The following is a 54971-nucleotide window of genomic DNA, read 5'->3' on the forward strand; positions in this document are numbered from 1 at the left end:
CCCCCGTGCGGCCCGGCGGGGGCGGGGGTGCCGCTGCGCGGAGCCGGTCCCCTACCCGCCCTTCCACCGTTCCCCGGGGCTCCGCCCCGGACCCCTCAAACGCCGGACGGGCTGATACTCAGCCCCGCCGGCGATTGAGGCGCGGGCGCGGAGCGCCGTAGGGGTGACGGGTGGCCCCCGGCGGACAGGGTCGAAGCCGCCTGCCCGCAGGGCAGTGAACCCCCGCGGCCGCCCGCCCAAGGGCTACGCGTCGGGCCGGACCACCGCCTTGATCGGCATCGAGCCCGCGCCCGCGATCGTGATGTTGCGGCCGGGGCGGGGGGCGTGGACCATCGCGCCGTCGCCGATGTACATCGCGACGTGGCTCGCGTCGTCGAAGTAGATGATCAGGTCACCGGGCCGCATGTCCTTCAGCGGAACCTTCGGCAGCAGCCGCAGCTGCTCCTGCGAGGTCCGCGGGATGCCCTTGCCCGCCGCCCGCCAGGCCTGCGAGGTCAGCCCGGAGCAGTCGTACGAGCCCGGGCCCTCGGCGCCCCAGAGGTACGGCTTGCCGATCTGCGCGGTGGCGAACTGCACCGCCCGCTTGCCCGCGTCCGTCGCCGTGCCGTTGATGTCCTTCAGCGCGCCCGTCGACAGCCACGCCGTCTGCGCCTTGTACTGCGCTTCCTGTTCGAGCTGGATCAGCCGGGCCTTCTCCTCGGCCTTCAGCTTGCTCTCCAGCTCCTCCGCCGCCTTGATCTTCGCCTCGATCTCCTTCTTGGCGGCTTCCTGCTTGACCCGGTTCTCCTCCAGGACGGCCCAGCGCGCGCTCGCGTCCGCCGCGTACCGCTTCAAGTCGTTTTGGGTGCTGTCCAGTTCGGAGAGCATGCTGGAGGTGGCCTTTTCGCCCTGCCGCAACCGGCCCGCCCCGTCCAGGAACTGCGTCGGGCTCCCGCTCAACGCCAGCTGTGCGCCCGGCGGCAGGCCGCCCGAGCGGTACTGGGCGCGGGCGGCGGCGCCCGCGCGGCTCTTGAGGGTGTCGATCTTCGACTGCCCGGCCTGGATCAGGTTGGCGAGCTCGACGATCTTCTCCGACTGGGCCTTGGTCTCGGCCTCCGCCTGGTTGTAGGCGTCGGTGGCGGCCCCCGCCTGGTGGTACAGGTCCTCTATCTCCTTGTGGACCTGCTCCAGGGATTTGACCCCCGGCTCCGGTGCGGGCGCGGCAGGCGCGGCGGGTGCGGCCGGCGTCGCGTGCGCCATCCCCGTCGCAAGACCGGGCGCGGTCAATATCGCCATCGCGCACAGCAGTACGAGAGCGCTCGCGCCACGCCGTTGCCTCACGGCCCCCATGGTCCCCCCAGACTCCATAACTGACTATCCATCAGTAACTTGTCATCGCCCTCGGGATGGTGTCACGAGTCGGTGAATTCCAACACCCTTGTGGATGACCGGCCGGATCAGGCCGTATTCATTTCAGCCCCACCACCCCTGACGACTCAACGGGCCACCCGGATCACCGGTTCCCCGGCCCGCCGTATTCACCCCACCGGGCGCAGGGCCTCCCAACGCACCGTCAGTTCCCCCTGCCGCCACCGCCCCGGACCGTCCGCCAGCGGCCAGTCGACGGCCAGGTCCCGCGCCGTCCGGATCCAGCGCTGCCGCGCGCCGTAGGAGGCGTACGGGGCCGCCGCCGCCCAGGCCCGGTCGAAGTCGCGCAGGAAGGAGTGCACCGGCTCGCCCGGCACGTTCCGGTGGATCAGCGCCTTCGGCAGCCGCTCCGCCAGGTCCGAGGGCCGCTCCAGGGAGCCCAGCCGGGTCGCGAACGTCACCGTCCGCGGACCCTCCGGGCCCAGCGCCACCCACACGTGCCGCCGCCCGATCTCGTCGCAGGTGCCCTCCACCAGCAACCCGTCCGGCGCCAGCCGCGCGCACAGCCGCGCCCAGACCTCCGCGACCTGCTCCTCGTCGTACTGGCGCAGCACGTTCGCCGCGCGGATCAGCGCCGGGCGTTCCCCGCCGTCCAGCGGCACCTCGAAGCCGCCGTGCCGGAAGCTGAGGCCCTCCCGCTCGTACGGCTTCGCGCCCGCGACCCGCGCCGGCTCGATCTCGATGCCGACCACCCGCACCCGGGGCGCCGCCTCCCGCAGCCGCGCCAGCAGCTCGACCGCCGTCCACGGCGCGGCCCCGTAACCCAGGTCGACGGCGACCGGCGCGTCCGCCCGCCGCAGTGCCGCCCCGTGCGCGGCCGCCATCCAGCGGTCCATCCGCCGCAGGCGGTTCGGATTGGTCGTCCCGCGCGTCACCGTGCCCACGGGGCGGCCGGGCTTCCGGCCGGAGCCATGGCTGGGCGAGGGGGACGGAGTGCTGCGGGAGGCCATGAGCCGAGGTTAAGCGGAGCGCCCTCACCACGGGAAAACCGGTCTTCGGCACGGGAGCGCCATGCCGTCCGCAAGAAAAATCGCGGATTCCCCGGCCATCCCGGAATGCGCGGGACCGCCATCCGGGTTGCACTCCTTGAAGGGCGCCTCGTGCGCTCCCGTCAGCATGCCCGCCAGCCGATCAGTCCGAGCGTCGTCGTCCGAGCGAGAGGAACTGCTCCCTTGAGCCAGTACGTGTCCCGCATCGGCGGCAGTATCGGCGGCCGCCTCGCCGCCCGCGCGGGCCGCCACGAGCCGCGGCTGCGCCTGCCGGCCGCCGTCGGAGGCCACCGCAAGCCGCGCCGCGTCGCCATGCTCAGCGTGCACACCTCACCGCTTCACCAGCCCGGTACCGGCGACGCCGGCGGGATGAACGTGTACATCGTGGAGCTGGCCCGACGCCTCGCGGCGATCAACATCGAGGTGGAGATCTTCACCCGGGCCACCACCGGCGGGCTGCCGCCCGTGGTCGAGCTGGCCCCCGGGGTCCTCGTACGGCACGTGGACGCGGGACCGTACGAAGGCCTCGCCAAGGAGGAGCTCCCGGCCCAGCTGTGCGCCTTCACCCACGGCGTGATGCAGGCCTGGGCCGGCCACCGCCCCGGCTACTACGACCTCGTCCACTCCCACTACTGGCTCTCCGGCCACGTCGGCTGGCTCGCCGCCGAACGCTGGGGCGTGCCGCTCGTGCACGCCATGCACACCATGGCGAAGGTCAAGAACGCCGCGCTCGCCGAGGGCGACACCCCCGAGCCCGCCGCCCGCGTCATAGGCGAGACCCAGATCGTGGCCGCCGCCGACCGCCTCATCGCGAACACCGCCGAGGAGGCCGACGAGCTCGTACGGCACTACGAGGCCGACCCCGCCAAGGTGGCCGTCGTCCACCCCGGCGTGAACCTCGACCGCTTCACCGTCGGCGACGGCCGCGCCGCCGCCCGGGCCCGCCTCGGCCTGCCGCAGGACGCCGTCATCCCGCTCTTCGCCGGCCGGATCCAGCCCCTGAAGGCCCCCGACATACTGCTGCGGGCCGTCGCCGTCCTGGTCGACCGGGACCCCTCGCTGCGCCGCCGACTCTTCGTCCCCGTCGTCGGCGGACCGAGCGGGAGCGGTCTGGCGAAGCCGGAGGGGCTGCAGAAGCTTGCCGCCAAGCTCGGCATCGCCGACCTCGTGCACTTCCACCCGCCCGTCGCCCAAGACGGCCTCGCGGACTGGTTCCGGGCCGCGTCCGTGCTGGTCATGCCCTCCTACAACGAGTCCTTCGGGCTCGTCGCGATAGAGGCCCAGGCCACCGGCACCCCGGTGCTCGCCGCCGCGGTCGGCGGTCTGCCCGTCGCCGTCGACGACGGGGTCACCGGCATCCTCGTGCCCGGCCACGACCCGGTGGACTACGCGCGGCAGCTGCGGCGCTTCATCGACGAGCCGGAGCTCACCGACCGGATGGGCGGGCAGGCCGCCCGGCACGCGCAGTTCTTCGGCTGGGACACGGCCGCGAGCGCCACGGCCGACGTGTACACGGCAGCGATGCACGATCACCGCCGTCGCGTACGCTCCCACCATGGCTGACACCGCCGAGATCACCGCGATCGTCGAGAGCGCCCTGACCGGCGCGGAGCTGAGCTGGGAGAGCCCCGAGCCGGGCTCGTACGTCGTCCAGCTCCCCGGGACCCGCAAGCTGAGCACGACCTGCTCGCTGCGGGTCGGCCGGCACTCCCTGTCGGTCAACGCCTTCGTGATCCGCCACCCCGACGAGAACGAGGCCGGCGTCCACCGCTGGCTGCTGGAGCGCAACCTCAAGCTGTACGGGCTGAGCTACGCGGTGGACCGCCTCGGGGACGTCTACCTCACGGGCCGGCTGCCGCTGTCGGTGGTCAACCCGGAGGACCTGGACCGCCTGCTGGGCACCGTCCTGGAGGCGGCCGACGGAGCCTTCAACACCCTGCTGGAGCTGGGTTTCGCGAGCGCGATCCGCCGCGAGTACGAGTGGCGCGTGTCCCGCGGCGAACCGACCTTCAACCTCGACGCCTTCAAACACCTGACGCAGCCGACGCCCTGACGCGTCCCGCCACGGCCCCGCCTAGGCCTCGGCGGTGGCGGGCAGCGACGCGGACCCCGGCACGGCAGGGGCCCCGGCCCCGGCCGAAGGCTCGTCACCGGACCCGGACCCGGCAGGGGCCACGGCCCCGGCCTCGGCTTCCCCGTCCGGCCGAGCCCGCGGCAGGTTCCGCATCAGCAGCCAGTACCCGAGTCCCGCGACCGTGCCCAGGACCGCGGTCGTCCCCCACAGCCACTGCGCCCCGTACCGGTCGATGACCCACCCTGCCAGCAGCGGTGCGACCAGCGAGGCCACTGCCCAGGACAGCGTGTACATGCCCTGGTAGCGGCCCCGCGCGTGCACCGGCGACAGCTGCACGACCAGGCCCATCTGGGTCGGCGAGTTGATGATCTCGGCCAGCGTCCACACGGACACCGTCAGCGCGAGCGCCCCGACGGACCCGCCGAAGGCCGTCAGCCCGAACCCGTATCCCGCGAGCAGGGCGGAGACCACCAGCAGCTTCTGCGGGTCCCGGTGCTCGATGAACCGCGTCACCGGGATCTGGAGCAGCACGATCATCACGCCGTTCACCGCGATGACCAGGCCGTAGTCGCCGGTCGAGAAGCCCGCGGTCCCCATCGCCAGCGGCAGGCCGAACGAGCCCTGCATGAAGATCAGCGAGATCAGGAACGACAGCCCGACGACCCCCATGAACCGCGCGTCGCGCAGCACCGCGCCGAGCCCGGCCGCGGGCTCCGCGGCCGCCGTGGTCGCGTCGTCCTTCACGGGGCGCGACTCGGGCAGCTTCAGGTAGACGAGGAGCGCGCAGACCAGCGTCAGCGCCGCCTCGCCGAGGAAGCCGGCCAGGTAGCTGTACTCGGCGATGAAACCCGCGACGGTCGAGGAGACGGCGAAGCCCAGGTTGATCGCCCAGTAGTTCAGTGCGAACGCCCGCACCCGGTCCTCGGGCCGCACGATGTCGGCCATCATCGCCTGCACCGCCGGCCGGGAGGCGTTCGAGGCCATGCCGACCAGCAGGGCCACCGCGGCGATGGCCGCGGGGTGCTCCATGAAGCCCAGCACCGCCACCGACAGGGCGGTCGACACGTTGGCGGCCAGCATCGTCGGCCGCCGGCCGAGCCGGTCGGTCATCACGCCGGCGACGAGGGACGAAATCACCCCGCCGAGCCCGTGGAGGGCGACCACAAGTCCCGCGAAGGAGGCCGAGTAGCCCCTGTCCAGGGTCAGGTACAAGGCCATGAAGGTGGCGACGAAGGCCCCGAGCCGGTTGACCAGGGTGCTCGCCCACAGCCACCAGAACTCCTTCGGCAGACCCGACACGCTCTCCCGGACGGCCCGTCTGAGGCTGGCAACGGACATAAGGAATCCCCCCGGGGAAGTAAGTGCCGATTGGGCTGAACGCACGTTACGAGCGGGGGTCTGCGGGCGCCACTCAATTGACGCGGACCGTCAATCGGGGGCCGCCGGACGGGGCGAGCGGGCGCCCGCGAACGTCCATTAGGCTCGTACGCATGGCCGACGCACCGTACAAGCTGATCCTCCTCCGCCACGGCGAGAGCGAGTGGAACGCGAAGAACCTGTTCACCGGCTGGGTGGACGTCAATCTCAACGAGAAGGGCGAGAAGGAGGCGGTCCGGGGCGGTGAGCTGCTCAAGGACGCCGGTCTGCTCCCCGACGTGGTCCACACCTCCCTCCAGAAGCGCGCGATCCGCACCTCCCAGCTCGCGCTGGAGGCCGCCGACCGCCACTGGATCCCGGTCCACCGTTCCTGGCGCCTGAACGAGCGCCACTACGGCGCCCTCCAAGGCAAGGACAAGGCCCAGACCCTCGCCGAGTTCGGCGAGGAGCAGTTCATGCTGTGGCGCCGCTCGTACGACACCCCGCCGCCGGCCCTCGAGGACGGTACGGAGTTCTCGCAGTCCGGGGACCCGCGCTACGCGTCGATCCCGCCGGAGCTGCGCCCGCGCACGGAGTGCCTCAAGGACGTCGTCGTCCGCATGCTCCCGTACTGGTACGACTCGATCGTCCCGGACCTGCTCGACGGCCACACCGTCCTGGTCGCCGCGCACGGCAACTCGCTGCGCGCCCTGGTCAAGCACCTCGACGGCATCTCCGACGCCGACATCGCGGGCCTGAACATCCCGACCGGCATCCCGCTCTCCTACGAGCTGGACGCCGACTTCAAGCCCCTCAACCCGGGCGGCACCTACCTCGACCCGGAGGCCGCCGCAGCCGCCATCGAGGCCGTCAAGAACCAGGGCAAGAAGTAACCCACAGCCGTGAACGAGCTCTCGACCTGCGGTTTCACCCGCGGGTCGGGGGCTTGACGCACGTGGGTGCGGTACGGGGGCCGGACGGGGGGATCGGTGCGGCCGAACGGGCGACTGCGGCGCGGTAGCGGTGACCGGCGGCCGAATTCCGGCGTTTCCCCGGCATGAAGATCAATCGATTCTCCGCGGTCGGCGCCCTCGCCGGCGTAGTCCTGCTGGCCGGTGGCGCCCCCGCGGCGCAGGCCGACCCGCTGCTCGACCTCATCGACAACCTGAACATCTCGGACCTCAACGTCTCCCGGGTCCTGAGCAACCCGGCGGTCGTCGTCAACAACGGCGGTACGACCACCCTCACGCAGGCCGAGCCGCTCCTGGCGTCGCTCGCGGCCCCCGTCGCCGCCCCCGCCGCCGCCCCGGCCGCGCCGGCCACCCCGGGCGTCGCCCCGGTCGCCCCGGCCGCCCCGAAGCGGACCATCCAGGCCGCCCCCGTCCTGCCGGGTGGTGCCGCGCGCATCGACGTCGCCCCGTAGTCGCGGTCGTTCCTTCGACCACCGAAAGCGAGAGGGCCCCGTCCGCGGAAACGGACGGGGCCCTCGCGTGCGTTCGCACGGGCGGCGGTCAGCCGCCGCACTGGCAGGGGGCGCCGGACTGGCAGCCGCAGCCGCAGCCGGAGCCGCAGCCGCAGGCCGCCAGGAGAGGGAGCCGCAGCGGCTCCGGCTTCGGCGGCTGCTCCTGCTCCGGGGTGATGGGGACGGGGGAATCGGGCATGGATCCTCCTCGCTGGCGACGAACGGGATGTCGTGTGCCTTCGCCTCATTCATGCCCAGCCACACCGGCGCGTCAACGGCGCATTGGCGCAGGGAGGGACGGACGCGAGTACCCCCGCCGGACTCCGTCAGACGCCGTCGACGATCGTCGGCTGCTGGAGTTCGTCCGCGTGCTCGCCCGTCACCAGATAGACCACGCGCTTGGCCACCGACACCGCGTGGTCCGCGAACCGCTCGTAGTAGCGGCCCAGCAGGGTCACGTCGACCGCCGTCTCGATGCCGTGCTTCCAGCGGTCGTCCATCAGGTGCTGGAAGAGCGTGCGGTGCAGCTGGTCCATCTCGTCGTCGTCCTGCTCCAGCTGGAGCGCCAGGTCGACGTCCTTCGTGATGATGACCTCGGCCGCCTTCGCCATCAGGCGCTGCGCCAGCTGACCCATCTCCAGGATCGTGGCGTGCAGGTCCCGCGGCACCGCCCTGTCCGGGAAGCGCAGCCGGGCGAGCTTCGCGACGTGCTGGGCCAGGTCGCCGCTGCGCTCCAGGTCGGCGCTCATGCGCAGCGAGGTCACGACGATGCGCAGGTCGGTGGCGACCGGCTGCTGGCGGGCCAGCAGGGCGATGGCCCGCGCCTCCAGGTCGTGCTGGAGGTCGTCGACCTTCTGGTCGGACGCGATGACGCTCTCGGCGAGCTTCAGGTCCGCGTCGAGCATGGACGTCGTGGCCCGCCCGATCGCGGAACCGACGAGCCGGGCCATCTCGACGAGGCCTTCTCCGATCGAGTCCAGTTCCTCGTGGTACGCGTCGCGCATGTCTCGTGTCCCTCTCTCGACCTACTGAAACAGCTCTACTGCCGGTGTTCCGGTGCCCGGGAATCCATGTCCGGGCCTCACGTTTTCACGTTGAACCGCAAACGCGTCCGACTCCGGCATCACAAATGAATCAACCCCGTCGCCAGGGTGAACTCTGGGCGACGACTGTTCGAGGTGCCACCCGAACGGCTGTGGAAGTGTCGTCGGGCCTGCTTAACCTGGATCCATGGACGTGAACGCGGCGGTCGCCGCAGCTGCAGCGATCGCCGGTCTTTGCACCGGTGTGATCGCGATGCTGGCGTTCCGCTGGAGCGAGCGCGACCAGGCCCGCCCCACCCGGAGCTCCATGCGCCCCGACATCAACGCGGTCCTGCCGCCCGGCGTGGACACGGTCCTGTCCGTGCTGCGGTCCTCGGCGGTGGTGCTCGACGAGGGCGACGCGGTGGTCAAGGCGAGTTCGGCGGCGTACGCGCTCGGGCTGGTCCGCGGCGGCAAGCTCGCCGTGGAGCCCATGCTGCACATGGCCCGTGACACCCGCCGTGACGGGGAGATACGCCAGGTCGAGCTCGACCTGCCCCGGCGCGGCACCGGCCGCGGCGAGGCCCTCGCCGTCTCGGCGCGCGTCGCCCCGCTGGGCTCGCGCCTCGTACTGCTGCTGGTCGAGGACCTCACCGAGGCCCGTCGCATCGAGGCCGTACGCCGTGACTTCGTCGCCAACGTCTCGCACGAGCTGAAGACCCCGGTGGGCGCGATCTCCCTGCTCTCCGAGGCCGTCATGGACGCCGCGGACGACCCCGAGGCGGTCAGCCGTTTCGCGGGCCGCATGCAGATCGAGGCCACCCGCCTGATCAACCTCGTCCAGGAGCTCATCGACCTCTCCCGGGTCCAGAACGACGACCCGCTGGAGGACGCCGAGCCCGTCCGCGTGGACACCCTCGTGGCCGAGGCCATAGACCGCTGCCGCCACACGGCGTCCTCGAAGCAGATCACCATGGCCGCGGGCGGCACCGCCGACCTGCGCGTCTGGGGCAACCGCGGCCAGCTCGCGGCAGCCCTCGGGAATCTGGTCGAGAACGCCGTCAACTACAGCCCCGCCCGCACCCGCGTCGGCATAGCCGGACGCAGGGTGACGGCCCCCGGGGGAGACTTGATCGAGATCGCCGTGACCGACCAGGGCATCGGCATCCCGGAAAAGGACCGCGAGCGCATCTTCGAGCGCTTCTACCGCGTGGACCCGGCCCGCTCCCGCGCCACGGGAGGCACCGGCCTGGGCCTTGCGATCGTGAAGCACGTCGCCGCCTCGCACGGCGGGGAGGTGTCGGTATGGAGCTCGGAGGGCCAGGGATCCACCTTCACCCTGAGGCTCCCCGAAGCGGCCGCGCAGTCCCCGGCGCCGGACCGCCGGACGCACCCGACCCCCGCCTGACCCCGACAGCCCCGCAAACCGCTCCAGCCACACCTGCCCCGGAGGACCTTCCGTGACCCGAGTGCTCGTCGTCGAGGATGAGGAATCCTTCAGCGACGCCCTGTCCTACATGCTCCGCAAGGAGGGCTTCGAGGTCGCCATCGCGGCGACCGGGCCCGACGGGCTCGACGAGTTCGAGCGCAACGGCGCCGACCTCGTCCTCCTCGACCTGATGCTCCCCGGCCTGCCGGGTACGGAGGTCTGCCGGCAGCTGCGCGGCCGCTCCAACGTGCCCGTGATCATGGTGACCGCCAAGGACAGCGAGATCGACAAGGTCGTCGGGCTGGAGATAGGAGCCGACGACTACGTCACGAAGCCCTTCTCCTCGCGCGAGCTGGTCGCCCGCATCCGAGCGGTCCTGCGCCGCCGGGGCGAGCCGGAGGAGGTCACCCCGGCAGCCCTGGAGGCCGGCCCGGTCCGCATGGACGTCGACCGCCACGTGGTCACCGTCGCCGGCGCCAAGGTGGACCTCCCGCTGAAGGAGTTCGACCTGCTGGAGATGCTCCTGCGCAACGCGGGCCGCGTGCTGACCCGCATGCAGCTGATCGACCGGGTCTGGGGCGCGGACTACGTCGGCGACACCAAGACCCTCGACGTCCACGTCAAGCGCCTCCGCGCCAAGATCGAGCCGGACCCGGGCGCGCCGCGCTACCTGGTCACGGTGCGCGGCCTGGGCTACAAGTTCGAGCCGTAGGCCGACGGCGCTGCCGCTGTGCCGAGGCCGGTCGGAGGCCGGCGCAGCGGCTCGAAGCCGGTGAGGCCCCCCGGGGCCTCGCCGTGCGAGGGGCGCACGTGGGAGGGGCTCGAGCCGGACCCGGGCGCGCCGCGCTATCTGGTCACGGTGCGCGGCCTGGGCTACAAGTTCGAGCCGTGAGCCGACGACACGCCCTGACGAACGGGAAGGGCCCCGGCCGCATCGTGCGGTCGGGGCCCTTCCCGTTTGCGTACGTGGCTACGCGGCTACGCGCCTCAGTGGCCGGCGGCGTGCGAGGCCGTGCCGGACGGGGTGCCGGACGGCGTGCCCGAGGCAGCGCCCGAAGGGGTACCGGAGGGGGTGCCCGACGGCGTGCCCGAGGGGGTACCGGACGGCGTGCCGGACGGGGTGCCCGAGGGGGTGGCGCCGGGGACCGGGAGGGTGCCCGGGACCGCGGTGGGGCCCCAGGCGGCGTACATGCCGGTGGCGGGCACCACGAAGGCGCCGAGCGCGACGTCACCCGTGCGGCTGAGCTGGAAGACGACCCGCTGGTTCTCGCCGAGCTTGGCGGCCTCGGCGCCTTCCTCGATCACGGCGGAGGGGTTGCCCTTGCCGCCCAGGACGACGGACCCGCCGGCCGGCACGGTGACCTTGCCGGAGCCCTCGGCACCCTTCAGGGTGACCTTGCCCTTGCCACCCGGGAGGGTGATGGCGTCGAGGGTCTGCTCCGTCTTGCCGGAGTTGAAGACCGTCGCCGAGATGGCGGCCGGGCCCTTCTTCTCCTTGTCGCCCTGGATGATCAGAGCGTTCTGGATCTTGATGACGCCCTTGGTGGTGGCGGCGTTGTCCGGCTTGATCTGGAGGGTCTGCGCGTCCTGGCCTGCGCCGCAGGCTGCCAGCGAGGCGATCGAGAACACGACGGCGGTGGCGGCGAGGGCGCCGCGTCGAAGGCTGCGGCTCACGGCGGCGGCATCTCCTTGGACGTACGGAACGGAAGGGTGGGGCCTTGGAACGGCCGAGGTAAAGCCGCTCTAAGGGTGTGTCAGCGGGCTCAGGTTACCGAGCCGCCACCCTGGCCCCGCACCCGACCCTCCGCAGGGCGGCGCCCGCCCTCACACGCGTGCCGCGATCTTCCATTCCGCTCGCCGATCATGCGCCGGTCCAAGCGTCGCCCGATCTCCGCCCGATCTCCGCCCGATCTCCGCCCGATGTCCGCTCGATGCCCGGCTTGATCACCCGCTTCACCCCCCGCTTCATCCGGGCTTCACGTGTCGATCATGTGGAGTCCCGTACGGCCTGCGCATAACCCGGCTCGGCACCCGGTGATCAAATTCCGAGATTCCTGCGAACGGCACTTCGTGATCAATTCAGGATTGGTCCGGAACCGATCCGTGCGGACGTCCGCCAGTCGAACGGAGTAGTTCGGTTTCCCGGCTCGCAAACCGGCAAAACGGGACGTACGTCACACTGGTGGCCGCGTCGGGGAGGTGTAGCGTGGCCCTTTCGGCTGGTCCGCACAGCGCCCCCGACCTGCGAATACCCCCTTCCAGAAGCCCTTCGCAGCACGTTCCTGTCGCTGTTGTCAAGCCCCGAGATGTGCCCTGACCTGCGAAAACGCCATTCATAACAGTCAGTTCTCGTGTTACCCTGGATAGCCACGGAAGGGGTACCTGTCACATGACGTTCAAGGTTGGCGACACCGTGGTCTATCCCCATCACGGGGCCGCGCTGATCGAGGCCATTGAGACTCGTCAGATCAAAGGCGTGGACAAGACCTACTTGGTGCTCAAGGTCGCTCAGGGCGACCTGACGGTTCGCGTGCCTGCGGACAATGCAGAGTTCGTCGGTGTTCGCGACGTAGTCGGCCAGGACGGGCTGGACCGGGTCTTCGAGGTGCTCCGCGCACCGTACGCAGAAGAGCCGACGAACTGGTCCCGGCGCTACAAGGCAAATCTGGAGAAGCTCGCTTCTGGCGATGTCATCAAGGTCGCCGAAGTGGTGCGTGACCTGTGGCGTCGTGAGCGTGAGCGCGGGCTTTCCGCGGGCGAGAAGCGCATGCTCGCGAAGGCGCGTCAGATCCTGGTGAGCGAGCTCGCGCTCGCTGAGAACACGAACGAGGACAAGGCCGAGGCCCTCCTCGACGAGGTGCTCGCGTCCTGACGCGAGGCCCGTACATCACGTTCTTCGAAACCGGGTGTACACAGTTGTGCCGCGGTGCCCGATGACACGGTCTCTCCTCCGCGAGAGGCCTGTTGCCGGGCGCTGCGGCATGTCTGTATCCATGCCCTTTTCGATCTACCGTGATCCACGGTGATCTACCGTTTCAGGACCCACCACCTCGATGGCGTGCCGGGTCCGGGCAGCCTGCTCGACCGGTCGTCACGGAAGGGGCGAGGGGCGTCGCACCCGGCACGCTTCAGGCCATACCCATGTCGGCCGAAGTCACAAACCTGGCTCGGAGCTACTGATGTCTGACGAAACGCGCCCCCACCGCACCGCCGCGGTGATCCCGGCCGCCGGCCGGGGCGTACGCCTCGGCCCCGGCGCCCCCAAGGCCCTGCGGGCCCTCGGCGGCACCCCGATGCTCGTCCACGCCGTCCGCGCGATGGCCCGCTCGCGCGCGATCTCCCTCGTGGTGGTCGTCGCCCCGTCCGACGGGGCCGAGGAGGTGCGCCTCCTGCTCGGCGAGCACGCCCTGCCGGAGCGGACCGAGGTCCTCGTCGTCCCCGGCGGGGAGACCCGCCAGGATTCCGTACGGGCCGGCCTGCGCGCGCTCCCCTCGGACATCACCTCCGTCCTCATCCACGACGCGGCCCGCCCGCTCGTCCCCGTCGACACCGTGGACTCCGTCGTCGAGGCCGTGCACCGGGGCGCCGCCGCCGTGGTCCCCGCCCTGCCGCTCGCCGACACCGTCAAGGAGGTCGAGCCCGGCAAGCCCGGCGAGCCGGAGCCGGTCGTCGCCACGCCCGAGCGGGCCCGGCTGCGCGCCGTACAGACCCCGCAGGGCTTCGACGTCGCCACGCTGCTGCGCGCGCACGACGAGATCGCCGTCGCCGGCGAAGGCGCCACCGACGACGCGGGCATGGTCGAGCGGCTCGGCACCACCGTCCTGGTCGTGCCCGGCCACGAAGAGGCCTTCAAGGTCACCCGCCCGCTCGACCTGGTCCTCGCCGAGGCCGTACTCGCCCGCAGGAGGGCCACCGATGTCTACTGACCTGCCGCTGATCCCGCTCGTCGGCATCGGCACCGACGTGCACGCCTTCGAGACCGGCCGCGAACTGTGGTGCGCCGGCCTGCTGTGGGAGGGCGAGGACGGCCTCGCCGGCCACTCCGACGGGGACGTCGCCGCGCACGCCGCCTGCGACGCGCTGTTCTCCGCCGCCGGCGTCGGCGACCTCGGCGCGCACTTCGGCACCTCCCGCCCCGAGTGGTCCGGAGCCGCCGGCGTCACCCTCCTGGCGGAGGCCGCCCGCATCGTCCGCGCCGAGGGCTTCGAGATCGGCAACATCGCGATCCAGGTCATCGGAGTACGCCCGAAGATCGGCAAGCGGCGCGAAGAGGCGCAGAAGGCGCTCGCCGCCGCGGCGGGCGCCCCCGTCTCCGTCTCCGGCACCACCACCGACGGACTGGGCCTGACCGGACGTGCCGAAGGGCTCGCCGCCATCGCGACCGCCCTCGTGTACCGGACGAACCGGGACTGAAAACCGCCGGAGACGACACATCTTCGGCAACAAAGGTGCCCCGGGGCCCCAAAGGGTCGCGGGGCACTGCTATGCGCGCACTACCCTGGATGCCGTGACTATTCGCCTGTACGACACCAGCGCCCGGCAGATCCGCGACTTCGTCCCGCTCACCGAGGGCTGCGTCTCGATCTACCTCTGTGGCGCCACCGTCCAGGCGGCCCCGCACATCGGGCACATCCGGTCGGGCCTCAACTTCGACATGATGCGCCGCTGGTTCGAGTACCGGGGCTACGACGTCACCTTCATCCGCAACGTCACGGACATCGACGACAAGATCATCGCGAAGTCCGCCGAGCAGCGGCGCCCCTGGTGGTCCATCGGCTACGAGAACGAGCGGGCCTTCAATGACGGCTACACCGCCCTCGGCTGCCTGCCGCCCACCTACGAGCCCCGCGCCACCGGCCACGTCACCGAGATGGTCGAGATGATGCGCGGCCTCATCGAGCGCGGCCACGCCTACGAGTCCGAGGGCAACGTCTACTTCGACGTGAAGTCCTTCCCCGGCTACCTCTCGCTCTCCCGCCAGGAGCTCGACAACATCCGCCAGCCGGAGTCGACGGGCGAGACCGGCAAGCGCGACCCGCGCGACTTCGCCATGTGGAAGTCCGTCAAGCCGGGCGAGCCCTCCTGGGAGACCCCCTGGGGCCGCGGCCGTCCCGGCTGGCACCTCGAATGCTCCGCGATGGCGCACAAGTACCTCGGCGAGGCCTTCGACATCCACGGCGGCGGACTCGACCTGATCTTCCCGCACCACGAGAACGAGATCGCCCAGGCCAAGGCCTTCGGTGACGAGTTCGCCAACTACTGGGTGCACAACGCCTGGGTGACCATGTCCGGCGAGAAGATGTCCAAGTCCCTCGGGAACTCGGTCCTCGTCTCCGAGATGGTCAAGCAGTGGCGTCCCATCGTGCTGCGCTACTACCTCGGCACCCCGCACTACCGGTCGATGATCGAGTACAGCGAGGAGGCCCTGCGCGAGGCCGAGTCCGCGTTCGCGCGCATCGAGGGCTTCTACCAGCGCGTCATCGAGAAGGCCGGCTCGCCCGTCGAGCCCGCCGCCGAGGTCCCGCCCGCCTTCGCCGAGGCCATGGACGACGACCTCGGGGTCCCGCAGGCGCTCGCCATCGTCCACACCACCGTCCGCCAGGGCAACAGCGCGCTGGCGGCCGACGACAAGGACGAGGCCATCGCGCGCCTGTCCGAGGTGCGGGCCATGCTGCGCGTCCTCGGCCTGGACCCGCTCGACCCGCACTGGGCCGACGAGACCGACCGAGGCGAGGACCTCCACGGCGCCGTGGACACCCTCGTGCGCCTCGTCCTGGAACAGCGCGAGTCCGCCCGCGCCCGCAAGGACTGGGCCACCGCCGACGCCATCCGCGACCAGCTCCAGCAGTCGGGCCTCGTCATCGAGGACAGCCCGACCGGACCGCGCTGGACACTCGGACCCCGCTGAGCCGGGCAGCTCAGCCTGCTGTGCCGCCCGGCACTCCGGGCGGCACACTCTTCATACGTACATATCGCAGCACCAGACGAAACAGGTAGAAGTCATGGCCGGGAACAGCCAGCGCAGGAACCGCCGCACGTCCAACAAGAAGGGCGCCACGGTCGGCAGCGGTGGCCAGCGGCGCAAGGGCCTGGAGGGCAAGGGCCCCACCCCCAAGGCCGAGGACCGCAAGAAGCACAAGGCCAACCGGATCGCCAACGCCATGGCCCGCCAGGCCGCCAAGCGCCGCCCGGCCCCGCGCCGCGGCGGCCCCAAGGGCACGAGCGAGATGGTCGTCGGCCGCAACCCGGTCTTCGAGGCCCTGCGCGACGGCGTACCCGCCACCACCCTGTACGTCCAGCAGTTCATCGACAACGACGAGCGCGTCCGCGAGGCCCTGCGCCTCGCTGGCGAGCGCGGCAACATCAACCTGATGGAAGCCCCGCGCCCCGAGCTCGACCGCATGACCAACGGGCTCAACCACCAGGGCCTGGTCCTCCAGGTCCCGCCGTACGAGTACGCGCACCCCGAGGACCTCACCGACGCCGCCCACGACAACGGCGAGGACCCCCTCATCGTCGCCCTCGACGGCGTCACCGACCCGCGCAACCTCGGCGCGATCGTCCGCTCCGTCTCCGCCTTCGGCGGCCACGGCGTGGTCATCCCCGAGCGCCGCGCCGCCGGCATGACCGCCGGTGCCTGGAAGACCTCCGCCGGCACCGCCGCCCGCACCCCGGTCTCCCGCGTCACCAACCTGACCCGCGCCCTCCAGGACTACAAGAAGGCCGGCATCACCATCGTCGGCCTCGCCGCCGAGGGCACGCACGAGGTGCAGGACCTGGAGGCGCTCGCCGGCCCGGTCGTCATCGTCGTCGGTTCCGAGGGCAAGGGCCTCGGCCGCCTCGTCGGCGAGAACTGCGACTTCCTCGTCCGCATCCCGATGCCGGGTGGCGCCGAGTCGCTGAACGCCGGTGTCGCCGCGGGCGTCGTCCTCTACGAGGCGGCCCGCCGCCGCGCCACGACCCCGCGCACCTGATCTCCGCGTCGATCCGCGCGTCGATCCCCGCGTTGATCCACTTGGCTCACGGAAAGTGACCCGTGAGCGTGCCACCCCGCCCGTTTCGGGCGGGGTGGCTTGATCTTGACGGGCCTCGGACACATCCCTGCTGTCAAGGCAGTGTCCTAAACACTGATCACTCGGTTAGATGAGTGTGGACACCAGAACGTCAGGGTTCGACGACCAGCCGGCGCTGAGCATGGTCAAGGTGCCGTGCGACCCCGCACAGGTCATCGTCAACCACGCCAGCTTCCGCGTGCGGCTCGCACCGAGCACGAGCGCGCGTTCCAAGCCCGCGAACGCCCCCTCCCGCGCACCCGTCCTCGGCGGTGCCGTGGTCGCTGCCGCCGGGGCCACCCGCCGCCGGGCCCCCGTCGTCTGGAGCGGCAGGTCGGCCCCCGGCGACTCCGCCGCCATGGGCGGACTCCTCCAGGCCGTACGCGAGGCCGGGCGCGGCCGCGACGAGTACGGCGGCGACTACGACGGCGGAGCCACCCAGGTCATCCCGCGCATCGACCTCGCCCACGACCTCGCCGACGACACCCTCGCCACGCCGACCGTCATCGGTCAGCGCAGCTACGGCGATCCGGACGAGACCCGCACGATGGCCCCCGTACGGGACCTGCCGTACGAGCCCGCGCACGCCGGCGGGGGCCTCGACCAGGGCACGGAAGGCCGACGCGCCGCCGCCGACTCCCGCGGCCAGGCCTCGTACTACCCGGGCCGCCGCATGAACCTCGGCGTCGTCCTGCTCCCGCTGCGCTGCTTCCTCGGCTTCATCTCCATCTACGCCGGCATGGGCAAGCTGTGCGACCCCGTCTACTTCGACGGCGGCGAGCGCGGCTCCATGGTCACCTGGCTGCGCACCCTGCACCCCTGGGCGCTGGCCGAGCCGCTGCGCGACTTCGCCCTCGCCCACCCCGTCGGCGCCGGGCTCACCGTGGCCTTCCTCCAGGTCATCGTCGGCGTCCTGACCGTCTTCGGCCTGTGGCAGCGCTTCGCCGCCTGCATCGGCGCGCTGCTCTCCGCCGCGCTCCTGATGACGGTGAGCTGGAAGACCGTCCCCGCCTACGACGCGCCCGACATCATCTACCTCGCCGCCTGGAGCCCGCTGATCATCGCGGGCGCGCCCGTCTACTCCCTCGACGGACGCCTCGCCGGGGAGGCCTGGCGCACCCTCGGCCCCCGCTCCGAGATCTGGCAGCTGCGGCGGCGCGTCCTGCGGCGCGGGGCGGTCATGGCCACCGTCGTCTGCGGGCTCACGCTGCTCGTCGGTTCCCTCCTCGGCGGCGCGGTCCGCTCCAGCACCGTGGTCACCGTGCCCGGCCCGGGTCAGGCCCCGACCAACTACCTCCCCGGCCAGCCGCTGCCGCAGGCGCCGGCGCGGCAGCAGCCGTCGCAGCAGCCGAAGTCCGGCAAGCCGCAGCCGTCCGCCACGGCCACCGGGCCCTCCGCGAAGCCCGGGGCGAGCGCCTCGGGCGGCCCCGCCCGCGAGACCGCCGGGACGGGCTCGCAGTCGCCCAGCGCGACGAAGGGCACCACCGGCAAGTCGACCCCGCGCAGCACCCCCCGCCAGTCGACCTCGCCGAAGGCCCCGGCCGGCTCGGGGAGCAGCGCGAACGGCGCGGGCGCGCCCAGCAAGCAGCCGGCCAACCTGATCGGCGGCCTCATCGGCTGAGCCGGGCGGTCGCGTACGAACGAGGGGCCCGGCGCACGGGAGGCGCCGGGCCCCTCCGCGTGCCGCGGGGTTCGTGCCGGGGGCCGTACAGGGGCGTACGGGGGTTGTACGGCGGGCTGTGCGGCGAGCCGTACGGTGGGGGGCGTGCTGCGGGCCATGCGGGCGGGTCGTACCGGGCCTCAGGGCGCGGTCTGGGACGCCAACTCCCTTGCCGCCTCGGTGAGGTCCTTCGCGGTGTCGATCGCCCGCCAGTAGGCCCCCTGCGGCAGCGGGAAGCCCGCCAGCCGCCGCTCGCGCGCCAGGCGCGGGAACGTCGTCCGCTCGTGGTCCCCCAAGTCGGGTAGCAGCGAGGCGAATTCGGGCCCGAAGACGTACACGCCCGCATTGACCGGGTACGGCGACGGCGGCGCCTCGATGAAGTCCAGGACCTGCCCGAACTCGTTCGTCTCCACCACTCCCCACGGGATCCGCGGCCGGGCCAGTGCCAGGGTCGCCGTCGCGCCGCGCTCCTCGTGGAAGGCGGCCATCTCGCGCAGCGAGAACCGGGTCCAGATGTCCCCATTCGTCGCGTACCAGGCCCGGTCCGGGTGCGGCAGGTGCTTGGCCGCGTACTTGAGGCCGCCGCCCCGGCCCAGCGGCTCCTCCTCCACCACCGTCGTCACGCGCAGCGGCAACCGGGCCCCGGCCAGCCACTCCTGGAGCACCTCGGCGAGGTGCCCGCAGGACACCACGGCGTCCGTGACGCCCTCCGAGGCCAGCCAGGCCAGTTGATGGCCGATGATCGGCACCCCCGTGCCCGGGATCTCGACCATCGGCTTCGGCCGGTCGTCCGTATACGGCCGCAGCCGCGAACCCTGGCCGCCCGCCAGGACGACTGCCTGGGTGGGTGCGGCGGGCAACGCGGCTGCGGGGGAGGCGGATCGGGGGGTTTCGTTCATGGGGGCCAGCGTAGGGAGGCGGTCCGCCTCAGCCCATGGAGGCGACGCCGGTCGCGTACGAGGTGTCGCACACGGGCCGCGCGAAGGACTGCGCCTTGGTCGGTCCGTACGCCTCGACGGCGGCCCGTCCCAGCGCCCGCGCGATTCCGACGCAGTGCTCGGCGAGCGACGGCCGCCTGTTCACCTCCTGCTGGAGGTCGGTGAGTACGTCACCCGGCGCCTTGCCCCGCTGCAACTGGCCGACGAGGTCGTCGCGCAGCACCTCGTGCGCGGCGCGCGGCTTCGCGGGGGCGGAGACGCCCTCGGCGGAGGCGGTCAGGATCTGGGAGGAGGAATTGTCCGCCCAGGGGACCATCGTGACCGCGAGCGTCCCGGACAGGACCAGGACGACGGGCAGGACCAGGGCGAGGGAACGGCCGATTCGGCGGGCAGTGTGGGTCACGAGGGCGAGAGTAGCGCTCGGTGAGGATTTGGCGACATTTAGTCACTCGGTCGGGGGATGGTTCGACGTGGCTTTTCGATTTATGGGTTGACGTGCCGGGGTCGAATGCCACGAAAAGGGGCGCCCCTTGACGGGACGCCCCTCCGATCTCGCTTTGCCGGCAGGTCAGTCGGAGAGCCGCTCGCCGGACGAGGTCGAGAACACGTGGATCTCGCCGGGCCGCGGCACCACGTGCAGCGTCGAGCCCTTCTCCGGCACCTGGCGGCCGTTCACGCGGACCACGATGTCCTGCGAACCCGCGTCCGTGGCGGACTTGGCGGAGCCGTAGACGTAGCCGTCGGCGCCGAGTTCCTCGACGACGTTCACGACGATGCTGAGACCGCCCTCGGTGCCGATGTCGAAGTGCTCCGGGCGCACGCCGACCGTGACGGTGCGGTCGCCCGCGTCGGCCGCGGCGGACAGCGCCTCGCGCGACACCGGGACGACGCTGTCGCCGAACTTCACGCCGCCGTCGGCGATCGGGACCTCGACCAGGTTCATGGCCGGGGAGCCGATGAAGCCGGCGACGAAGAGGTTCGCGGGGCGGTCGTACATGTTGCGCGGGGTGTCGACCTGCTGGAGCAGACCGTCCTTGAGCACGGCCACCCGGTCGCCCATGGTCATGGCCTCGACCTGGTCGTGCGTCACGTACACGGTCGTGATGCCGAGGTCGCGCTGGAGCGCGGCGATCTGGGTGCGGGTGGACACGCGGAGCTTGGCGTCCAGGTTCGACAGCGGCTCGTCCATGAGGAACACCTGCGGCTTGCGCACGATGGCCCGGCCCATGGCGACGCGCTGGCGCTGACCGCCGGAGAGCGCCTTGGGCTTGCGATCGAGGTACTGGGTCAGGTCGAGCATCTTCGCCGCGTCCTCCACCTTGCGGCGGATGGTGGCCTTGTCCTCACCGGCGATCTTGAGCGCGAAGCCCATGTTGTCGGCGACGGACATGTGCGGGTAGAGCGCGTAGTTCTGGAACACCATCGCGATGTCCCGGTCCTTGGGCGGCAGGTGCGTGACGTCGCGGTCGCCGATGCGGATGGCGCCGCCGTTGACGTCCTCCAGGCCGGCGAGCATGCGCAGCGAGGTGGACTTGCCGCAGCCGGACGGACCGACGAGGACGAGGAACTCGCCGTCCGCGATCTCCAGCTCCAGCTGGTCCACGGCGGGCTTTTCGCCGCCGGGGTAGAGCCGGGTCGCCTTGTCGAAAGTGACAGAAGCCATGGTGATGAATCCCTTCTACCGGCAGGAACGTGCCGGACGATCCGAGTGGAAGGAAGATGGGTCTAGTCCAGTGGGCGGACTCCGCCCGACGCTACCCGGCGATCCACCCGCTGTCAGCACCCGCACGGTCGTGACTTCGAACTCTGTGCGATCTGTCGGAGGCGGCTGCTTGGATGGCGCGCATGACCGCCACCCCGCGTCCCCGTGACGTCCACGAACTGATCCGCGTCCTCCCCGACGTCCCGACCCTGCGCGACCGCTGCCGGGCGATGGCGGCCCTGGAGGTGCTGATGGGTAGCCGGTACGGCCGCTACTTCGACTACGACCCGGCGTGGGCCCCGGGCACCGAGGCCGCACTCATGAACAACGGCTCGGGCGACGAGTACGCCATCCTCTTCACGACCGACGGGGTCTTCGGTCGAGGCTTCGACCACGAGTCCTGGATGAGCCCTTACACGAACGAGGACATGGAGCTGTGGCCCGGCCTCGTCGACACCCTGCCGGAGGTCTTCCGACCGCTCCTCGACGAGCCCGCCTTCTGCGACGACGGCGTGCAGGTGGCCACGGTCGTCTTCTGGCGGGAGACGGCGGACACCGCCTGGCGGGCGGGCCCGGTGGAACTCCCCGAGGAGGGGGCCGACGGCACGGGCCACCTCTTCGACGTCCTGGCGGCGGGCACCCCGGAGGCGTACGCGGACTGGGCGGCCGACTACTACGAGCGGGAGCTCGACCTCGACGCGGTCCGGCACGTGTTCGGGCTGCGACCGCTCACGGAGGCGGTGGTCAAGGCCCTGGCCCCGGAGGCGGAGGCGGGCGCCGTGGCGGCGGCGATGGACGGGATCGGGTACCCGTTGGTGCGTTGACGGCTAGGGGACAGAGCACGTGCCTTTGTCCGGAGACAGGCAGAGCAACGTACTTTTGACCTGTGCCTGGCAAAGCCACCGCTTTTCTCCACGGCACTACCAGGCCTCACTGCACTCACGAGCAGTGCTTCCTGCTTCGACGCCTGCTGCCGGCCCGACACGACCCTCGGGGTCGCGCCTGGTCGGTCCTACGCAAGCTCCACAGGCATTGCGGCCGACGGCCCGTCGGTCCGTACTGCACATCGCTATGCCGCCGGCACGAGATCCAGCAGCTCCGAAGCCTTGATCACAGGCGGCGGCACGCGCCCCGGCGGCAGCGCCAGCGCCACCGTCCAGTACAGCCTCATCCCCTCGTCCCGGAGGTTCACGGCCGCGTTCGTGTCGCGGTCGTGAGCCGCCCCGCACTCCGCGCAGGTCCACTCACGGACCGACACATCGAGCTTCGGCCCCTTCGCGTGGCACGCGGAGCAGCGCCGGGTCGACGGGAAGTACCGGTCCACGATCACCAGCGTCCGCCCGTACCACGCGCATTTGTAGCGGAGTTGGCGCAACAGCTCACCCCAGGCCGCGTCGATGATCGACCGGTTCAGCGCGGCCTTGCGGCGACGCCCCTTGCCCGTCGCCCGCCGCAGGAGATTGACGACCGGCAGGTCCTCCACCACGAGCACTTGGTTCTCGTGCACGAGGCGGGTCGTGAACTGGTCCAGCAGATCACGACGGACATCACCGATCGAGGCGTACAGGCGGGCGATCCGGTCCCGCACCTTCCCCCGGTTCTTCGAACCCTTCTTCTTCCGGTGCAGATCTCGCTGAAGGGACGAGAGCTGCTTCTCGTATTTCGCCAGGAGCCGCGGATGGGGGAGCTTCTCCCCGTCGTCCATGGTCACCAGTGTCGCGAGCCCGAGGTCCAGGCCCACCGCTTTCGGCTCCTGGCTGTCTTGCCGGAACACCTCGGGGAGCGGGACGATCACCTCTTCCACCAGTACGGAGAGGAAGAACCGGCCGGCCCTGTCCCGGGTCACGGTCAGCTTCACCGGCAACTGCCCCGGAGGAAGCGCACGCGACCAGCGCACATCCAGCGGGGTCGTCTGTTTGGCGAGCAGGACCGTCGCTGTGCCGGGACGCGTCGGCTCCTCGACCCAGCGGAAGCCGGTGCGGACGTAGGTCGCCGAGTCCTTCGACCGGTGCTTGGACTTCCGCTGCGGGTACTTCGCCGAACCTTTGAAGAACCGCGTGAACGCGGAGTCGAGGTGCCGCAGGGCCTGTTGGAGGACGGTCGACGAGGTCTCCTTCAGCCACGCCGTCTCCGGCACCCGCTTCCAGCCGGTCAGGGCCCGGCAGGTTTCTGCGAAGCCGAGTGAGACCTTGTGTTCCTCCCAGGCCTTGGCGCGGAGGGCGAGGCCCTCGTTGTAGACCCAGCGGCAGGCGCCGAAGGTCTGGGTGAGCTGGGCCGCCTGGTCGGGGGTCGGATAGAAGCGGAAGCGATAGACGCGTTGCTGCGTGCCCGGCTCTCTGACCAGCCCCTTCAGTGGTGCGGCTTTCCGGGCTTGGTGTTTGGTCCGGTCGCCCACGCCGAGGAGTTCGCGTTTGATGCGCTGGGCTTCCTCCCCCGTTACCCGGTCTGTCATCTCCCCTCCCACGATCTGATCTTCGGAACGGCACATCAGTACGTTCAACGAACGCATGCGTGAGGGGTCACGGGTGCGGGATCAATGTGATGGCTCCGGGAATCGAGCGCTGTGTAGAGTGATGACGGCTCCACACGTGGCGGGTTAGCGGGTGGGTGTCGTGCCCCCTTAGCTCAGTCCGGCCAGAGCGCCGCACTTGTAATGCGTAGGTCGTCGGTTCGAATCCGACAGGGGGCTCCATCCCAGGTCAGAAGCTTGACGGCCAAGGGAATTCGTACGGAAACGGAAGGCCCCGGGTGATCACCCGGGGCCTTCCGTCGTCATGTCAGTGCCGGCCCGAGATGCGGTCGGCCAGGCGGGCCAGGGGGGTTGTCGTGGGGCGGTGGGTGGCCGTCTCCTGGCGGTCCGCCTCGCGGTAGGCGGCGTACAGGGCCTGGACGCCGAGCCAGCGGAAGGGTTCCGGTTCCCAGCGGCGGACGCGGTGGTTCACCCAGGGGAGCGTCGTGAGGGCGGTGGGTTCGCCCAGGACCAGGTCGCGCAGGGTGCGGGCCGCCAGGTTGGCGGTGGCCACGCCCGAGCCGACGTAGCCGCCCGCCCAGCCGAGGCCGCTGGTGGAGTCCAGGGTGACGGTGGCGCACCAGTCGCGGGGGACGCCGAGGACGCCCGACCAGGCGTGGGTGATCTCCGTCCCGGCGAGCTGCGGGAAGAAGGTCGTCAGGAGGGTCGTGAGGGACTCGATGGTGGCGGGCTGGGTGCGACCGTCGTTGTCGGTGCGGGAGCCGAAGCGGTACGGGACGCCGCGACCACCGATCGCGATGCGGTCGTCGGCGGTGCGCTGGGCGTACATGTAGGCGTGGGCCATGTCGCCGAGGAGGGGGCTGTCGGCCCAGTTGAGCTGGGACCACACGGAGTCCGGGAGGGGAGCCGTGACGATCATCGAGGAGTTCATCGGGAGCCAGGAGCGCTTCTGGCCCTTGAGGGCCGCGGTGAAGCCCTCGGTGCAGCGCAGGACGTACGGGGCACGGACCGTGCCGTAGGGGGTGACGGCCCTGCGCGGTTCGATCCGCGTGACGGGGGTCGACTCGTGGATGACGACGCCGAGCCTTTCGCAGGCCGCGGCCAGGCCCTTGACCAGCTTGAGGGGGTGGATGCGGGCGCCGTGCGGGGTCCAGCTGGAGCCGACGGCGTCGGCGATGTTGATGCGGCCGCGGGTCTCCGTGGCGTCGTACAGCTCGCGGTCGGTCTCGCCGAAGGAGAGTTCGGCGGTGTGGAAGGCCTTGAGGCGGCCCAGTTGGGCGGGAGTGCGGGCGACTTCGAGGACGCCGCCGCGGTGGATGTCGGCGTCGACGCCTTCCTTGGCGGTGACGTCGATGACCTCGGTGACGGTGTCGTTCATGGCCTGCTGGAGGCGCTGGGCGGCCGGCCGGCCGTGGAGGGCGGCGTACCGGTCGCGGCCCGCGATGCCGTTGTAGAGCCAGCCGCCGTTGCGGCCGGAGGCGCCGTAGCCGCAGAACTTCTGCTCCAGGACGGTGACGCGCAGGTCGGGGGCGGAGGACTTGAGGTAATAGGCGGTCCACAGGCCGGTGTAGCCGCCGCCGACGATGACGACGTCGGCGGTCGCGTTGGCGGTCAGGGGCGGCCGGGGTGGGGTGGTGGAGGTGGTGTGGTCGGTCGCGTACCAGAAGGAAATGCCGCCGTTGATCGTCATGGGGGAGTTGGTACACCCCGTTTCGAGGGGGTGTCCAGGGACGGATTGTCGTGCCTTGGGGGCTGAGGGGTGGCCGGATGGTCGATGTGGGCGGGGTGGCGGGGGCCGTAGGGCGGTCTAGGGTGCGGGGATGATTCGTACTGCTGTGATCGGTGATGTTCCCGTCATCCACGCGATGATCCGCGAGCTCGCCGCGTACGAGAAGGTGCCGCACGAGGCGCGGGCGACCGAGGAGCAGTTGCGGGAGGCGCTGTTCGGGGAACGGCCGGCGGTGTTCGCGCACATAGCGGAGTCGGAGGACGGCGAGGTCGCCGGCTTCGCGATGTGGTTCCTGAACTTCTCGACGTGGCGCGGTGTGCACGGCATCTACCTGGAGGACCTGTACGTCCGCCCCGGCGTGCGCGGGGGCGGCCACGGGAAGGCGCTGCTACGGGAGTTGGCGCGGATCTGCGTGGAGCGCGGGTACGAGCGGCTGGAGTGGTCGGTGCTCGACTGGAACTCGCCCGCCATCGACTTCTACCGCTCGCTCGGGGCGGTGCCCATGGACGAGTGGACGGTGTACCGGCTGACGGACGGGGCCCTGGCGGAGCTGGGTTCGTAGGGGTTCAGGGTTCCAGTACGACCTTGCCGGTGGTGGCGCGGTTCTCCAGGGCGCGGTGGGCGGCCGCGGCCTCGGCGAGGGGGAAGCGGGTCAGGGCCGGGCGCAGACGGCCGGCGGCGGCCTCGGCGAGGGCGCGGGTCTCCAGTACGCGCAGGGGGTCGGGGGCGCCGACGCGCCGGAGCATGGCGGGGCCGAGGACGCTCGGGGCGGTGATGCCGCGGGCGGTGATTTCGGCGCGGTCGGCGTCGGTGAGCGGGGTCGGGCCGCCGGACCAGCCGAAGACGAGGTGCCGGGCGCCGGGGGCGAGCAGGCCGAGGGCGGTGCGGGCGGTTTCGCCGCCGACGGAGTCGAAGAGGACGGTGGCCCCGGCGGGGTACGCCGCACGGACGGCATCGGACCAGTCGGGGGCGGTGTAGTCGAGGGCGAGGTCGGCGCCGTTCGCGGCGGCCAGGGCGGTCTTGGCGGGGCCGCCGGCGAGGGCGATGACGGCGGCGCCCGCGTTCTTCGCGTACTGGACGAGCAGCGTGCCGATGCCTCCGGCGGCGGCGGTGACGAGGGCGGTCGCGCCCGGGCCGAGTTCGGCGAACTGGAGGATCCCGAGGGTGGTGCGGCCGGTCCCGATCATGGCGACGGCCGCGGCGGGGTCGAGTCCGGCGGGTACCTCGTGGAGCCGGTCGGCGTCGGCGACGGCGTACTCGGCGTAGCCGCCGGGGGCGAAGCCGAGGTGGGTGACGACGGCCTTGCCGAGCCAGGCGGGATCGGTGCCGTCGCCGAGGGCGTCGACGGTGCCGGAGACCTCCCGGCCGGGGATCGTGGGGAGCTCGGGGAGGGCGGGGGCGGGGCCCTGGACGCCCTCGCGCAGCGCGGTGTCGAGGAGGTGCGCCCCGGCGGCGGCCACCGCGATGCGGACCTGGCCGGGGCCGGGGCGGGGGGTGTCGGCGGGCTCGTAGGAGAGGTTCTCGGCGGGGCCGAAGGCGTGGAGGCGGATGGCGTGCATGCGGCAAGCCTCGTACCTGAAGCGTGGTCGAGGTCAAGGGATTGTCGGTGGGGTGCGTGACGATGGGGGCATGGCGCGGAACGGACAGCAGCAGCGGACGGTGAAGGCGGCACGACGGCCGGAGGTGCGGCTGCCGGAGCCGGTGGTGTGGGAGGGCGGTGAGCTGGAGCCGGACGGGGACTACGACGGGCTGGAGTTCACGGATCTCGACCTGGCGGGGCAGGAGGGCGTGGGGGCCCGCTTCATGGACTGCGCGCTGCGGCGGTGCGCGCTGGACGGGACGGGGCTGGCGAAGGCGCGGTTCCTGGACTCGGTGCTGGAAGGGGTCCGGGGGGTGGGCACGGACCTGGCGGGGGCCTCGTTCCGGGACGTGGAACTGGTGGACGCGCGGCTGGGCGGGGTCCAGATGTACGGGTCGGTGCTGGAGCGGGTGCTGGTGCGGGGCGGCAAGATCGACTATCTGAACCTGCGGACGGCGCGGCTCAAGGACGTGGTCTTCGAGGGGTGCGTGCTCGTGGAGCCGGATTTCGGGGGCGCGGTGCTGGAGCGGGTGGAGTTCCGCGACTGCGTCGTGCGGGGGGTGGACTTCGGCGGGGTGCGGATGACGGACGTCGACCTGCGGGGGGTCGCGGAGCTGTCGATCGGGCGGGGGGTGGATGCGTTGGCGGGGGCGGTGATCAGCCCGGCGCAGCTGCTCGACCTGGCACCGGCGATGGCGGCCCATCTGGGGCTCCGGGTGCTTTCGTAGTTCCGACGGCCACCCGTACCGCCGTGCCGTCGGGGTCGGGTGTGCGGTGGGGCGCCCCCGCAGGGCGTCGAACGAAACCCGCTCGTGTTGCCGGTGCGGCATTGGGTTCGACGCCCGAGGAGGTGCCCCGGCGCGCGCCCGGCCCCGACGGCCCATCCTGCGGTCCGGCTCGGGCGGGGGTGCCGCTGCGCGGGGCCGTCCCCTACCCGCCCTTCCACCGTTCCCCGGGCTCCGCCCGGACCCGGCGGGGGCTCCGCCCCGGACCCCCGGTCCTCAAACGCCGGACGGGCTGGAGTCGGGGCTCCGCCCCGGACCCCGCGCCTCAAACGCCGGCGAGGCTGAAATGCCCGGGCCTCAAGTGCCGGTGGGGCTGAGGTTGCCCGCCGGCGAGGTTGGGTCAGGCCGGGACGCGGGGGAACTTGGCCTGGAGGGTCCAGATCGCCGGGTTGTCGGCCAGGCCCTCGTGCATGTCGATCAGGTCCGCCACGAGGTCGTGGAGGAAGTCGCGGGCCTCGCGCCGCAGCAGGCGGTGGCTGAAGGTGAGGGGGTCTTCCTCCGGCGGCATCCAGTCCGCCTCGATGTCGACCCAGCCGAAGCGCCGCTCGAACAGCATCCGGTCCGTGGATTCGGTGAAGTCGAGTTCGGCGTACTGCCTGCGGGAGGCGCGGCTGCCGCGCGGGTCCTGGTCGAGCTGCTCGACGATGTCGCACAGGGCCCAGGCGAAGTCGAGTACGGGTACCCATCCCCAGGCTGTGGACACCTCCCGGTCCTTGACGGTGTCCGCGAGGTAGACGTCCCCGCAGAACAGGTCGTGCCGCAGGGTGTGGACGTCCGCAGAGCGGTAGTCGGTCTGCGGGGGGTCCGGGAAGCGCCGGGAGAGGGAGTAGCCGATGTCGAGCACGTACCCGATGGTGTCACGGGGTCCGGTGCGGTGCTCACCCCGACCGGCGAGGTCCTCCACCGGCGGGCTCCCCGGCCGCCGGACGGAGTTCGGCGCAGCGGCCCGAAGCCTGTGGGGCGCCCCGGCGTCGAGCAGTGCGAGGGCTGCGTTCAAGAGGAGAGGAGGCGTTGTTCCTTGGCGACCGATACCGCGCCCGCGCGGGTGTCGACGCCGAGCTTGTCGTAGATGCGGCCCAGGTGCGTCTTGACCGTGGCCTCGCTGATGAAGAGCGCCCGGGCGATCTCGCGGTTGCCGAGGCCGCGGGCCAGTTGGCCCAGGATGTCCAGCTCGCGGTCGGTGAGGGTCGGGCGGCTGCCGCGCATGTGGGCCATCACGCGGCTGGCGACCGGTGCGGAGAGCGTGGTGCGGCCCTGGGCGGCGGAGTGGATGGCGGCGAAGAGTTCTTCCGGGCGTTCCGCCTTGAGGAGGTAGCCGGTGGCGCCCGCCCCGATCGCGCGGGTGATGTCCGCGTCCGTGTCGTAGGTGGTGAGGACCAGGACGTGAGGGGGGTTGGGGGCGGATGTGATCCGGCGGGTGGCCTCCACCCCGTCGATGCCCTCGCCGAGCTGGAGGTCCATGAGGACCACGTCGGGCCGGAGCTTCGCGGCCAGCGCGACGGCCTCCTCGCCGCTGCCAGCTTCGCCGAGGACTTCGATGTCCGGTTCGCTGCCCAGGAGGGCGAGGAGTCCGGCGCGGACGACGACGTGGTCGTCGCAGAGGAGGATCGTTGTCATCCGGTGGGCTCCAGGGGGACTGAGGCGGAGAGGACGGTGCCCTCGCCCGGCGTGGATTCGATGGTGAGGGTGCCGCCCAGCTGGCGGACGCGGGCCCGCATGGCGGGGAGGCCGTGGCCGCGTTGCGGGGTGCCGGTGGTGGTGGCGGCCGACGGCTCGGGCTCGGTGAAGCCGTGGCCGTCGTCGGCGATGTCCAGGACGACCTGGTCGCCGAGGTAGGTGAGGGTGAGGGCGGCCGTACGGGCGCCGGAGTGTTCGCGGATGTTGGCGAGGGCCCCTTGCGCTATGCGCAGCAGGGCGGACTGGACGCGGTCCGGGAGGGCGGTCGGGCTGCCTTCGAGGTGGAAGCGGACCTCGATCTCCGGACCGGCGTCCAGGGCGCGCAGGGCGTCGGCGAGGCCGGCGCCGTCGGCGAGCTCGGAGGGGGCCAGGTCGTGGACCAGCCGGCGGGCCTCGGCGAGGCCGTGCGCGGCGATCCCGGTGGCGGTACGGACGTGCGCGCGGGCGGTGGCGGGGTCGGTGTCCCAGGTGCGGTCGGCGGCCTGGAGCAGCATCTGCTGGCTGGAGAGGTTCTGGGCCAGGGTGTCGTGGATCTCCATGGAGAGGCGCTGCCGTTCGGCGAGGGTGCCTTCGCGGCGTTCGGTGGCGGCCAGCTCCCGGCGGGTGCGGATCAGGTCGTCGATGAGTGCGCGCTGGGCCTGCGTCTGGCGTTCCATGTGGACGAAGACGGCGGTGGCGAGGGCGGCGACGGCGGGCGGCGCGAGGAGCAGGTTGGGGTCGAAGGCCTTCGCGAGCTGGAGCTGCGCGATGACGACGAAGGTGGTGAGGAGGGCGACGAGGACGATCGCGGCGCGCGGGGGGAGGGTGCGGAGGGCCGTGAAGAAGAGGGGTACGGCGCACCAGGCGAAGCTCGGCGCGAGGACGACCAGGACCACCCAGGTGGCGACGACGAGCCCGAGCCAGACGAGGCGGCGGGGGGTGGGCGCGGCGTCCCGGATGCCGAGGGCCGGGCCGAGTACGTAGAGCAGGGCCAGGGTGATGCTGAGGGCGATGATCCACGGGGTGCGGGGGTCGCCGGGGTGGCGGAGGAGGAATCGGGCCAGGGAGGCGCCGAGGAGCAGGAAGAACGCGGTGTGCGCGACCGTGGCCAGGGTTCGGGAGTCCGGGTTGCGGGCGGGGGTCACGGCGTGCTCCTGGGTTGGGGGGCTGTGTTCCATTGTCGGGTGCGGGTGCCTGCGGCGCGGGGTGGTGGCGGTGCCGCTGCCGGTCGGCGGGTGCGGCTCCGTTGCCGGGGGCTCCGCCCCGGACCCCGCTCCTCAGACGCCGGAGGGGCTGGGTTCGGCCGGTGTCGGTGGGTGGGTGCGGCTCCGTTGCCGGGTGCGCTGCCCCCGGACCCCCGCGCCTCGAACGCCGGCGGGGCCGGATGCGTCCCCGGCGGGGACGGGGCCGAAGCCGGCGGGGCTGGATCGGTGAGGGCGTGCAGGTGCGTGACCAGCCAATACCGCCGTGGAGCGGGTGCGCATCAGCCGATCGGTTGACCCTCGGGTCAGCCGGTGCGGTGGGCGGGCGGAGCCGGTACGGGGACGGGGTGGCGGGGGGTTCGGGCCCAGGCTTGTAGCAGGGAAGGAGCCGGGCCCCACAGCACCGCGGGCCCGCTCGCCGACCGCCCCCTTGCCGTCACCGCGTCACCGCACTCAGGAGTAGAGATGAACACCCGCACCCGCGTTCTCACCGGTACCGCCCTCGCCATCGCCCTGGGCGCCGGGACCTTCGGTGCCGTCAGCGCCAGTGCCACCCCCGCCCCGGAGTCCGCCCCGGCCGCCGCCGCGAAGAAGAAGGACGACGGCGACGACAAGAACTTCACCACCACCACGCACCTCACCATCGACGCCGCCACCCGCGCCGCCCAGGCAACGCTGAAGGCCGCGCAGTCCGAGAACCAGAAGGTCACGGTCGCGGTGGTGGACCGCAACGGCAACACCATCGTCACCCTGCGCGGCGACGGCGCCGGCCCGCAGTCCTACGAGTCGGCCCAGCGCAAGGCCTTCACGGCCGTGTCGTGGAACGCCCCGACCTCGGTGCTCGCGGGCCGTCTCGCCCAGGCCCCGAACCTGAAGGACATCCCCGGCACCCTCTTCCTCGGTGGCGGCGTCCCGGTCCAGGCGAACGGCGCCCCGGTCGCCGGCATCGGCGTGGCCGGCGCCCCGAGCGGCGACCTGGACGAGAAGTTCGCCAAGGCCGGCGCCGACAGCCTTTCGAAGTAAGTAGAGAAGAAGCAGGACAAGTAGTGGACGAGTGCCGGCCAAGAAGTAGGACAAGTCGGTCGGAGACTTAGGATCGGGCGTGTGGAACACCGCGCGCTCATCCGCCTCGCCGCCCCTGCCGTCGCAGCCCTGATCGCCCTCACCGCGGGGTGTACGGGTGGCACGGTGCAGGGGCGGCCGGGTGCGTCCGGGCTGCGGGACCCGTACTTCCCCAAGGCCGGCAATGGCGGATACGACGTCGACCACTACGCGCTGGACCTGGACTACGACCCCGCCGACGGCCGGCTGGACGGCACGGCCGTCATCACGGCCCGCGCGGAGCAGGGGCTCAGCTCCTTCAACCTCGACCTCAGCGGTCTGACGGTCGAGAGCGTGACCGTGCAGGGCGAGCCGGCCCGCCACAACCGGGCCGGCAACGAGCTGACGGTGCGGCCGGCCGAGGACCTGAAGAAGGGCGAGGTCTTCCGCGTCGAGGTCGACTACGGCGGAAGGCCCAAGGCCATCGTGGACGCGGACTCCTCCAAGGAGGGGTGGATCACCACGCCCGGCGGTGCCGTCGGCGTCGGCGAGCCGGTCGGGTCGATGGCCTGGTTCCCCGGCAACCACCACCCGAGCGACAAGGCCACGTACGACATCACGCTCACCGTCCCGCACGGCTACGAGGCCGTGTCCAACGGGGAGTTGCGCTCCCGCACCGAGACCGGCGACGGGCGGACCGAGTTCGCCTGGCACAGCCCGGAGCCGATGGCGAGCTATCTGGCGACCGCGGTCGTGGGCCCGTACAAGGTGACGACCACGAAGACGCCGTCGGGCGTCCCCGTCTACAACGCGGTGGCCCCGGGCGAGGCGGCCGCGAGCGCGGGTGTGCTGGCGCGGCTGCCGGAGATCGTGGAGTGGGGCAGCGGCCGGTTCGGGCCCTACCCGTTCGGCACGACCGGCGCGATCGTGCTGCCGAAGGGCACGTTGACGTACGCGCTGGAGACCCAGACCAGGCCCGTCTTCTCCGGTGCGCCCGCCGAGGAGGACCTCGTGGTGCACGAGTTGGCCCACCAGTGGTTCGGGGACTCGGTGTCGCCGAAGTCCTGGAAGGACATGTGGCTCAACGAGGGCTTCGCGACCTATGCCGAGTGGCTGTGGGCCGAGGACCACGGCGGGGTGAGCGCGCAGAAGCACTTCGAGGCCTTCCTGGCCGGCGACACCTCCGTGGACGACGACGCGGCCACCGACTGGGACGCCTTCCCGCCCGCCGCCCCGCCCGGGCCCGAGCACATCTCGGGGAACCCGGTGTACTACCGGGGCGCGATGGTCCTGCACCGGATCCGGCAGGAGGTCGGGGACGCGAAGTTCTTCGACCTGCTGCGCGGTTGGGCCGTCGACCACCGGCACGGGAACGCGAACACGGCCGATTTCACCGCGTACGCCGAGAAGCGGACGGGCCACGACCTGAAGAAGGTCTGGGACGTCTGGCTGTACGGGGAGGGCCGGCCCCGGTGAGTCCGTCCGGGTCCCGCTGGAGGGGCTTGCGCATCACCGTGCAGGCGCGGCCCAGTTCGCGGTCCCGGGCCTGGCGCAGGGCGGTGTAGCCCTGCGACCGCCAGAAGGCGGCGCCGTTGGGGTTGTCGTCGAGTACGGCGATCCGCACGCCCGCGCGGCCGGCGGCCCGGAAGCGGTCCTCGACGAGGCCGGCCACGGCGCGGCCGAAGCCCTCGCGGTGCGCGGTGGCGTCGATGAGCAGCAGCCCGATCCACGGGTCCGGATCCCCGGAGGCCGGGTCGGGGTGGTGGGCGAGGGTGGCCGCGAGCCCGACGAGGCGGCCGGCGGAGCGGGCCAGGAGCACCTCGGCGCCGTCGTGGGCGAGTTCGTCGGCGAGGGCGGTCGCGACCTGTTCGACGGTGATGCGGTGCGGATCGGGGAAGTCGCCGCTGAGCTCGAAGAAGGCGTGGTTCGTCGCGTAGAGGGCGGCGATCTCGGTGAGGACCGGTCCGGGCAGTGCGCCGTCGACGGTGACGAGCGGTTGGAGGATCACCTGTCGCACCGTAGCGAAGCCCCCTCCCCGGACGGCTGGGAGGGGGCTTCGCGTGCGGCGCGTCGGAGCGCGGTCGCTCAGGCTCAGACGTTGACGCCGAAGTCCTGCGCGATGCCGGTGAGGCCCGAGGCGTAGCCCTGGCCGACCGCGCGGAACTTCCACTCGGCGCCGTTGCGGTAGAGCTCGCCGAAGACCATGGCGGTCTCGGTGGCCGCGTCCTCGGAGAGGTCGTAGCGGGCGATCTCGGAGCCGCCGGCCTGGTTCACGACGCGGATGTACGCGTTGCGGACCTGGCCGAAGTTCTGGCTGCGGCTCTCGGCGTCGTAGATGGAGACCGGGAAGACGATCTTGTCCACGTCGGCCGGCAGGCCGGCGAGGTTGATGTTGATGGACTCGTCGTCGCCGGAGCCCTCGCCGGTGCGGTTGTCACCGGTGTGGACGATGGTCTGGTCCGGGGTGGAGCGGTTGTTGAAGAAGACGAAGTGGCCGTCGGAGACCACCTTGCCGGTCTGGTTCACCGCGATCGCGGAGGCGTCGAGGTCGAAGTCCACGCCGGTGGTCGTGCGGACGTCCCAGCCCAGGCCGACCGTGACGGCAGCGAGGCCGGGGGCCTCCTTGGTGAGCGAGACGTTGCCGCCCTTGGACAGGCTGACAGCCATGGATGTCCCTTTCCTCTTCTGATCCGACATGCACGCACGTCACGTACGTACGGCGGCCAAATTACCGCTGCCCCCTATAACGCGACGAGGGGGCGGGCGGGTTCCCGTGTGAATTCGTGGTGACGGTGCGTGCGCGGCCGTAATGCGGGTGACGGGGCGGCGGCGGGCGCGGATCATAGGGGCATGCCTGGTCCCTATGTCATCCGCGGTTCGGTCGCGCTCCCCGAGGGGGAGCTCGCCTGGCGGTTCTCGCGTTCCTCCGGGCCGGGCGGTCAGCACGTCAACACCTCCGACTCGCGTGTGGAGCTCCTCTTCGACCTGGGTGCGACGAAGTCGCTGCCCGAGGTGTGGAAGGAGCGCGCGCTGGAGCGGCTGGCCTCGCGGCTGGTCGACGGGGTGGTGACGGTGCGGGCCTCCGAGCACCGGTCGCAGTTCCGCAACCGGGAGATGGCGCTGGTGCGGCTGGCGTCGCTGCTGGCCGAGGCGACGGCGCCGCCGCCGAAGCCGCGGCGCGCCACGAAGATCCCTCGCGGGATCAACGAGCGGCGGCTGCGGGAGAAGAAGGCGCGGGCCGAGACCAAGCGGGGGCGGACCGGGCGGGACTGGTAGCCCCTGGCGGGGGCGGGCCTTCGGGGCTCGGCCCCGGACCCGCGCCTCAAGCGCCGGCGGGGCTGGGTTTGGCCCCCGGGCCGTCAGCCCCTGCGGGCTCAAGATCGGGGCTCGGCCCCGGACCCCGCGCCTCAAGCGCCGGCCGGCTGGATTTGGCCGGCGCTGCCTTGCCGGTGCGGCTCGATGCCGGCGCGGCTGGATCTGCCCCTACTGCGACAGGTGGCGGTAGCGGCCTCGGAAGTAGGTCAGGGGGGCCGAGTCCGGTTTGGGGAGGGTGGCCGTCAGGACGCGGCCGATGACCAGGGTGTGGTCGCCCGCCTCCACGCGGTTCTCCGTACGGCATTCCAGGGTGGCCAGCGCCCCCGTCAGCAGGGGGGCGCCGGACGCCTCGCCCCGGACGTACGGGACGTCCGCGAACAGCAGCCGGTCGCTGATCCGGCCCTTCATCGCGAACCGGCCCGCGACTTGGAGCTGGTCGTCGGCGAGGACCGAGACCGCCCACAGCGGCTGCTCCGCCAGCAGGTCGTCCATCCGGGAGCCCTCGCGCAGGCTCACCAGCACCAGGGGCGGGTCCAGGGACACGGACATGAAGGCGGTCGCCGTCATGCCGACGTCCTCGCCGCGCGGGCCGTCCGCCGTCAGGGGGGTCTCGTGTGCGGTGATCAGGCATACGCCCGCCGCCAGCCGGGACATCGCGGCCCGGAACTCGTCGTTGCTCACCCCCTCAGGATGGGGGCTTCTGCGGGAAAGGGCGGGTACGGGGGTCGTCTTGGGCACGGTCGAACGCTAATCTCGCGCCCTCGTCCCCACATCGGGCCCCGGTCCGAGGCGTGCCCCCGTCTCCCGGCCTAGGCCGCGGCGTATGTTTGCCCCCGGGAACGGCTGGGAGCGCTCCCGGTCCTCCGGCTCTCCACGCGGCCCGTTGAGCATCTCATGTGACTTGAGTCACAGAGAGCAAGATTTGTTGACCCTGTGTACCTGCCGCACAGCTCACTGTGATTCAGTGGACGGGACACCGCAACGAAACGCCGATGACAAACCTGGAGTTGCTGTCGAGGTCTCGGGGAGAGCGAGCAATGGAGACCGAGTCGGAGCCGTACGTCCGTCTTGCGACCCTGCGGCAGCTGCACCGGGTGGTGGCCGAGCTCAATACGGCCAGGAGCCTGGCGGACACTCTGCAGACCGTCGTGGACGGCATCGTCGTGGGCCTCGGCTACGAACTCGCCTGCGTCAACCTCGTACGCCCCGACGGTGATCTCGTCGTCGCCGCCTTCGCCGGCGACCCCTCCGCGGAAGCCCTCATCACCGGCCGCGTGGGCTCCCGTTCCTCCTGGGAACGCCGCCTGACGATGGGTGAGGACTGGGACGGCCTCCGCTTCATCCCGCACACCGAGGGCTGGATCCTCCTGGAGGACGACGTCCCCCAGTGGCACACCGACGGCCCCGACCCGCGCTTCGAGGACGAGTGGCACCCCGAGGACCGGCTGTACGCGCCGATGTACGCGTCGGGCGGGGAACTCCTGGGTGTCATCTCGGTGGACCGGCCCCGCAACGGACGCCGGCCCGGGGCCTGGGGCCGCGAGGCGCTCCAGATGTACGCCTTCCAGGCCGCGATCGCGATCAGCAACGCAAGGCTCCGAGCGAACATGCAGCGGGCCCTGGTGCGTCTGGAACGTGAACAACAGGCGTTGCGGGCCAGTGAAGAGTCGTTCCGGCAGGCCTTCGAGTACGCGCCCAGCGGCATGGCCATCGCCGAGATGGGCGGCGACCAGCACGGCCGGCTGCTGCGCACCAACGACGCGTTGTGCCGACTGCTCGGCCGGCCCGCCTCGGTGCTGCGCCGGTACTCCTTCTCCGACCTCGTCCACCCCGAGGACATCGGGACCCTGCTGCGGACCTCCGCCGAGGGCGGCCGCGCCGAACTGCGCCTCGGCCGCCGCGACGGCACGTACGTCTGGGTCTCGCTGCGCAACTCCGTGGTCGCCGACGCCGCCGACGGGCCGCGTTTCCTGCTCACCCACGTCGAGGACATCGAGGAGCGCAAGCGGCACGAGCTCCAGCTCGCCCACCGCGCCAGCCACGACTCGCTGACCGGCCTGCCCAACAGCGCGGAGCTGCGCGCCCGGCTCGCCGCGCGACTGTGCCGAAGGCCACAGTCCGTACGGGCCAGTGCCATCGAGGCACTGGACGCCGCCTACGACGGGCGGGGCGAGGCGGGGGGTGGTGCGGGCGAGCACGGCTTTCAGCCCGACTTCCGGCCCGATTTCCGCCCCGACCCCGCCGACGGCCTGCCCGGGGCCGATCCCTTCGAGTTCCCCGGGGCGTTGGCCGCGCCGGACGGCCCGTACGACCACCACGTGCACACGGTGGCGCCCGCGACCGACATCGACGACGGGACCAAGGGGCTCGCGGTGCTCTTCTGCGACCTCGACGGCTTCAAGTCGATCAACGACCGGTTCGGGCACCACACGGGCGACGCCGTCCTGATCGAGGTGGCCCGCAGGCTCACGACGGGCGTCAGGGACGGTGACACCGTCGCCCGGCTGGGTGGTGACGAATTCGTCGTCCTCGCGGACGGACTGGGCGCGGCGGACGCCGCGGACCTCGCCGTCCGGCTGCGCAACGCGATCATCCCGCCGATCCGGGTGGACGGCCGCGCGGTGCGTGTGGGGGCGAGTTTCGGCATCGGCTGGGCCGGCTGCGGGATGTCCGCCGAGGAGGTGCTGCGCTCGGCCGACCAGCGCATGTACATCGAGAAGAGGTCGCGCTCAAAGGCGCATCGCAGGGCGGGCTGAGGCGATCCGGCACCCGTGGGCGCACCTGTTCGGGGTAGGCTCCCGTGGGTCGAAAGGAGTGACCTGCGATGACGACGCCCGCGAACAACGGACCGCACGGTGGGGCGAACCAGCCCGAGGACGATGATCCGTTCGGCTATCTCTACGCGGACGGCCAGGCCGCCGGAGCCACCCCGCCCGGTCAGGCCGGCGGATACGGCTACCCGGGACCCGCGGGTGGCCCTTCCGGCGCGCAGCCCGGTGTTCCCCGTACCTCGCACCACCAGGTGCGGACGGTCGGCGAGCGCAGGAACGCCGGAGCGCAGCGCGGTCACGTGCCCGCGCAGCAGCAGCCCGGCTACCAGGCGCAGTACCAGGCCCCGGAGGCGCTCCAGGCGGGCGGCTACGGCGTTCCGCCGCAGCAGCAGCCCCCTCAGCACCAGACGCAGACGATGTCGCACTCCGGCGGGCACGGTGGTCACGGCGGCGGTGGCGGCTCCAGCCGCCGCGGTCTGCTGATCGCGGCCGTCGCGGTGGTCGCCACGGTCGTGATCGGCATCAGCGCGGCCGTGATCTTCTCTCCGAAGGACAAGAACAAGAACGGGAAGAACGAGGCGAACGGCGGCCAGCAGTCCGCGGCCCCGCAGAACCCGTCGAGCGCGCCCGCGAGCGGCTCTCCCAAGCCCTCCCAGGCCCCGCTGCCCAAGGGCGAGGCGGCCGGCGCGGGGATGGCGCTGAGCGGTGGCGCGCGTCTGGAGAGCACGGTGCAGGGTTCGAAGAGCTCGGACGGCCAGTACGTCGGCGGCTTCAACCAGCCCGGTGCGGCGCTCACCTGGACGGTGGAGGTACCGGAGGCGGGCGACTACACGCTGTTCGTCAACTACGGAGTTCCCGGCAAGGACGGCAAGGCGACGCTGACGGTCAACGGGCAGAGCCCGAACCAGTCGCTGAACCTGTCCAACTTCGCCAAGGCGGCGGACGGTGCCTGGGACAAGGGATGGACGCGCACCTACGCGTGGATCACCCTCAAGAAGGGCCCGAACGCGCTGAAGATCTCGTGCGAGGCCGGAAACCAGTGCGACGTGGTCTTCGACCAGCTGGAGCTGGGTTCGGGTCACATCAAGCGCTGACCCGCCGGCGGCGGAGCGGGGCATCCGCCCGTCGCCACGGAATCGGGGTCCGGCTCCACCGCACGCGCGGTGGAGCCGGACCCCGTTTTCACACCGGCCTCTAGCCGCAGTGGACCCAGCCGCTGTTGCCGGTGTGCTTCACCTCTTCGTAGGGCGTGCCCTTCCAGTAGCCCGTGACGTCACCGGAGACCTTGACGCACTGGCCGCGGGCGGAAACCCAGACCGGGCCCGCGTACTGGGTGTAGGCGCGCTGACCATCGAGGTCGATCCCGCCGCCGCTGCTCTCCAGGATGACGCTCATGCCGTCGGTGACGACGAACCCGGCGTCGCGGCGGAGGATCGCGCAGTTCTTGCCGGTGGAGCTGTTGTAGTAGAGGAACAGGACGCCGGCACCGGTGGCGCCGCCCCAGCTGGTGCCGAGGGGGTAGGCGTCCTGCTGGACGTAGCCGGCGCCGCACGAGCCGCCCGAGATGGTCTGGGCCTGCGCGGGGACCGCGGCGAGCGCGGTGATGGCCACCATCCCGGAGGTGGTGACAAGGAGGTTGCGGAAGAATCGCTTCACTGAGGTCAGCCCTGTGAGTTCGAAGATCAATTAGCTTGTTGATCTTAGATCTTCTTTACCGGCGCTTGGGCACTCGATGGTTCGTCAATGGTGGTGCGCTTGCTCGACATTGACGGCCGTTCAGCCCCGGCTCGCGTCGGTGACGGAGACGGCCGGCCGCACCTCCTCGTAGGTGCGGGGGTCGAACTCTCCCGCCACCGGCGCGAGGACCGTGGCTGCCGACAGGGCCACCGCGCGGGTCAGGCGTTCCGGCCAGTCCAGGCCCTCCACCAGTGCGGACAGCAGGCCGGCGACCACGGAGTCGCCCGCTCCGGTGGGGTTGCCCGCCAGGGCGCGGGGCGGGGTCGCCTGCCAGGTGCCGCCGGCGGTGGTGGCCAGCAGGCCGTCCGGGCCCAGCGAGGTGACCACCGCGTGCGCGCCCCGGCGGCGGGCGTCGCGGGCGGCGGGCAGCGGGTCGCGGGAGCCGGTGAGCTCGGCCAGCTCGGCGGCGTTCGGCTTGATGATCTCCGGGCGCGCGGCGACCCCGCGCCGCAGGGCCTCCCCGCTGGTGTCCAGGAGGACCGGAACCCCGGCCGCACGGGCCTGGCGCACGAGAACCGCGTACGCGCCCACGGGGACGCCCGGCGGGAGGCTGCCGCACAGGGCGACCGCCTTGGCGCCGGCCAGCAGGGACTCGTACCGGGTCAGGAACCGCGCCCACTCCGCCGGAGTGACGTGCGGGCCGGGCTCGTTGAACTGGGTCGTGTCGCCGGAGGCCTCGTCGACCACGGCCACGGTGCGGCGGGTGGTGTCCGCGCACGGCACGAGGGCGTCGGTCACCGAGGGGGCCGCGGCCGCCAGCAACTCCCGTACGACGGCGCCCACCGGGCCGCCCGCGAAGCCCGTGGCCGTCACCTCGTGGCCGAGCGCGGCCAGCACCCGGGCGACGTTGAGCCCCTTGCCGCCGGGGCGTTCGGTGACGGCCGTGACCCGGTGCGAGGCGTGCGGCAGCAACCGCGGTACGCGGTACGTGACATCGAGCGCGGTGTTGAGCGTCACGGTCAGGATCATGTGGGCACCCCCGGGTCTGTTGCTGCCGGGATCATGCCAAACAGAAGGCGGTCGGCCCAGTTCTCGGGGCCGACCGCCTTCCTCCGTACAGCCGCTTGGCCGTCAGGGCGCCGCTCAGGAGGCGGGATCGACGACCCATTCGCCGCGCCGCATGACGCCCTTGAGCTCGAAGGCCGCGTCCAGGACGACGAGGTCCGCGTACTTGCCGGGCTCCAGCGAGCCGATCTCGTCGTACAGGCCGATCAGCTTGGCCGGGTTGGCGGAGATCGCCTGCACCACGGATTCCACGGGCAGCTTGTCGACCGTCACCGAGCGCTTGAACGCCGTGTCCAGGGTCAGCGTCGAGCCGGCGATGGAGCCGCCCTCCACGAGCCGGGCCACGCCCTCCTTGACCTCGACCTCCAGCGGGCCCAGGTGGTAGGTGCCGTCGCCGAAGCCGGCCGCGTCCATCGCGTCGGTGATCAGCGCCACCCGGTGCGCGCCCGCGTGGTGGAAGGCCAGTTCCAGCATGGCCGGGTGCAGGTGGACACCGTCGTTGATCAGCTCGACGGTGACCCGCTCGTCCTCCAGGAGCGCGGCGATGGGGCCCGGGGCGCGGTGTTCCATGCCGGGCATCGCGTTGTACAGGTGCGTGGCGACGGTCGCGCCGGCGTCGATGGCCTGGCGGGTCTGGTCGTACGTGGAATCCGTGTGGCCGATCGCGGCGATGACCCCGTGCTCGGCCAGCAGCCGTACGGAGTCCAGGCCGCCCGGCAGTTCGGTGGCGAGGGTGAACATGCGGGCCGTGCCGTGCGCGGCGTCGACGAGCTTGCGGACCTCGGCCGGGTCGGGGTCGCGCAGCAGGTCGGCCTTGTGCGCGCCCTTGCGGCAGGCGTTGATGAACGGGCCCTCGAAGTGGACGCCCGCGATCTCGCCCTGCTGGGTGAGCTCGGCGAGCAGCCCCGCGCGCCGGGCCAGTTCGTCGAGTTCCCCGGTGACGGTGGAGGCGACCAGGGTGGTCGTGCCGTGCTCGCGGTGGGTCCGTACGCCCTGGAGGACCTCTTCGGCGGTGCCGGAGGTGAAGGAGGCGCCGCCGCCGCCGTGGTTGTGCGTGTCCACGAAGCCGGGGACGATCCAGTGCCCGGACAGGTCGACGACCCGCGTGTCCTCGTGCGCGCTCCCGGCGATCCGGTCGCCCTCGACGATGACGCGGCCGCCCGCCACGATGCCGGTGGGCAGCACCACCCTGGCGCCGGAAAGGACTGTGCTGCGTGCGCTTCCGGACATCAGGCCGGTACCTCCGTGGCGAGTAGGTCCCAGGCGAGCAGCCCTGCGCCCAGGCATCCGGCGGTGTCCCCGAGGGCCGCCGGGACGATGTGGGGCAGCCGCTGGAACGTCACGCGCTCCTCGACGGCCGTCCGTAGTGGTGTGAACAAGGTTTCCCCCGCCTCCGCGAGCCCGCCACCGATGATCAGCGTGCGCGGGTCCAGCAGGGTGATCGCGGTGACGAGCCCGTCGGCGAGCGCGCCGACGGCGCCGTGCCACACCTCGTGGGCGCGGGCGTCGCCGGACTCGACGGCCTTGGCGCAGTCCGCGGCGTCGGCGTCGGGGTCGCCGGAGGCGGCCGCCCAGGCGCGGCTGACGGCGGAGGCGGAGGCGAGGGTCTCCAGGCAGCCGTACTGGCCGCAGCCGCACGCGGGGCCGCCGGGTCGGACCACGATGTGGCCGATCTCTCCCGCGTATCCGTGGGCGCCGGCCTCGATGCGGCCGGCGATGCCGATGGCCCCGGCGATGCCGGTGCCGAGGGGTACGAACAGGAAGCGGTCGGCGCCGCGGCCGGCGCCGATGCGGCCTTCCGCGAGTCCGCCCGTGCGGACGTCGTGGCCGAGGGCGACGGGGATCCCGCCGAGGCGGCGGCCGAGCAGTTCGCGCATCGGTACGTCGCGCCAGCCGAGGTTCGCCGCGTAGACGGCGATGCCGTTGTCGGCGTCGACGATGCCGGGCACGGCGACCCCGGCGGCCGAGGCGGGCTCGCCGAAGCGCTCGCGGCCGGTGGCGAGGAGCTCGGCGGCGAAGTCCTGGATCGTCTCGACGACGGCTTCGGGGCCCCGCTCGCGGCCTGTGGCGCGGCGGGCCTCGTGCAGCAGCGTGCCGTCGGCGGCGACCAGGGCGGCCTTCATCCCGGTGCCGCCCACATCGAGGGCGATGACGTGTTTCACGGGTTTCACAGGGACAGTCTCGCGTGCTCGGCGGGGAAAGGTCTAGTCCAGTGGGAGGGATTGTTGAGTGGCCATACAAATCCGGGACCGAGGGTGGGGGGTGGGTGTGAGGGAGCCGCCAAAGTGGTGTAGACCTTACGTGGATCGTACGAACGACAAAGGGGTGGATCGAGAACCGTGAAGGGCCGTTTTCCGAACCTGGCCGCGTCCGGCGCCGCGCTGTGCCTGACCGCCGTGACGCTGACGGGCTGCGGAGCCGTCGAGGGACTCACCGGGGACAACGAGGTGACCCTGCGGGTCGTGGCGGCCGACTACGGGGACAATCCGCAGAACTCCTCGGCGACCTACTGGAAGAACCTCGCCACCGGCTTCGAGAAGGCCAACCCCGGCGTGCACGTCGAGGTCGACGTCTACTCCTGGTCGGAGGTCGACGCCAAGGTCGCCGCCATGGTCAAGGCCGGCAAGGCCCCCGACATCGCCCAGATCGGCGCCTACGCCGACTACGCGGCCGCCGGGAAGCTCTACACCGCCGACGAGCTGCTCTCCGTACGCACCGAGGCGGACTTCCTCGCGCCCCTCGCCGACGCGGGCAAGGTCAAGCGCGTCCAGTACGGGATGCCCTTCGTGTCCAGCACCCGGCTGCTCTTCTACAACGAGAAGCTGCTGACCGACGCGGGCGTCGTGAAGTCGGGGGCCGGGCCCTGGCAGCCGAAGAACTGGGCCGACCTGGAAGCGGCGGCCAAGAAGCTCAAGGCCGCGGGCGTCCCCACCCCCTTCGCGGTGCCGCTGGGCCGCGAGGAGGCGCAGGCCGAGACGATGATGTGGACCCTCGCGGGCGGTGGCGGCTACACCGACAACGAGGAGGCGTACGCCCTCGACTCCCCGGACAACGTCAAGACCCTGGAGTTCCTCCGGGACAAGATGGTCGGCCAGGGCCTCACGGGCCCCGTCGAACCGGGGAAGCTCGACCGGCAGGCCGCCTTCGACGCCTTCACGCGCGGCGAGGTCGGCATGCTCAACGGCCACCCGACGCTGCTGAAGCAGGCCGCCGCGAAGGGCGTCAGGTTCGGGATGGTGCCGCTGCCGACGGTGAACGGGGCCGACCCCCAGGCGATGGGCGTCGCCGACTGGATCATGGCCTTCAAGAACGGGCACCGCAGGGAATCCGGCAAGTTCCTGGACTACGTGTACGAGCCGCGGAACGTGACGACCTTCACGGCCAAGTACGACCTGCTGCCGGCCACCACGAGCGGCTACCGGGCCCTGGAGGGCGGCACGGGAGGCGCCGCGCCGCAGCTGAAGACCTTCCTGGCCGCACTGCCGAACGCGAAGCTGTACCCCGTCGGCAAGAAGTCCTGGGCGGGCGTCAGCGAGGACATCAAGGAGAAGATCGGCACCGCGGTGCAGCCGGGCGGGCAGCCGGCGAAGGTGCTGGAGGAGATCGCGACGGCGGCGAGGGCGGCCGACGCGCGGTAACGCTGCGCGGGCCAAACGGGCCGGGCGGGTCGGGCCGTGTGCGGCTCCAAGCCCGGGGCTCCGCCCCGTACCCCGCTCCTCAAACGCCGGAGGGGCTGGATACGGCCGCCGGAACCGGGGCCGGGGCCCACGTGGGTGTCGGTGGGCGGCGTTAATCTGGCCGTATGACGGACGAGGGGCAGTTGACGGCCACCGAGGCCGCGGTGCTCGCGTACGAAGGCCGGACCTGGCCCGGGCCCGGGGTCAAGGAACGGGCCATACGGGAAGGGCTCGGCATGACGCCCGTCCGGTACTACCAGCTGCTCAACACCCTCATGGACGACCCGCGGGCCCTCGCCCACGCCCCGGGCACGGTGAACCGCCTGCGGCGCATCCGCGAGGCGCAGCGGGCCCGGCGGTAGCGGCCCCGTAGCCGGGGGCCGGGTGGGCCATTAGGGTCATCCGTATGGGGAGCACTCCGCACCACCACCTGCCGATGCCCGTCACCGCAGCCGGACGCGAGGGACTCGAAGCCCTGCTCCGCGCACCCCGCCGTTCCGTGGTCGCCCTCGACTTCGACGGCACCCTCGCCGAGATCGTCCCGGACCCGGACCAGGCCCGCGCCCACCCCCTGGCCGTCCCGGCCCTCTCCGCACTCGCCCCCGAGGTCGACTCGATCGCCGTCATCACCGGCCGGCCGGCCGGCGTCGCCGTACGGTACGGGGGCTTCGCGGGCGTACCCGGCCTGGAGCACCTCGTCGTGCTGGGCCACTACGGGGCCGAGCGGTGGGACGCCGTCACCGGCATAGTCCACGCCCCCGCCGAGCACCCGGGGGTGGCGGCGGTACGCGCCGAGCTGCCGGGCTTCCTGGACTCCATCGGGGCCTGGCGCGGCACCTGGATCGAGGAGAAGGGCCGGGCGCTGGCGGTCCACACGCGGCGGGCCGCGGATCCGGCGGCGGCCTTCGCTGCCCTGCGGGAGCCGCTGTCGGAGCTGGCGGCGCGGCACGGGCTGATGGTCGAGCCGGGGCGGGCGGTGCTGGAGCTTCGGCCGCCGGGCATGGACAAGGGCGTCGCCCTGACGGAGTTCCTGGCGGAGCGGTCCGCGGAGGCGGTGCTGTACGCGGGGGACGACCTGGGGGACCTGGCGGCGTACTCGGCGGTCGAGAAGCGGCGGGCGGAGGGCTTGCCGGGGCTGCTGGTCGCCAGCGGCTCGGCGGAGGTCCCCGAGCTGGCCGCCCGCGCCGACCTGGTCCTGCCCGGACCGGGTGCCGTGGCGGCCTTCCTGGCCGAGCTGGCCGGGTCCGTTCGCGCGTAGCCGGGCCCCGCTGCGCGGAGCTGCTCCCCGCCCCGCCCTTCCTCCGTTCCCCGGGGCGCTCCGCCCCGGCCCCCTCGGGTGCGGCGCCGCCGTCGGGGGCGCCGCCCCCGAACCCCCGCGCCTCAAACGCCGGCGGGGCTGAGATTGCCCCTGCGGGCAAAACGGCCTGTGCCGGGCGCACGGCAGAAGCGAAATCCAGCCCCGCCGGCGTTTGAGGCGTGGGGTCAGGGCTGGAGGGACTGGAGCTGGGCTGTGAACCAGGCTGCCGGGGGGAGCGCCGTCGCGGCGGCGGCCAGGCGTTTCGTGCGGTCCGCGCGCTCCGCGGCCGGCATGGACAGGGCACGGTGGAGCGCCGCGGCCGTCTCCGAGACGTCGTACGGGTTCACCGTCAGGGCATCGCGGCGGAGCTCCTCGTACGCACCGGCGCCAGTGGACAGCACCAGCGCGCAGCCCGCCTCCGACACCACGGGGATTTCCTTCGCCACGAGGTTCATGCCGTCCCGCACCGGGTTGACCAGTGCCACGTCCGCCATCCGGTACGCCGCCAGCGAGCGCGCGAAGTCGTCCTCGACCGACACCAGCACCGGCTGCCAGTCCGCCGTGCCGAATTCCGCGTTGACGGAGGCGGCCAGTTCCGTCACCGATGCCGTGTACGACCGGTACACCTCCAGGTCCTGGCGGGACGGGTACGCGGACGCCAGGTGGACCACCCGGCCCCGCCACTCGGGGTGGACGGTGAGCAGCTCCCGGTAGGCCAGCAGGCCGCGCAGGATGTTCTTCGACAGTTCCGTGCGGTCGACCCGGACGATCGTCATCCGGTCGCCGACCTCGGCCCGCAGCCCCGCCAGCTTGTCGTCCACCACAGGCCGGTGCGCGAGCGCCCGCAGGTCGTCGCCGTCCACGCCCAGGGGGTACACGTCCACGTCCGTGAAGCGCAGTGCCGAGCCCGACCGCTGGTGCTGGACGCCGCGGCGGCGGTCGCCGCCCGGCAGCGCGCCCCACGCGAGGCCGATCTCGTCCTCCGTCTCCGCGCCGCCGATGAAGGCCGACGCCCAGGACCAGGTGTGGAAGCCGAGCCGGTCCGCGCCGAGCATCCCCCACGTCAGCTCGGAGCGGATGTCCTGCGGCAGCATGTCCAGGTACTCCGGCGAGGCCCACGGCGTGTGCGTGAAGTGCGCGATCCGCAGGTCCGGCCGCAGCTCGCGCAACTGCCCCGGGACGAGGGCCAGGTGGTAGTCCTGGAGCAGGACGCACGCCCCCTCGGCGGCCTCCTCGGCCAGCGCGGCCGCGAAGGTGCGGTTGTAGGAGACGTAGGAAGCCCAGCGGCGGCGGAACCCGGCGTCGAAGACCGGCTCGCGCGGGACGTCGTACAGGTGGTGGTGGGTGAACCACAGCACCGAGTTCGCGATGCCGTTGTACGCGTCGTCGTAGACGGTGGGGTCGATCTCCAGCATGCGGACGCCGGGCTCCGAGACCCCCTGGCGGACGGCCTCCCTGTCCGCGTCCGACAGGGCCGCGCAGATCCACAGGGCCTCCGGCTGCTCCGCGAGGGCCGCCGAGAGCCCGGAGACGAGACCGCCCCCGCCGCGCCGGGCGCTGAGCGTGCCGTCGGCGGCGAGGGCGTAGGACAGCGGGCCACGGTTCGCCGCGACGAGTACCTGAGAAGCCATGCGGCACACCTAGCCCGGCCGGGTCCCCCTCAAACCATGCGAAACCTCACGCAGCCTCACGCCGCCTCACGCCACGCGGCGCAGCGCGTACTCCTTGACGCCCAGCATCGGCGGCCGTTCCTCGGTGTCCACCGGGTGGGTGTGCGGGACGAATCCCTCCGGGCCCCGCTCGAACTGCGTCAGCTCCGGACGTACGAGGTGTCCGCGCGAGAGCCGTACCAGGGCCGTGCGGTAGATCGCCGCGGCCATCCGGCCGAGCGCCTGCCCGTCCTGGTGGCGGTGCACGCGTACGCCCACGTCGACCTGGGCCAGCGCGTCCAGCCCGACCGTGTGCAGCGCGTCCACCAGCAGCCCCAGCTCGACGCCGTACCCGACGGGGAAGGGGAGGCGTTCCAGCAGGGAGCGCCGCACGGCGTACTCGCCGCCCAGCGGCTGCACGAAACCGGCCAGCTGCGGCCAGTGCAGGTTGAGGAGGGGGCGGGCCACCAGTTCCGTGACCCGGCCGCCCTGGCCGGGGGCGTCCCCGAGGGGGCGGTCGTACATCGCCTTGACGAACTGCACGTCCGGTTCGGTGAGGAGCGGTCCGACGATCCCGGAGACGAAGGTGGCCGAGAAGTCCCGCAGGTCGGCGTCGACGAAGCAGACGATGTCCCCGCTGGTCGCCAGCAGCGAGCGCCACAGCACCTCGCCCTTGCCCGGCAGCGCCGGGATCCGCGGCAGGATGTCGTCGCGGTGCACCACCCGGGCGCCGGCCTTGGCGGCGACCTCGGCCGTCCGGTCGCTGGAGCCCGAGTCGATGACCACCAGTTCGTCGACCAGCGGGACCGGCAGGCCCTCGATCAGCTCGCGCCGGATGACCTCCACGATCGTCCCGACCGTCGGCTCCTCGTCGAGCGCGGGCAGGACCACGCTGACCGTGGTGCCCGTCGCCCGTTTCCGGTCGAGCAGCTGGTCGAGCGGTCGGTCGGCGGCTGACCAGGAGCGGTCTGCCAGCCAGCGCTCCACCTCTTCCAGCACCCTCAGCACTCCCTGCGTTTCGGCGTTATGGTGCGATATGTGATCCATCTCGCGGTTCGGACAGCAGTCTCACCCGCCCGGACCTTCGGTTACAGTCTTGAACAACGCGAAGGACCGCCGCATGCCGGGGGTCCCCGCGAACAAACGCACCGGCGCGCCATAGAGCGCGTGTGCCGGTGCCATACCGCTCATCCAGAGGGGCAGAGGGACACGGCCCGTTGAAGCCCCGGCAACCCTCCAGTCGGTTCTCGCGATGCGATACGCATCCCGCGGGGTCCCCGGCTAGGGAAGGTGCCAATTCCGTCTCATGGCGAAGTGCGCCATGGGGAAGATGAGGAGAAAGGGCCTCGCCATCATGGCTGCACAGACTGTCGCCACCTCTGTTGACCTCGGACCCGCCAACGGTCTCTCCTGTCGCGAGTGCGGCACCCGCTTCGAGCTCGGTCCCATCTTCGCGTGCGTCGAGTGCTTCGGACCGCTGGAAGTCGCCTACGACCTTCCCACCGGTGACCCGGAGGCCCTGCGCGCCGCGATCGAGGCCGGCCCGAACAACATCTGGCGCTACGCGCCGCTGCTGCCCGTCCCCGCGGACGTGGCCTCCAAGCCCAGCCTGAACCCCGGCTTCACCAAGCTCGTCGACGCGGCCAACCTGGCCAAGGAGCTCGGCGTCACCGGCAAGCTCTACGTCAAGGACGACTCCGGCAACCCGACGCACTCCTTCAAGGACCGCGTCGTGGCCATCGCCGTCGAGGCGGCCCGCGCGTTCGGCTTCACCACGCTCTCCTGCTCCTCCACGGGCAACCTGGCCGGTGCCGTCGGCGCCGCGGCCGCCCGCGCCGGCTTCCGCTCCTGCGTGTTCATCCCGCACGACCTGGAGCAGGGCAAGGTCGTCATGGCCGGTGTCTACGGTGGCGACCTGGTCGGCATCGAGGGCAACTACGACGACGTGAACCGCTTCTGCTCCGAGCTCATCGGCGACCCGCTGGGCGAGGGCTGGGGCTTCGTCAACGTCAACCTGCGCCCGTACTACGGCGAGGGCTCCAAGACCCTGGCGTACGAGATCTGCGAGCAGCTCGGCTGGCAGCTGCCCGACCAGATCGTCATCCCGATCGCGTCCGGCTCCCAGCTGACGAAGATCGACAAGGGTCTGCAGGAGCTGATCAAGCTCGGCCTCGTCGAGGACAAGCCGTACAAGATCTTCGGTGCCCAGGCCGAGGGCTGCTCCCCGGTGTCCGCCGCCTTCAAGGCCGGCCACGACGTGGTCCGCCCGCAGAAGCCGAACACCATCGCCAAGTCCCTGGCGATCGGCAACCCGGCCGACGGCCCGTACGTCCTGGACATCGCCCGCCGCACCGGCGGTGCGGTCGAGGACGTCAACGACGAGCAGGTCGTCGAGGCCATCAAGATCCTCGCGCAGTCCGAGGGCATCTTCGCCGAGACCGCGGGCGGCGTGACCGTCGGCGTCACGAAGAAGCTCATCGAGAACGGGCTGCTCGACCCGACGCTGACCACCGTGATCCTGAACACCGGTGACGGCCTCAAGACCCTGGAGGCGGTGGCCGCCGACAGCGGCCAGACCGCCACCATCCGCCCGAGCCTGGACGCGTTCCGCGCCGCCGGCCTGGCCTGACCCTCCCCCTGCACCGGAAAGGCAGTAGCGCCATGAGCGTCAACGTCCGCATCCCCACCATCCTGCGCACCTACACCGCCGGCGCCGCCGAGGTGACGGCCGAGGGCGCGACCCTCGCCGAGGTCATCGAGTCGCTGGAGAAGAACCACCCCGGCATCGCCGCGCGCGTCCTGGACGACCAGGGCAAGCTCCGTCGCTTCGTGAACGTCTACGTGAACGACGACGACGTGCGCTTCGAGGGCGGGCTGGAGGCGGCGACGCCGGACGGCGCGGGCGTCTCGATCATCCCGGCCGTCGCGGGTGGCTGCTGACCGGCTGCGGGACCGGCTGTCCGGCGGGTTGCCGACAGGATCTCCATAAATAGAATTGCCCCCTCCGCTGAAAGCGGAGGGGGCAATTCTGCTTGATTGGGCACGGTAGAGTTGGGGAAGTCCCCTCCGCGGTTCTTGCCCGGCGCATATGAACGGGTCGCGTGAGGGTCGACATCTGGTCAATGTGCGGGTGCGGTATGGGGCTTTGGCGAGATATGTCAGGCCCGAGTTGCCCTCGAATATGCCAAATTTTCACTTCATTTCAATGTATCTGGGTGTCCAGATTTCTCGTCGGATTGACCTGTTGCAGACAGCATCCGCGCAGATACATTCAGCCTCGGTCGACGCGTTCCGACGCAAGTTCTGACCCGGTAACGCGAAGTGCGTTCCCGCGCAAGGGCCAGTAATAGGGGAGTTAGGCATGGCTCAGGGCACCGTCAAGTGGTTCAACGCGGAGAAGGGCTACGGCTTCATCGCGGTCGACGGTGGTGCGGATGTGTTCGTCCACTACAGCGCCATCCAGATGGACGGATACCGCACCCTTGAAGAGGGTCAGCGGGTCGAGTTCGAGATCTCGCAGGGCCAGAAGGGTCCGCAGGCGGACATGGTCAAGCTCGCACTCGGCTGAGTCCCGGAGCGATCGACCACCGACACGACGCGTACGTACGCGCGCACCCGCGTACGCGCACGCACCACGAGGGGCCCGCATCCGAGGAGGGATGCGGGCCCCTCGTGCGTTCGCCTGACGTCCCTTGGGTCGTCCGCCCGGTCTTACCCCAAGCCGCTTGCACTCGAAGGGGTCGAGTGCTAATCATTGGCGTTAGCACTCTCCGGTTGAGAGTGCTACTGAACGAGGACCGGGTCGGTGAGGCCCGCAGGGTCCGGCGGGAAGGAACCGCCGGACACGCAGGCCGTCCGTCGCGGGCGCGGGCGCGGTCCAGGAGCAATCCACCGCTGTCCGGGAGGACCACTTCAGATGGCCAAGATCATTGCGTTCGACGAGGAGGCCCGTCGCGGCCTCGAGCGTGGGATGAACCAGCTCGCCGACGCCGTCAAGGTCACCCTTGGCCCCAAGGGTCGCAACGTCGTCCTTGAGAAGAAGTGGGGCGCCCCCACGATCACCAACGATGGTGTCTCCATCGCCAAGGAGATCGAGCTCGAGGACCCGTACGAGAAGATCGGCGCCGAGCTGGTCAAGGAAGTCGCCAAGAAGACGGACGACGTCGCCGGCGACGGTACGACCACCGCCACCGTCCTCGCCCAGGCGCTCGTCCGCGAGGGTCTGCGCAACGTGGCCGCCGGTGCCAACCCGATGGCCCTCAAGCGCGGTATCGAGAAGGCCGTCGAGGCCGTCTCCGCCGCCCTGCTCGCCCAGGCGAAGGATGTCGAGACCAAGGAGCAGATCGCTTCCACGGCCTCCATCTCCGCCGCCGACACCCAGATCGGCGAGCTCATCGCCGAGGCCATGGACAAGGTCGGCAAGGAAGGCGTCATCACCGTCGAGGAGTCCCAGACCTTCGGTCTGGAGCTGGAGCTCACCGAGGGCATGCGCTTCGACAAGGGCTACATCTCGGCGTACTTCGCCACCGACATGGAGCGCATGGAGTCGGCTCTCGACGACCCGTACATCCTGATCGTCAACTCCAAGATCGGCTCGGTCAAGGACCTGCTGCCGCTCCTGGAGAAGGTCATGCAGTCCGGCAAGCCGCTGCTGATCATCGCCGAGGACGTCGAGGGCGAGGCCCTGTCGACCCTGGTCGTCAACAAGATCCGCGGCACCTTCAAGTCCGTCGCCGTCAAGGCCCCGGGCTTCGGTGACCGTCGCAAGGCCATGCTCGGTGACATCGCCATCCTCACGGGCGGCACGGTCATCTCCGAGGAGGTCGGCCTCAAGCTGGAGAACGCCGGTCTCGACCTGCTCGGCCGCGCCCGCAAGGTCGTCATCACCAAGGACGAGACCACCATCGTCGACGGTGCCGGTGACAGCGACCAGGTCGCCGGTCGCGTGAACCAGATCCGCGCCGAGATCGAGAACTCCGACTCGGACTACGACCGCGAGAAGCTCCAGGAGCGCCTCGCGAAGCTGGCCGGCGGCGTGGCCGTCATCAAGGCCGGTGCCGCGACCGAGGTCGAGCTCAAGGAGCGCAAGCACCGCATCGAGGACGCCGTTCGCAACGCGAAGGCGGCCGTCGAGGAGGGCATCGTCGCCGGTGGTGGCGTGGCCCTGCTGCAGGCCTCCTCGGTGTTCGAGAAGCTGGAGCTCAACGGTGACGAGGCGACCGGCGCCAACGCCGTGAAGCTCGCGCTGGAGGCCCCGCTGAAGCAGATCGCCGTCAACGGTGGTCTCGAGGGCGGCGTCGTCGTCGAGAAGGTGCGCAACCTGGCCGTCGGCCACGGTCTGAACGCCGCGACCGGCGAGTACGTCGACATGATCGCCGAGGGCATCATCGACCCGGCGAAGGTCACCCGCTCCGCGCTGCAGAACGCGGCGTCCATCGCCGCGCTCTTCCTCACCACCGAGGCCGTCATCGCCGACAAGCCCGAGAAGGCCGGCGCGGCTGCCGGTGGCGGCATGCCGGGCGGCGACATGGACTTCTGATCCACCGGGCCGGCCTCCGGCCCCGTAGATCGGCTGTTCTTCACGTACCGAGGGCGGTACCCCTTCCTGACGGAGGGGGTACCGCCCTCGGGCGTTTCCGATGGTTGGGGCCGGCCGTCAGCCGTGGGCCGTTTCCCCGTAGCGGTGGCGGGCGTGGAAGGCCGGGCCCCGGAAGGTGAACGAGGAGACGAGGATCGTCGCGCAGCCCCGCGCCCGCGCCTCCTGCTCGGCGGCGGCCGGCAGCTTCGTGCCCCAGCGGGCGCCCCGGCGTCGCCGCCTGGTTGAAGGAGTCCAGTTCCTTGCTCAGACGCGCGTCGAGCGCGGCGTCCGGGCCGCCGGTCGTGATCCCTGCCCCGTTGTGGTTCACGGGGTCGTCGTGCGGGTCAGAAGCCGGTGGTGTCGATCTTGAATCCGAAGGGGGCCGGGACGGGGAGGGGCTCGCCGAAGGACACCGTCGTGCGGGAGCGGTACCCGTGCGGGGAGGGGTCCCAGAAGCAGGTGATCTCCGAGTCCTGCATGTCGACGACCAGGTAGACCGGTACGAGTCGGCCGTACACCTCCAGCTTCTCGTGCCAGTCGGCGTCCTTGGTGGACACCGAGGTGAACTCGGCCACCAGGGAGAGTGCCGCTGCGTCCAGATGCCTCCCCTCGCCCTCGAAGCCGGACTCGTCGACCACGTAGAGATCCGGGCCGTAAGCACGTCCTGCTTCAGGGAACTGGAAGAGGAACGGCGCGATGTCCGCGATGTGTCCTTCCGGGGCGTGGGCCTCGAGTTGCTTGCGCAGTGCCCGCATGGGGCGGTAGTAGCGGCGCATGGACCACGGTGACACGACGATCTTCCCCCGGATGAGCTCGGCCTTGAAGCCGTCTGGAGTGTCCATCTCCTCGACGGTGCGCAGGAGCGTCTCGAACGTCGGTGGTGCCGTCTGCTCTATCGGTGTGGCCCGTTCGATCATGGTCGTCACCGTTGTCCTTCGTATGGCCTGCCGCGCATTGGGCGTGAGCCCCGTTCCAGGCTAGCGGCGCAGTGTTCGTCGTGCCCGGATACCGAGACGGATTACCACCGGTCGGGGGCTTTGGTTGACTGGGGGCATGAGCGATCTCTTCGTCAAGATCTGCGGCCTGAAGACCGCCCACGACGTCGACGTGGCCGTGGCGGCCGGGGCCGATGCGGTGGGGTTCGTCTTCGCGCCCGGCAGTCCGCGGACCGTCGACGCCGCCGTGGCGCGGGAGCTGGTGGCGAGGGTGCCCGAGGGGGTGCTGACCGTGGGGGTGTTCCGCGGGCAGTCCGTTGACGAAGTGCGCCGGTTCGCCGAGGAGAGCGGCGTGCGGGGTGTGCAGCTGCACGGCGAGGAGGGCCCGGAGGACTTCGCGGCGCTGCGCGCCGGTGCCGGTGCCGGTGCCGAGGGGCGCACCCTGCTGCGGGCCACGGCTTCGCGGGTGGCGCGGTGCGGTGAGTACGGGGAGGACCTGCTGCTGCTCGACGCCCCCGACCCCGGCTCGGGCGAGCCGTGGAACTGGGGCGCGGCGGACTTCACCGCCCCCGAGGGGCGGTGGCTGCTGGCGGGCGGCCTGAACCCGGGCAACGTGCGGGAGGCCGTGGAGGTCACCGGGGCGTGGGGCGTGGACGTGTCCAGCGGCGTCGAGTCCTCGCGGGGGGTGAAGTCCCCGGACCTGATCCGCGCCTTCATCGAAGCGGCGCGGGGTGGCTCCGGGGCGTAGCCCCACGCGGGGTCCGGAGCCGGTGGGCGATCCAGCCCGTCCGGCGTTTGAGGCGCGGGGTCCGGGGCGGAGCCCCGGGGAACCGGGGGCACCTCCCAGCGGTAGCTGGGGGAGGAAGGGCGGGTAGGGGACCGGCTCCGCGCAGCGGCACCCCCCTGGCCGGGCCGCACGGGGGGCCGTCGGGGCCGGGCGCGCGCCGGGGCACCTCCTCGGGCGTCGAACGGGGTGCGGTACCGGCAAGTGGAGCGGGTTTCGTTCGACGCCCTGCGGGGGCGCCCCGCCGCACACCCGACCCCGACGGCGCGGGGGTGTCAGGGACGGGCCGGCCTCGCCGAGCACCGGCGTTCGACGTCCTGCGGGGGCGCCCCGCCGCACGCCCGACCCCGCCGGCGCGGGGGTGTTACGCGCACGGCTCGGCGATTGGCCAGGCTATTTCCATGCGGTTGTCGGGGGCGTCCGGTGTCCCGGTCCAGCGGCGGTAGACCAGCCGGACCGGGCCCGCGAACGCGAAGTCGTGTCGGGTGATCCAGTCGGCGACGGCGTCGTACGCGCCGAGGATCTGCGGGAACGCGGCGGCCGCTCCCTCGACCTCCGTGCAGGCCAGGGTGGTCTCGGGCAGTTCGCGCACGGTCATGCCCTCGGGCAGGTCCGTGGGCTGCGCGCCGTCCTCCCAGAACGATAGGCACGCCTCGACGAGCGTCTCGTT

Annotated in this window: 54 protein-coding genes, 1 tRNA gene and 1 riboswitch (1 of these 56 running past the window's edge); of the genes, 29 read left to right on the forward strand and 26 right to left on the reverse strand. The window is 71.7% G+C overall.

All coding sequences use genetic code 11. From position 1 onward, the window contains the following. Window positions 1-243 precede the first annotated feature (243 nt). Together ACFYYJ_RS25185 and ACFYYJ_RS25190 are read right to left on the reverse strand one after the other, a co-directional pair. Window positions 244-1329, reverse strand: coding sequence for an NlpC/P60 family protein (locus tag ACFYYJ_RS25185; protein ID WP_389135616.1), 1086 nt, complete (start codon window positions 1327-1329; stop codon window positions 244-246). A 188-nt stretch (window positions 1330-1517) separates the two neighbouring features. After that, window positions 1518-2357: a class I SAM-dependent methyltransferase gene (locus ACFYYJ_RS25190; RefSeq protein ID WP_389135619.1), complete on the reverse strand. Its 840-nt coding sequence runs from the start codon at window positions 2355-2357 to the stop codon at window positions 1518-1520. 222 nt (window positions 2358-2579) lie between these two features. Between ACFYYJ_RS25190 and mshA the strand changes: the two genes are divergently transcribed. Then, window positions 2580-3959: a D-inositol-3-phosphate glycosyltransferase gene (gene mshA / locus ACFYYJ_RS25195; RefSeq protein ID WP_385363789.1), complete on the forward strand. Its 1380-nt coding sequence runs from the start codon at window positions 2580-2582 to the stop codon at window positions 3957-3959. After that, window positions 3952-4449, forward strand: coding sequence for a YbjN domain-containing protein (locus ACFYYJ_RS25200; RefSeq protein ID WP_384757958.1), 498 nt, complete (start codon window positions 3952-3954; stop codon window positions 4447-4449). The genes mshA and ACFYYJ_RS25200 overlap by 8 nt, the downstream gene beginning before the upstream one ends. 21 nt (window positions 4450-4470) lie before the next feature. On the opposite strand, the gene ACFYYJ_RS25205 is transcribed toward ACFYYJ_RS25200, so the two are convergent. Further along, window positions 4471-5808: an MDR family MFS transporter gene (locus tag ACFYYJ_RS25205; protein ID WP_389135622.1), complete on the reverse strand. Its 1338-nt coding sequence runs from the start codon at window positions 5806-5808 to the stop codon at window positions 4471-4473. 152 nt (window positions 5809-5960) lie between these two features. On the opposite strand from ACFYYJ_RS25205, the gene ACFYYJ_RS25210 reads away from it, so the two are divergent. Continuing rightward, a complete protein-coding gene (locus tag ACFYYJ_RS25210; RefSeq protein WP_365172805.1) occupies window positions 5961-6719 on the forward strand; it encodes a phosphoglyceromutase in 759 nt (252 codons plus the stop codon). Window positions 6720-6883: 164 nt separating this feature from the next. Next, window positions 6884-7249, forward strand: a complete 366-nt coding sequence (locus tag ACFYYJ_RS25215) for a hypothetical protein (protein WP_385133521.1) — start codon at window positions 6884-6886, stop codon at window positions 7247-7249. A gap of 88 nt (window positions 7250-7337) precedes the next feature. Here ACFYYJ_RS25215 and ACFYYJ_RS25220 read toward each other — a convergent pair whose 3' ends face one another. After that, complete coding sequence (locus ACFYYJ_RS25220; RefSeq protein WP_167350612.1) at window positions 7338-7487, reverse strand: hypothetical protein; 150 nt, start codon at window positions 7485-7487, stop codon at window positions 7338-7340. A gap of 127 nt (window positions 7488-7614) precedes the next feature. Beyond that, window positions 7615-8292 carry a phosphate signaling complex protein PhoU gene (gene phoU / locus ACFYYJ_RS25225; RefSeq protein ID WP_385133520.1) on the reverse strand — a complete coding sequence of 226 codons (678 nt, stop codon included), beginning with the start codon at window positions 8290-8292 and terminating at the stop codon, window positions 7615-7617. A gap of 226 nt (window positions 8293-8518) precedes the next feature. On the opposite strand from phoU, the gene ACFYYJ_RS25230 reads away from it, so the two are divergent. Together ACFYYJ_RS25230 and ACFYYJ_RS25235 are read left to right on the forward strand one after the other, a co-directional pair. Further along, entirely contained in the window at window positions 8519-9718 is a 1200-nt protein-coding gene (locus ACFYYJ_RS25230; protein WP_385133517.1) for a sensor histidine kinase, read from the forward strand. A 52-nt stretch (window positions 9719-9770) separates the two neighbouring features. Then, a complete protein-coding gene (locus tag ACFYYJ_RS25235; protein WP_007265514.1) occupies window positions 9771-10451 on the forward strand; it encodes a response regulator transcription factor in 681 nt (226 codons plus the stop codon). A 275-nt stretch (window positions 10452-10726) separates the two neighbouring features. Here ACFYYJ_RS25235 and ACFYYJ_RS25240 read toward each other — a convergent pair whose 3' ends face one another. Then, window positions 10727-11413, reverse strand: a complete 687-nt coding sequence (locus ACFYYJ_RS25240; protein ID WP_385364920.1) for a DUF461 domain-containing protein — start codon at window positions 11411-11413, stop codon at window positions 10727-10729. A gap of 715 nt (window positions 11414-12128) precedes the next feature. Here ACFYYJ_RS25240 and ACFYYJ_RS25245 point away from each other — a divergent pair. The 6 genes from ACFYYJ_RS25245 (at window position 12129) to ACFYYJ_RS25270 (ending at window position 18412) form a co-directional block, all read left to right on the forward strand. Beyond that, window positions 12129-12611, forward strand: a complete 483-nt coding sequence (locus tag ACFYYJ_RS25245; RefSeq protein WP_003953493.1) for a CarD family transcriptional regulator — start codon at window positions 12129-12131, stop codon at window positions 12609-12611. A 307-nt stretch (window positions 12612-12918) separates the two neighbouring features. Further along, the gene (gene ispD, locus ACFYYJ_RS25250) at window positions 12919-13665 is read left to right on the forward strand and encodes a 2-C-methyl-D-erythritol 4-phosphate cytidylyltransferase (RefSeq protein WP_385364918.1); all 747 of its coding nucleotides are present in this window, start codon (window positions 12919-12921) and stop codon (window positions 13663-13665) included. Continuing rightward, window positions 13655-14152 carry a 2-C-methyl-D-erythritol 2,4-cyclodiphosphate synthase gene (gene ispF, locus ACFYYJ_RS25255; protein ID WP_385129627.1) on the forward strand — a complete coding sequence of 166 codons (498 nt, stop codon included), beginning with the start codon at window positions 13655-13657 and terminating at the stop codon, window positions 14150-14152. The genes ispD and ispF overlap by 11 nt, the downstream gene beginning before the upstream one ends. A 94-nt stretch (window positions 14153-14246) precedes the next feature. Beyond that, window positions 14247-15647 (forward strand): cysteine--tRNA ligase, encoded by a 1401-nt coding sequence (gene cysS / locus ACFYYJ_RS25260; protein WP_385129625.1) that lies wholly within the window; start codon window positions 14247-14249, stop codon window positions 15645-15647. 94 nt (window positions 15648-15741) lie between these two features. Next, window positions 15742-16713 carry a 23S rRNA (guanosine(2251)-2'-O)-methyltransferase RlmB gene (gene rlmB / locus ACFYYJ_RS25265; protein ID WP_389135629.1) on the forward strand — a complete coding sequence of 324 codons (972 nt, stop codon included), beginning with the start codon at window positions 15742-15744 and terminating at the stop codon, window positions 16711-16713. 169 nt (window positions 16714-16882) lie between these two features. Continuing rightward, the gene (locus tag ACFYYJ_RS25270) at window positions 16883-18412 is read left to right on the forward strand and encodes a DoxX family membrane protein (RefSeq protein WP_385364917.1); all 1530 of its coding nucleotides are present in this window, start codon (window positions 16883-16885) and stop codon (window positions 18410-18412) included. A 179-nt stretch (window positions 18413-18591) separates the two neighbouring features. Here ACFYYJ_RS25270 and ACFYYJ_RS25275 read toward each other — a convergent pair whose 3' ends face one another. The 3 genes from ACFYYJ_RS25275 to ACFYYJ_RS25285 all read right to left on the reverse strand — a co-directional run bounded on the left by ACFYYJ_RS25275 (window position 18592) and on the right by ACFYYJ_RS25285 (window position 21052). Then, window positions 18592-19350: an NDP-sugar synthase gene (locus ACFYYJ_RS25275; RefSeq protein ID WP_385129620.1), complete on the reverse strand. Its 759-nt coding sequence runs from the start codon at window positions 19348-19350 to the stop codon at window positions 18592-18594. Window positions 19351-19378: 28 nt separating this feature from the next. After that, entirely contained in the window at window positions 19379-19792 is a 414-nt protein-coding gene (locus ACFYYJ_RS25280; protein ID WP_376658573.1) for a hypothetical protein, read from the reverse strand. Between the two features lie 165 nt (window positions 19793-19957). Continuing rightward, entirely contained in the window at window positions 19958-21052 is a 1095-nt protein-coding gene (locus tag ACFYYJ_RS25285) for an ABC transporter ATP-binding protein (RefSeq protein WP_385129617.1), read from the reverse strand. 182 nt (window positions 21053-21234) lie between these two features. Between ACFYYJ_RS25285 and ACFYYJ_RS25290 the strand changes: the two genes are divergently transcribed. Beyond that, a complete protein-coding gene (locus tag ACFYYJ_RS25290; protein ID WP_389135633.1) occupies window positions 21235-21915 on the forward strand; it encodes a hypothetical protein in 681 nt (226 codons plus the stop codon). Window positions 21916-22160: 245 nt separating this feature from the next. Here the strand turns inward: ACFYYJ_RS25290 and ACFYYJ_RS25295 are convergent, their stop codons facing one another. Then, window positions 22161-23543, reverse strand: coding sequence for an RNA-guided endonuclease InsQ/TnpB family protein (locus ACFYYJ_RS25295; RefSeq protein ID WP_389135636.1), 1383 nt, complete (start codon window positions 23541-23543; stop codon window positions 22161-22163). 162 nt (window positions 23544-23705) lie between these two features. Here ACFYYJ_RS25295 and ACFYYJ_RS25300 point away from each other — a divergent pair. Further along, window positions 23706-23783, forward strand: a tRNA-Thr gene (locus ACFYYJ_RS25300). 85 nt (window positions 23784-23868) lie between these two features. On the opposite strand, the gene ACFYYJ_RS25305 is transcribed toward ACFYYJ_RS25300, so the two are convergent. Further along, on the reverse strand, window positions 23869-25251 hold the full coding sequence (locus ACFYYJ_RS25305; RefSeq protein WP_385129612.1) for an NAD(P)/FAD-dependent oxidoreductase: 1383 nt from the start codon (window positions 25249-25251) through the stop codon (window positions 23869-23871). A 130-nt stretch (window positions 25252-25381) separates the two neighbouring features. Between ACFYYJ_RS25305 and ACFYYJ_RS25310 the strand changes: the two genes are divergently transcribed. Next, entirely contained in the window at window positions 25382-25852 is a 471-nt protein-coding gene (locus tag ACFYYJ_RS25310) for a GNAT family N-acetyltransferase (RefSeq protein WP_389135640.1), read from the forward strand. A 4-nt stretch (window positions 25853-25856) separates the two neighbouring features. Here ACFYYJ_RS25310 and ACFYYJ_RS25315 read toward each other — a convergent pair whose 3' ends face one another. Beyond that, window positions 25857-26849 (reverse strand): zinc-binding dehydrogenase, encoded by a 993-nt coding sequence (locus tag ACFYYJ_RS25315; protein WP_389135643.1) that lies wholly within the window; start codon window positions 26847-26849, stop codon window positions 25857-25859. A 70-nt stretch (window positions 26850-26919) separates the two neighbouring features. On the opposite strand from ACFYYJ_RS25315, the gene ACFYYJ_RS25320 reads away from it, so the two are divergent. Next, on the forward strand, window positions 26920-27597 hold the full coding sequence (locus ACFYYJ_RS25320) for a pentapeptide repeat-containing protein (RefSeq protein ID WP_389135645.1): 678 nt from the start codon (window positions 26920-26922) through the stop codon (window positions 27595-27597). Between the two features lie 397 nt (window positions 27598-27994). Here the strand turns inward: ACFYYJ_RS25320 and ACFYYJ_RS25325 are convergent, their stop codons facing one another. From ACFYYJ_RS25325 to ACFYYJ_RS25335, 3 genes are all read right to left on the reverse strand, one after another. After that, window positions 27995-28498, reverse strand: coding sequence for a hypothetical protein (locus ACFYYJ_RS25325; protein ID WP_384737204.1), 504 nt, complete (start codon window positions 28496-28498; stop codon window positions 27995-27997). 149 nt (window positions 28499-28647) lie between these two features. After that, on the reverse strand, window positions 28648-29271 hold the full coding sequence (locus ACFYYJ_RS25330) for a response regulator (protein WP_385129605.1): 624 nt from the start codon (window positions 29269-29271) through the stop codon (window positions 28648-28650). Then, window positions 29268-30488 carry a sensor histidine kinase gene (locus ACFYYJ_RS25335; protein ID WP_385365891.1) on the reverse strand — a complete coding sequence of 407 codons (1221 nt, stop codon included), beginning with the start codon at window positions 30486-30488 and terminating at the stop codon, window positions 29268-29270. Before ACFYYJ_RS25335 ends, ACFYYJ_RS25330 begins: the two co-directional genes overlap by 4 nt. Before the next feature lie 489 nt (window positions 30489-30977). Here ACFYYJ_RS25335 and ACFYYJ_RS25340 point away from each other — a divergent pair, with 489 nt between their 5' ends. Both ACFYYJ_RS25340 and ACFYYJ_RS25345 read left to right on the forward strand, forming a co-directional pair. Then, window positions 30978-31535 (forward strand): heme-binding protein, encoded by a 558-nt coding sequence (locus tag ACFYYJ_RS25340; RefSeq protein ID WP_389135648.1) that lies wholly within the window; start codon window positions 30978-30980, stop codon window positions 31533-31535. A gap of 81 nt (window positions 31536-31616) precedes the next feature. Then, entirely contained in the window at window positions 31617-33029 is a 1413-nt protein-coding gene (locus ACFYYJ_RS25345) for a M1 family metallopeptidase (RefSeq protein WP_389135651.1), read from the forward strand. Here ACFYYJ_RS25345 and ACFYYJ_RS25350 read toward each other — a convergent pair. Continuing rightward, window positions 32944-33561: a GNAT family N-acetyltransferase gene (locus ACFYYJ_RS25350; RefSeq protein WP_389135653.1), complete on the reverse strand. Its 618-nt coding sequence runs from the start codon at window positions 33559-33561 to the stop codon at window positions 32944-32946. The two genes, ACFYYJ_RS25345 and ACFYYJ_RS25350, sit on opposite strands and share 86 nt — an antisense overlap. Before the next feature lie 83 nt (window positions 33562-33644). Beyond that, window positions 33645-34220, reverse strand: coding sequence for a TerD family protein (locus tag ACFYYJ_RS25355; RefSeq protein ID WP_389135656.1), 576 nt, complete (start codon window positions 34218-34220; stop codon window positions 33645-33647). Window positions 34221-34403: 183 nt separating this feature from the next. Here ACFYYJ_RS25355 and arfB point away from each other — a divergent pair, with 183 nt between their 5' ends. Continuing rightward, on the forward strand, window positions 34404-34829 hold the full coding sequence (gene arfB / locus ACFYYJ_RS25360) for an alternative ribosome rescue aminoacyl-tRNA hydrolase ArfB (RefSeq protein WP_376658586.1): 426 nt from the start codon (window positions 34404-34406) through the stop codon (window positions 34827-34829). A gap of 207 nt (window positions 34830-35036) precedes the next feature. Here arfB and ACFYYJ_RS25365 read toward each other — a convergent pair whose 3' ends face one another. Next, on the reverse strand, window positions 35037-35606 hold the full coding sequence (locus ACFYYJ_RS25365) for a flavin reductase family protein (protein ID WP_385129598.1): 570 nt from the start codon (window positions 35604-35606) through the stop codon (window positions 35037-35039). A 299-nt stretch (window positions 35607-35905) separates the two neighbouring features. Between ACFYYJ_RS25365 and cdgB the strand changes: the two genes are divergently transcribed. Together cdgB and ACFYYJ_RS25375 are read left to right on the forward strand one after the other, a co-directional pair. Beyond that, a complete protein-coding gene (gene cdgB, locus ACFYYJ_RS25370) occupies window positions 35906-37624 on the forward strand; it encodes a diguanylate cyclase CdgB (protein ID WP_385129596.1) in 1719 nt (572 codons plus the stop codon). 68 nt (window positions 37625-37692) lie between these two features. Further along, window positions 37693-38733 (forward strand): CBM35 domain-containing protein, encoded by a 1041-nt coding sequence (locus ACFYYJ_RS25375; protein ID WP_385129595.1) that lies wholly within the window; start codon window positions 37693-37695, stop codon window positions 38731-38733. Window positions 38734-38833: 100 nt separating this feature from the next. On the opposite strand, the gene ACFYYJ_RS25380 is transcribed toward ACFYYJ_RS25375, so the two are convergent. From ACFYYJ_RS25380 to ACFYYJ_RS25395, 4 genes are all read right to left on the reverse strand, one after another. Next, window positions 38834-39295 carry a hypothetical protein gene (locus ACFYYJ_RS25380; protein WP_385366429.1) on the reverse strand — a complete coding sequence of 154 codons (462 nt, stop codon included), beginning with the start codon at window positions 39293-39295 and terminating at the stop codon, window positions 38834-38836. Between the two features lie 120 nt (window positions 39296-39415). After that, a complete protein-coding gene (locus ACFYYJ_RS25385; RefSeq protein WP_385129591.1) occupies window positions 39416-40345 on the reverse strand; it encodes a 1-phosphofructokinase family hexose kinase in 930 nt (309 codons plus the stop codon). Window positions 40346-40459: 114 nt separating this feature from the next. Then, on the reverse strand, window positions 40460-41611 hold the full coding sequence (nagA, locus tag ACFYYJ_RS25390) for an N-acetylglucosamine-6-phosphate deacetylase (RefSeq protein ID WP_385366430.1): 1152 nt from the start codon (window positions 41609-41611) through the stop codon (window positions 40460-40462). Continuing rightward, window positions 41611-42543: an ROK family protein gene (locus ACFYYJ_RS25395; RefSeq protein ID WP_385366432.1), complete on the reverse strand. Its 933-nt coding sequence runs from the start codon at window positions 42541-42543 to the stop codon at window positions 41611-41613. Before ACFYYJ_RS25395 ends, nagA begins: the two co-directional genes overlap by 1 nt. A gap of 177 nt (window positions 42544-42720) precedes the next feature. Between ACFYYJ_RS25395 and ACFYYJ_RS25400 the strand changes: the two genes are divergently transcribed. From ACFYYJ_RS25400 to otsB, 3 genes are all read left to right on the forward strand, one after another. Beyond that, the gene (locus tag ACFYYJ_RS25400) at window positions 42721-44019 is read left to right on the forward strand and encodes an extracellular solute-binding protein (RefSeq protein ID WP_385129587.1); all 1299 of its coding nucleotides are present in this window, start codon (window positions 42721-42723) and stop codon (window positions 44017-44019) included. A gap of 164 nt (window positions 44020-44183) precedes the next feature. Further along, complete coding sequence (locus ACFYYJ_RS25405) at window positions 44184-44420, forward strand: DUF3263 domain-containing protein (RefSeq protein ID WP_376658593.1); 237 nt, start codon at window positions 44184-44186, stop codon at window positions 44418-44420. A 44-nt stretch (window positions 44421-44464) separates the two neighbouring features. After that, a complete protein-coding gene (otsB, locus tag ACFYYJ_RS25410) occupies window positions 44465-45316 on the forward strand; it encodes a trehalose-phosphatase (protein WP_389135665.1) in 852 nt (283 codons plus the stop codon). Window positions 45317-45540: 224 nt separating this feature from the next. Here otsB and ACFYYJ_RS25415 read toward each other — a convergent pair whose 3' ends face one another. Together ACFYYJ_RS25415 and ACFYYJ_RS25420 are read right to left on the reverse strand one after the other, a co-directional pair. Continuing rightward, entirely contained in the window at window positions 45541-46986 is a 1446-nt protein-coding gene (locus ACFYYJ_RS25415) for a trehalose-6-phosphate synthase (RefSeq protein ID WP_389135668.1), read from the reverse strand. Between the two features lie 66 nt (window positions 46987-47052). Next, the gene (locus ACFYYJ_RS25420; RefSeq protein ID WP_385129581.1) at window positions 47053-48003 is read right to left on the reverse strand and encodes a glucosyl-3-phosphoglycerate synthase; all 951 of its coding nucleotides are present in this window, start codon (window positions 48001-48003) and stop codon (window positions 47053-47055) included. A 185-nt stretch (window positions 48004-48188) separates the two neighbouring features. Next, a riboswitch (SAM riboswitch) is annotated at window positions 48189-48341 on the forward strand. A 17-nt stretch (window positions 48342-48358) separates the two neighbouring features. Between ACFYYJ_RS25420 and thrC the strand changes: the two genes are divergently transcribed. From thrC to groL, 4 genes are all read left to right on the forward strand, one after another. Further along, window positions 48359-49633, forward strand: coding sequence for a threonine synthase (thrC, locus tag ACFYYJ_RS25425; protein ID WP_384758101.1), 1275 nt, complete (start codon window positions 48359-48361; stop codon window positions 49631-49633). A gap of 32 nt (window positions 49634-49665) precedes the next feature. Next, window positions 49666-49944, forward strand: coding sequence for a MoaD/ThiS family protein (locus tag ACFYYJ_RS25430; RefSeq protein WP_384595749.1), 279 nt, complete (start codon window positions 49666-49668; stop codon window positions 49942-49944). Between the two features lie 421 nt (window positions 49945-50365). Then, window positions 50366-50572, forward strand: a complete 207-nt coding sequence (locus tag ACFYYJ_RS25435) for a cold-shock protein (RefSeq protein ID WP_030009783.1) — start codon at window positions 50366-50368, stop codon at window positions 50570-50572. 348 nt (window positions 50573-50920) lie between these two features. Further along, the gene (groL, locus tag ACFYYJ_RS25440) at window positions 50921-52543 is read left to right on the forward strand and encodes a chaperonin GroEL (protein WP_384758104.1); all 1623 of its coding nucleotides are present in this window, start codon (window positions 50921-50923) and stop codon (window positions 52541-52543) included. Window positions 52544-52926: 383 nt separating this feature from the next. On the opposite strand, the gene ACFYYJ_RS25445 is transcribed toward groL, so the two are convergent. Then, window positions 52927-53499: a Uma2 family endonuclease gene (locus ACFYYJ_RS25445; RefSeq protein ID WP_389135986.1), complete on the reverse strand. Its 573-nt coding sequence runs from the start codon at window positions 53497-53499 to the stop codon at window positions 52927-52929. A gap of 136 nt (window positions 53500-53635) precedes the next feature. On the opposite strand from ACFYYJ_RS25445, the gene ACFYYJ_RS25450 reads away from it, so the two are divergent. After that, a complete protein-coding gene (locus tag ACFYYJ_RS25450) occupies window positions 53636-54265 on the forward strand; it encodes a phosphoribosylanthranilate isomerase (RefSeq protein WP_389135674.1) in 630 nt (209 codons plus the stop codon). A gap of 400 nt (window positions 54266-54665) precedes the next feature. On the opposite strand, the gene ACFYYJ_RS25455 is transcribed toward ACFYYJ_RS25450, so the two are convergent. Then, window positions 54666-54971: the end of a MerR family transcriptional regulator gene (locus ACFYYJ_RS25455; RefSeq protein WP_389135677.1), read on the reverse strand. It continues 537 nt past the right edge of the window; only the last 306 of its 843 coding nucleotides appear in the window; its start codon lies beyond the right edge, outside the window; it ends in the stop codon at window positions 54666-54668.

Origin of the sequence: Streptomyces sp. NPDC002467 (genome assembly GCF_042889825.1) — a bacterium.
In the GTDB taxonomy this organism is placed as follows: domain Bacteria; phylum Actinomycetota; class Actinomycetes; order Streptomycetales; family Streptomycetaceae; genus Streptomyces.

Coding starts and splice junctions, on each gene's coding strand:
- phoU (WP_385133520.1), bottom strand. CDS start 8,292: ATGCGCGACGCGTACCACGAGGAACTGGACTCGATCGGAGAAGGCCTC.
- ACFYYJ_RS25270 (WP_385364917.1), top strand. CDS start 16,883: ATGAGTGTGGACACCAGAACGTCAGGGTTCGACGACCAGCCGGCGCTG.
- ACFYYJ_RS25215 (WP_385133521.1), top strand. CDS start 6,884: ATGAAGATCAATCGATTCTCCGCGGTCGGCGCCCTCGCCGGCGTAGTC.
- ACFYYJ_RS25205 (WP_389135622.1), bottom strand. CDS start 5,808: ATGTCCGTTGCCAGCCTCAGACGGGCCGTCCGGGAGAGCGTGTCGGGT.
- ACFYYJ_RS25450 (WP_389135674.1), top strand. CDS start 53,636: ATGAGCGATCTCTTCGTCAAGATCTGCGGCCTGAAGACCGCCCACGAC.
- ACFYYJ_RS25355 (WP_389135656.1), bottom strand. CDS start 34,220: ATGGCTGTCAGCCTGTCCAAGGGCGGCAACGTCTCGCTCACCAAGGAG.
- ACFYYJ_RS25375 (WP_385129595.1), top strand. CDS start 37,693: ATGACGACGCCCGCGAACAACGGACCGCACGGTGGGGCGAACCAGCCC.
- ACFYYJ_RS25230 (WP_385133517.1), top strand. CDS start 8,519: ATGGACGTGAACGCGGCGGTCGCCGCAGCTGCAGCGATCGCCGGTCTT.
- ACFYYJ_RS25220 (WP_167350612.1), bottom strand. CDS start 7,487: ATGCCCGATTCCCCCGTCCCCATCACCCCGGAGCAGGAGCAGCCGCCG.
- ACFYYJ_RS25340 (WP_389135648.1), top strand. CDS start 30,978: ATGAACACCCGCACCCGCGTTCTCACCGGTACCGCCCTCGCCATCGCC.
- ispF (WP_385129627.1), top strand. CDS start 13,655: ATGTCTACTGACCTGCCGCTGATCCCGCTCGTCGGCATCGGCACCGAC.
- groL (WP_384758104.1), top strand. CDS start 50,921: ATGGCCAAGATCATTGCGTTCGACGAGGAGGCCCGTCGCGGCCTCGAG.
- ACFYYJ_RS25245 (WP_003953493.1), top strand. CDS start 12,129: ATGACGTTCAAGGTTGGCGACACCGTGGTCTATCCCCATCACGGGGCC.
- ACFYYJ_RS25185 (WP_389135616.1), bottom strand. CDS start 1,329: ATGGGGGCCGTGAGGCAACGGCGTGGCGCGAGCGCTCTCGTACTGCTG.
- ACFYYJ_RS25295 (WP_389135636.1), bottom strand. CDS start 23,543: ATGACAGACCGGGTAACGGGGGAGGAAGCCCAGCGCATCAAACGCGAA.
- thrC (WP_384758101.1), top strand. CDS start 48,359: ATGGCTGCACAGACTGTCGCCACCTCTGTTGACCTCGGACCCGCCAAC.
- ACFYYJ_RS25305 (WP_385129612.1), bottom strand. CDS start 25,251: ATGACGATCAACGGCGGCATTTCCTTCTGGTACGCGACCGACCACACC.
- ACFYYJ_RS25275 (WP_385129620.1), bottom strand. CDS start 19,350: ATGAACGAAACCCCCCGATCCGCCTCCCCCGCAGCCGCGTTGCCCGCC.
- ACFYYJ_RS25315 (WP_389135643.1), bottom strand. CDS start 26,849: ATGCACGCCATCCGCCTCCACGCCTTCGGCCCCGCCGAGAACCTCTCC.
- ACFYYJ_RS25310 (WP_389135640.1), top strand. CDS start 25,382: ATGATTCGTACTGCTGTGATCGGTGATGTTCCCGTCATCCACGCGATG.
- ACFYYJ_RS25285 (WP_385129617.1), bottom strand. CDS start 21,052: ATGGCTTCTGTCACTTTCGACAAGGCGACCCGGCTCTACCCCGGCGGC.
- ispD (WP_385364918.1), top strand. CDS start 12,919: ATGTCTGACGAAACGCGCCCCCACCGCACCGCCGCGGTGATCCCGGCC.
- ACFYYJ_RS25320 (WP_389135645.1), top strand. CDS start 26,920: ATGGCGCGGAACGGACAGCAGCAGCGGACGGTGAAGGCGGCACGACGG.
- ACFYYJ_RS25445 (WP_389135986.1), bottom strand. CDS start 53,499: ATGATCGAACGGGCCACACCGATAGAGCAGACGGCACCACCGACGTTC.
- rlmB (WP_389135629.1), top strand. CDS start 15,742: ATGGCCGGGAACAGCCAGCGCAGGAACCGCCGCACGTCCAACAAGAAG.
- ACFYYJ_RS25415 (WP_389135668.1), bottom strand. CDS start 46,986: ATGGCTTCTCAGGTACTCGTCGCGGCGAACCGTGGCCCGCTGTCCTAC.
- ACFYYJ_RS25200 (WP_384757958.1), top strand. CDS start 3,952: ATGGCTGACACCGCCGAGATCACCGCGATCGTCGAGAGCGCCCTGACC.
- ACFYYJ_RS25330 (WP_385129605.1), bottom strand. CDS start 29,271: ATGACAACGATCCTCCTCTGCGACGACCACGTCGTCGTCCGCGCCGGA.
- nagA (WP_385366430.1), bottom strand. CDS start 41,611: ATGTCCGGAAGCGCACGCAGCACAGTCCTTTCCGGCGCCAGGGTGGTG.
- ACFYYJ_RS25290 (WP_389135633.1), top strand. CDS start 21,235: ATGACCGCCACCCCGCGTCCCCGTGACGTCCACGAACTGATCCGCGTC.
- cdgB (WP_385129596.1), top strand. CDS start 35,906: ATGGAGACCGAGTCGGAGCCGTACGTCCGTCTTGCGACCCTGCGGCAG.
- ACFYYJ_RS25190 (WP_389135619.1), bottom strand. CDS start 2,357: ATGGCCTCCCGCAGCACTCCGTCCCCCTCGCCCAGCCATGGCTCCGGC.
- ACFYYJ_RS25335 (WP_385365891.1), bottom strand. CDS start 30,488: ATGGAACACAGCCCCCCAACCCAGGAGCACGCCGTGACCCCCGCCCGC.
- ACFYYJ_RS25385 (WP_385129591.1), bottom strand. CDS start 40,345: ATGATCCTGACCGTGACGCTCAACACCGCGCTCGATGTCACGTACCGC.
- ACFYYJ_RS25430 (WP_384595749.1), top strand. CDS start 49,666: ATGAGCGTCAACGTCCGCATCCCCACCATCCTGCGCACCTACACCGCC.
- arfB (WP_376658586.1), top strand. CDS start 34,404: ATGCCTGGTCCCTATGTCATCCGCGGTTCGGTCGCGCTCCCCGAGGGG.
- ACFYYJ_RS25210 (WP_365172805.1), top strand. CDS start 5,961: ATGGCCGACGCACCGTACAAGCTGATCCTCCTCCGCCACGGCGAGAGC.
- otsB (WP_389135665.1), top strand. CDS start 44,465: ATGGGGAGCACTCCGCACCACCACCTGCCGATGCCCGTCACCGCAGCC.
- ACFYYJ_RS25405 (WP_376658593.1), top strand. CDS start 44,184: ATGACGGACGAGGGGCAGTTGACGGCCACCGAGGCCGCGGTGCTCGCG.
- ACFYYJ_RS25435 (WP_030009783.1), top strand. CDS start 50,366: ATGGCTCAGGGCACCGTCAAGTGGTTCAACGCGGAGAAGGGCTACGGC.